Annotated in this window: 42 protein-coding genes and 1 tRNA gene (2 of these 43 cut by a window edge); 34 read left to right on the forward strand and 9 right to left on the reverse strand. The window is 39.9% G+C overall.

Annotated features, from left to right (window positions below; translation table 11 throughout):
• The 6 genes from HFD85_RS06425 to HFD85_RS06450 form a co-directional block, all read right to left on the reverse strand.
• Positions 1-3,096 carry the start of a S8 family serine peptidase gene (locus tag HFD85_RS06425; RefSeq protein ID WP_167606375.1) on the reverse strand. Its footprint begins 4,431 nt before the window's first position, so only the first 3,096 of its 7,527 coding nucleotides appear in the window; its start codon is at positions 3,094-3,096; its stop codon lies off the left edge, out of view.
• A gap of 51 nt (positions 3,097-3,147) precedes the next feature.
• A complete protein-coding gene (locus HFD85_RS06430; protein WP_167606378.1) occupies positions 3,148-4,596 on the reverse strand; it encodes an FISUMP domain-containing protein in 1,449 nt (482 codons plus the stop codon).
• A gap of 22 nt (positions 4,597-4,618) precedes the next feature.
• Complete coding sequence (locus tag HFD85_RS06435) at positions 4,619-6,034, reverse strand: RagB/SusD family nutrient uptake outer membrane protein (RefSeq protein WP_167606382.1); 1,416 nt, start codon at positions 6,032-6,034, stop codon at positions 4,619-4,621.
• Positions 6,035-6,055: 21 nt separating this feature from the next.
• Positions 6,056-9,127: a SusC/RagA family TonB-linked outer membrane protein gene (locus tag HFD85_RS06440; RefSeq protein WP_167606385.1), complete on the reverse strand. Its 3,072-nt coding sequence runs from the start codon at positions 9,125-9,127 to the stop codon at positions 6,056-6,058.
• A gap of 167 nt (positions 9,128-9,294) precedes the next feature.
• Complete coding sequence (locus HFD85_RS06445; protein ID WP_167606388.1) at positions 9,295-10,980, reverse strand: hypothetical protein; 1,686 nt, start codon at positions 10,978-10,980, stop codon at positions 9,295-9,297.
• Positions 10,981-11,337: 357 nt separating this feature from the next.
• Complete coding sequence (locus tag HFD85_RS06450) at positions 11,338-12,087, reverse strand: helix-turn-helix domain-containing protein (protein ID WP_167606391.1); 750 nt, start codon at positions 12,085-12,087, stop codon at positions 11,338-11,340.
• A 711-nt stretch (positions 12,088-12,798) separates the two neighbouring features.
• Here HFD85_RS06450 and HFD85_RS06455 point away from each other — a divergent pair.
• From HFD85_RS06455 to HFD85_RS06600, 30 genes are all read left to right on the forward strand, one after another.
• Positions 12,799-17,154, forward strand: a complete 4,356-nt coding sequence (locus HFD85_RS06455; RefSeq protein WP_167606395.1) for a hybrid sensor histidine kinase/response regulator transcription factor — start codon at positions 12,799-12,801, stop codon at positions 17,152-17,154.
• 791 nt (positions 17,155-17,945) lie between these two features.
• Entirely contained in the window at positions 17,946-20,585 is a 2,640-nt protein-coding gene (locus tag HFD85_RS06460; RefSeq protein WP_167606398.1) for a LuxR C-terminal-related transcriptional regulator, read from the forward strand.
• A gap of 335 nt (positions 20,586-20,920) precedes the next feature.
• Positions 20,921-21,172, forward strand: coding sequence for a hypothetical protein (locus tag HFD85_RS06465; RefSeq protein WP_167606401.1), 252 nt, complete (start codon positions 20,921-20,923; stop codon positions 21,170-21,172).
• A gap of 60 nt (positions 21,173-21,232) precedes the next feature.
• Positions 21,233-22,450 carry a CaiB/BaiF CoA transferase family protein gene (locus tag HFD85_RS06470; protein WP_167606404.1) on the forward strand — a complete coding sequence of 406 codons (1,218 nt, stop codon included), beginning with the start codon at positions 21,233-21,235 and terminating at the stop codon, positions 22,448-22,450.
• Between the two features lie 113 nt (positions 22,451-22,563).
• Entirely contained in the window at positions 22,564-23,025 is a 462-nt protein-coding gene (locus HFD85_RS06475) for a MaoC family dehydratase (protein WP_167606407.1), read from the forward strand.
• A gap of 94 nt (positions 23,026-23,119) precedes the next feature.
• Entirely contained in the window at positions 23,120-24,658 is a 1,539-nt protein-coding gene (locus HFD85_RS06480; protein ID WP_240925017.1) for an AMP-binding protein, read from the forward strand.
• 102 nt (positions 24,659-24,760) lie between these two features.
• The gene (locus tag HFD85_RS06485) at positions 24,761-25,537 is read left to right on the forward strand and encodes an enoyl-CoA hydratase-related protein (RefSeq protein ID WP_167606413.1); all 777 of its coding nucleotides are present in this window, start codon (positions 24,761-24,763) and stop codon (positions 25,535-25,537) included.
• 97 nt (positions 25,538-25,634) lie between these two features.
• On the forward strand, positions 25,635-26,390 hold the full coding sequence (locus HFD85_RS06490) for an enoyl-CoA hydratase/isomerase family protein (protein WP_167606416.1): 756 nt from the start codon (positions 25,635-25,637) through the stop codon (positions 26,388-26,390).
• Between the two features lie 63 nt (positions 26,391-26,453).
• Positions 26,454-26,909 carry a MaoC/PaaZ C-terminal domain-containing protein gene (locus HFD85_RS06495; RefSeq protein ID WP_167606419.1) on the forward strand — a complete coding sequence of 152 codons (456 nt, stop codon included), beginning with the start codon at positions 26,454-26,456 and terminating at the stop codon, positions 26,907-26,909.
• Between the two features lie 209 nt (positions 26,910-27,118).
• Positions 27,119-27,748 carry a MarC family protein gene (locus tag HFD85_RS06500; protein ID WP_167606422.1) on the forward strand — a complete coding sequence of 210 codons (630 nt, stop codon included), beginning with the start codon at positions 27,119-27,121 and terminating at the stop codon, positions 27,746-27,748.
• Positions 27,749-28,034: 286 nt separating this feature from the next.
• Positions 28,035-28,613 carry a helix-turn-helix domain-containing protein gene (locus HFD85_RS06505; protein ID WP_167606425.1) on the forward strand — a complete coding sequence of 193 codons (579 nt, stop codon included), beginning with the start codon at positions 28,035-28,037 and terminating at the stop codon, positions 28,611-28,613.
• A 298-nt stretch (positions 28,614-28,911) separates the two neighbouring features.
• Positions 28,912-30,381, forward strand: coding sequence for a metal-dependent hydrolase family protein (locus HFD85_RS06510; RefSeq protein WP_167606428.1), 1,470 nt, complete (start codon positions 28,912-28,914; stop codon positions 30,379-30,381).
• Positions 30,382-30,404: 23 nt separating this feature from the next.
• Positions 30,405-31,871 (forward strand): metal-dependent hydrolase family protein, encoded by a 1,467-nt coding sequence (locus tag HFD85_RS06515; RefSeq protein ID WP_206081872.1) that lies wholly within the window; start codon positions 30,405-30,407, stop codon positions 31,869-31,871.
• 23 nt (positions 31,872-31,894) lie between these two features.
• On the forward strand, positions 31,895-33,361 hold the full coding sequence (locus HFD85_RS06520) for a metal-dependent hydrolase family protein (RefSeq protein ID WP_206081873.1): 1,467 nt from the start codon (positions 31,895-31,897) through the stop codon (positions 33,359-33,361).
• 156 nt (positions 33,362-33,517) lie between these two features.
• Positions 33,518-34,813, forward strand: a complete 1,296-nt coding sequence (locus HFD85_RS06525; protein ID WP_167606431.1) for a serine hydrolase domain-containing protein — start codon at positions 33,518-33,520, stop codon at positions 34,811-34,813.
• Between the two features lie 20 nt (positions 34,814-34,833).
• Complete coding sequence (locus HFD85_RS06530; RefSeq protein WP_167606434.1) at positions 34,834-35,745, forward strand: hypothetical protein; 912 nt, start codon at positions 34,834-34,836, stop codon at positions 35,743-35,745.
• Between the two features lie 114 nt (positions 35,746-35,859).
• Positions 35,860-37,029 carry a DcaP family trimeric outer membrane transporter gene (locus tag HFD85_RS06535; RefSeq protein WP_167606437.1) on the forward strand — a complete coding sequence of 390 codons (1,170 nt, stop codon included), beginning with the start codon at positions 35,860-35,862 and terminating at the stop codon, positions 37,027-37,029.
• A gap of 83 nt (positions 37,030-37,112) precedes the next feature.
• Complete coding sequence (locus tag HFD85_RS06540) at positions 37,113-37,892, forward strand: hypothetical protein (RefSeq protein ID WP_167606440.1); 780 nt, start codon at positions 37,113-37,115, stop codon at positions 37,890-37,892.
• 61 nt (positions 37,893-37,953) lie between these two features.
• Positions 37,954-38,604 carry a DUF3299 domain-containing protein gene (locus HFD85_RS06545; RefSeq protein ID WP_167606443.1) on the forward strand — a complete coding sequence of 217 codons (651 nt, stop codon included), beginning with the start codon at positions 37,954-37,956 and terminating at the stop codon, positions 38,602-38,604.
• A 42-nt stretch (positions 38,605-38,646) separates the two neighbouring features.
• Positions 38,647-39,900 carry a carbohydrate porin gene (locus tag HFD85_RS06550; RefSeq protein WP_167606445.1) on the forward strand — a complete coding sequence of 418 codons (1,254 nt, stop codon included), beginning with the start codon at positions 38,647-38,649 and terminating at the stop codon, positions 39,898-39,900.
• 25 nt (positions 39,901-39,925) lie between these two features.
• On the forward strand, positions 39,926-41,587 hold the full coding sequence (locus HFD85_RS06555) for an amidohydrolase family protein (RefSeq protein WP_206081874.1): 1,662 nt from the start codon (positions 39,926-39,928) through the stop codon (positions 41,585-41,587).
• A 143-nt stretch (positions 41,588-41,730) separates the two neighbouring features.
• Complete coding sequence (locus HFD85_RS06560; RefSeq protein WP_167606447.1) at positions 41,731-42,885, forward strand: BamA/TamA family outer membrane protein; 1,155 nt, start codon at positions 41,731-41,733, stop codon at positions 42,883-42,885.
• 39 nt (positions 42,886-42,924) lie between these two features.
• The gene (locus HFD85_RS06565; protein ID WP_167606449.1) at positions 42,925-44,883 is read left to right on the forward strand and encodes a hypothetical protein; all 1,959 of its coding nucleotides are present in this window, start codon (positions 42,925-42,927) and stop codon (positions 44,881-44,883) included.
• On the forward strand, positions 44,876-45,937 hold the full coding sequence (locus HFD85_RS06570; RefSeq protein WP_167606452.1) for a hypothetical protein: 1,062 nt from the start codon (positions 44,876-44,878) through the stop codon (positions 45,935-45,937). The genes HFD85_RS06565 and HFD85_RS06570 overlap by 8 nt, the downstream gene beginning before the upstream one ends.
• A 26-nt stretch (positions 45,938-45,963) precedes the next feature.
• Entirely contained in the window at positions 45,964-47,181 is a 1,218-nt protein-coding gene (locus HFD85_RS06575) for a BamA/TamA family outer membrane protein (RefSeq protein ID WP_167606454.1), read from the forward strand.
• Between the two features lie 15 nt (positions 47,182-47,196).
• A complete protein-coding gene (locus HFD85_RS06580; RefSeq protein WP_167606457.1) occupies positions 47,197-47,919 on the forward strand; it encodes an ABC transporter ATP-binding protein in 723 nt (240 codons plus the stop codon).
• Positions 47,916-49,190 (forward strand): ABC transporter permease, encoded by a 1,275-nt coding sequence (locus tag HFD85_RS06585; RefSeq protein ID WP_167606459.1) that lies wholly within the window; start codon positions 47,916-47,918, stop codon positions 49,188-49,190. The genes HFD85_RS06580 and HFD85_RS06585 overlap by 4 nt, the downstream gene beginning before the upstream one ends.
• A gap of 10 nt (positions 49,191-49,200) precedes the next feature.
• The gene (locus tag HFD85_RS06590) at positions 49,201-49,851 is read left to right on the forward strand and encodes a DUF3299 domain-containing protein (protein WP_167606461.1); all 651 of its coding nucleotides are present in this window, start codon (positions 49,201-49,203) and stop codon (positions 49,849-49,851) included.
• Between the two features lie 91 nt (positions 49,852-49,942).
• On the forward strand, positions 49,943-50,458 hold the full coding sequence (locus HFD85_RS06595) for a nuclear transport factor 2 family protein (protein ID WP_167606464.1): 516 nt from the start codon (positions 49,943-49,945) through the stop codon (positions 50,456-50,458).
• Positions 50,459-50,614: 156 nt separating this feature from the next.
• Positions 50,615-51,091: an acyl-CoA thioesterase gene (locus HFD85_RS06600; protein WP_167606467.1), complete on the forward strand. Its 477-nt coding sequence runs from the start codon at positions 50,615-50,617 to the stop codon at positions 51,089-51,091.
• Between the two features lie 195 nt (positions 51,092-51,286).
• Here the strand turns inward: HFD85_RS06600 and HFD85_RS06605 are convergent, their stop codons facing one another.
• Both HFD85_RS06605 and HFD85_RS06610 read right to left on the reverse strand, forming a co-directional pair.
• On the reverse strand, positions 51,287-51,808 hold the full coding sequence (locus HFD85_RS06605) for a hypothetical protein (RefSeq protein WP_167606469.1): 522 nt from the start codon (positions 51,806-51,808) through the stop codon (positions 51,287-51,289).
• A 225-nt stretch (positions 51,809-52,033) separates the two neighbouring features.
• Positions 52,034-54,019, reverse strand: a complete 1,986-nt coding sequence (locus HFD85_RS06610; protein WP_167606471.1) for a hypothetical protein — start codon at positions 54,017-54,019, stop codon at positions 52,034-52,036.
• Between the two features lie 263 nt (positions 54,020-54,282).
• Here HFD85_RS06610 and HFD85_RS06615 point away from each other — a divergent pair, with 263 nt between their 5' ends.
• Positions 54,283-55,269: a helix-turn-helix domain-containing protein gene (locus tag HFD85_RS06615; protein ID WP_167606474.1), complete on the forward strand. Its 987-nt coding sequence runs from the start codon at positions 54,283-54,285 to the stop codon at positions 55,267-55,269.
• A 187-nt stretch (positions 55,270-55,456) separates the two neighbouring features.
• Here the strand turns inward: HFD85_RS06615 and HFD85_RS06620 are convergent.
• Positions 55,457-55,533, reverse strand: a tRNA-Met gene (locus HFD85_RS06620).
• Positions 55,534-55,681: 148 nt separating this feature from the next.
• Here HFD85_RS06620 and HFD85_RS06625 point away from each other — a divergent pair.
• From HFD85_RS06625 to HFD85_RS06635, 3 genes are all read left to right on the forward strand, one after another.
• Positions 55,682-56,059: an START-like domain-containing protein gene (locus HFD85_RS06625; protein ID WP_167606477.1), complete on the forward strand. Its 378-nt coding sequence runs from the start codon at positions 55,682-55,684 to the stop codon at positions 56,057-56,059.
• A 120-nt stretch (positions 56,060-56,179) separates the two neighbouring features.
• Positions 56,180-57,661, forward strand: a complete 1,482-nt coding sequence (locus HFD85_RS06630; RefSeq protein WP_167606480.1) for an LptF/LptG family permease — start codon at positions 56,180-56,182, stop codon at positions 57,659-57,661.
• A 9-nt stretch (positions 57,662-57,670) separates the two neighbouring features.
• Position 57,671 carries a 1-nt sliver of a glycosyltransferase family 4 protein gene (locus HFD85_RS06635; RefSeq protein ID WP_167606483.1) on the forward strand. 1,202 nt of this gene lie beyond the right edge of the window, so only 1 of the gene's 1,203 nt is visible here; the start codon is cut by the window's right edge — 1 of its three bases falls inside, at position 57,671; its stop codon lies off the right edge, out of view.

Raw genomic sequence — 57,671 nt, forward strand, 5'->3', positions numbered from 1 at the left:
ATTATCGGGAGTGTATTTAAATGGTATAAAGCTTTTAAATGAGGGGCCAATAACCACACTGTCTGTAAAATTCTTTTCCACTCCGTCAACAACCGCAGATATATTGTAAATTTCAAGGTCGGCCAATCCTTTATTGGTGATTTCAAATTCCAGTTTATTTTCGCTTTGATTGTAGGCTTTGAAAGCATAAACTTCCTTGTTTTCAACTTCTGGTTGCTGTCCGCTAACATCTACTTTAACCTCGATGTTTACAACCGGTTTATGAATATCATTGGTAAGAATACCCAGTGAAGCAAGGTGCTTCCCATTGGTAAGGTTTGTTGCATCGATAACCACTTCCTGTGTTGTGGTTTGTTTGCTGGCAATTTCGCCGTTGTTCGGATTCATAAATACATACGAACCGTCGTCTCCTGTGCTCAAGGCAGCGAGCATTGGCACTACCATTCTGGAAAATGCGAAATAAGCGTTTTGAAAAGTTAGCCCATTGTTTTTCGACATTAAAAAGTAATTAAAGAAGTCGGGATTTCCACCAAACTGAACAGCCAGAGGATAAGCCATTTCTTTTGGGAAATGCAGTACTACCCAAAGAATTTCATTGTCTTCAAATTTTTGCGGGCGATAAATAGGCATTAGAAAATATTTCAACACATTGGTTGTATCCGGATAATATTCCTGTAAATAAACAGTCTCCGCTTCTTCCACACGTTTCGACCCTTTTTTTAGCTCTATTATAATGGGTTTGTCTTTAATGGTGGGGAATAGAGCAACCGCCAGATGGGTCATATTAAATTTATAATCATAAGGGATATCGAAACGGGTAGCAAATATCAGGCCTGCGTTTGTGTTTCCCGAACCCATAAGGTTATCCGGATAACCTGAAGCAGTCTCATAAGATAGTCCATATTTAAACTGTGTATCATCGTTTCGCCAGTGTTCAAGTTCGGCAGGAACAGAAGTGGCAGATTTTAAGGACTGATAAGGCAGGGCGTAAGATCTTGAACTGGAAAAATCACTTTCGTTAGCGGCAGCTTCTGCTTTTTTCTCGTCAATTTGAGTTTGAAGTTCTTCTGCAGTTTCCTGGTAATAGGTTTCGTTTTCAATAGAAGTGTTCCAGTAAATAATACCATCGCCAATATTTGAAAAATTGATGGGTACCTTTTTTATTGTCTCGCTATTTACATCGATGCTAACATCCACTAAACGTGTGGACTCCATAAAGTGCGGTAAATCGGATGTTTTAACATGAAGGATATTGGAAATATCGGATAAATTATCGAACTGATCAGCCGATTTTACAGCAAACCAATAATTGCTTTGCTTTTGAAAGCCGGTAATATTAATATTGAAAGTATCGCCGGCACTCAACTCATTTTCTAATACAAAATAGCCAAATTCGTCAAAATTCTTTTCCGTAATTTCAGAAGAGCCAATTGCCAGGTAATAATAACGCGGTTCGCCGTTATCCTCATCTGCCGGAACGGTCCATTCCAGTCTTATTTCACTATGAAATATTTCGGAAGCATGTAAATCGGTAATGGCATCGGGTGAAATACGGTTATCATCGGCAAGAGCATTAACAGCATTTAATATACCTGTTCCGTATTTTCCTTCGTGAACAAAAGTGAATCTTTTGGTCGAGTTCAGAATAATACGGGTAAGATCGTCAGCTGTAAAATCTTCGCCACCAAATTTCGACAGTACCAGCGCTGCCACACCCGATACATGCGGACATGCCATTGATGTTCCTTCCATATAGCCGTACTGGTCGTTGGGCAGTGTACTTAAGATGCCTGCTTTTTCTCCATAATTTGTTGCATCGCCACCAGGAGCTGCAATGTCGGCCCATTCGCCACGATTGGAATAGGGTGCCGGGTAACCTTCGGGGCCAAATGCAGTTACCGCAACTACTTCGTCAAATGCTGCAGGGTAGCGTAATGCATCTTCAAGTCCTTCGTTTCCCGCCGCAAAGAATAATACCCCACCTTTCATCGGGCTACCTTCGTATTGCCCGGCTTCGGCTACAAAATACCGGATAGCATCCAGTACTTCCGGCTCGTAATAATTTGTTGTATTATAACCCCATGAATTTTGGGAAATTACAGCTCCGTTGTCGGCTCCATATACAATAGCTGCTGCAAAATTACCTCCGTTAAAAGACCTGTTGTCAAATACCTGGCACGAGATCATTTTTACTCCGTTTCCATTGCCATCTCCACCGGCAACACCCGATACACCAATCCCGTTATTTGATACTGCACCAACGGTTCCGGCCACGTGCGTCCCGTGATCGCCTATGGAGAGTGCGCCATCCATTACGAAGTTATATCCGTGATAATCATCGATATATCCGTTCTGGTCGTCGTCAACACCTTCAACCCCGTTAATTTCAGCTTCGTTGTTCCAAATATTTTTTTTCAGGTCTTCGTGCTCAACATCAACTCCCTGGTCAACAATGGCAACAATAATATCTGAATTCCCGCTTGTTTGTTCCCAGGCCCCAAACAGATCTATGTCAACCGTATTTTCAACAATGCTTCCGTTACTCTCGTAGTGCCACTGGTCAATCAATAGCGGGTCATTAAAAAAAGGTATATATGAATCCTGGCTTTGAGCCGATTTAACCGTGGTATTTTTACTAACTACCTCAACATTGTATGGAACCGCTTTCTTATCCTGATCAATGCTTACTTTTTTGTAAACAGGCTTTGCATATTCCAACTCGCTTAATCCTGTGTATTTATCAGCTACACTGCGCGGATCAATCGTTGGATCAAATTCAAGTTCAACCCAAAGGTGCAGGCCATATTCGCGGTGTTTGGCTTCATGTTTTGGCGAAAAGGGAAACACCCTTCTTAACCGTTGAATACCAACTTCCCTGCTCACCTGGTCAATACCCGGAACGCCAAGTTCAGAACCTTCAACTTCGGTGGAAAGCGTGGTTAAAAGATTCACACTTTTAAGTTGACTTTCTTTCAGTTTAATCCTTATCAGTCCTTCTACACAATCTTCCTGCTGAAGCTCGGTTGTTTGTCCGAAGACTGAACTAACTGCCACCAGCCAGGCGATAACTAAAAGGAATATTATCTTATTGCTCATTTTTATTTGATTCTGAGATTTTATTTTATCGATTGCAATAATTTGCATGTACTAATTCTCTTCCGCTATATCTCGTACATAACGGACAGACAGGGCGTAAAAATCTACCGGTAAAGAACTCAATGTCGGTTGAGATGCACCGGGCGAAACTTCAACCATGCTGGCATATCTGTATGTTTCACTATAATCTTTAAACCAAAATAAACCGTAATTATCCAGTTGATTACTCACATTTCTGTATGCAGGGTCGGCAGAACTCGATTTTTCTATGTAACCCGCCAGGTTTAATTCGAGGCCGGTTTCTCCTCCTTCAAGAATATCGTCGAGGGCATATAATGGCCCACCTAAAGAGTTAACCAGCTCGCTGAATTCTTCTACCGAAGGCAAACGCCATCCATCGGGAGCCTGGTAGTTTGCTGCTTGCCAGGAATATAACCTCCCGTAGTATTTTCTTTCCTCTTCGGTTTCCAATGCATGACCTGAATGGACAACACCGCGCTCGATTTGTCCGTAATACCACGAACCTTCGCCCGGACTTAGTGCATAGTTGTAATTGTCGGCCATCCATTCCATTCCGTTAATCTCTGCAAAACGATAGTTCTGTCCATCGCGGGGATCGGTCCATACTCCCCATTTTCCCCTAAAACGAAGGTCTACCGTATCCGATGAAATGGTTTCACCGATAGTTACCGTCCATTTCAGTGAATAAAGTGTATCGGCAATACCACCGAACAGGGAATTTCCACTGCCCTGATGATAAACTTTTCCACCTTCACCACTAAGAACTTCCCAGTTACCTTCGGCACCTGCGGGAAGAAATCCTTCGAGGGTGAAATATTTTTCAGTGTCTTTTAGTGTTTTTATATCAAGATTATCGTTTCCGGCCTGTGCATTTAGCTCATCGGTATAAAACGACAGCTCTTTTGAAACGGTTTTTGAACCGTATTTTAACGACCACCTAATGGTATATTCAGTAAACGGTGTACCAATAAACTGAGCTTTAGCATTGATGGCATCTACTATCCAGCCATCCTTACCATTTATAATCTCCCATTCTCCGCTTGCTCCAAACTTGGGCTCTTCTGCTTTCAGGGAAAGCGAAATGTTATTAAACAAGGTATCCTGAGGTGTATTTAGAATAACCGGATTAAGAGGTTTAAATGTTACGTCGATGGTTGCGACTTTATATTCGTCTCCCTGGCTCAGTTCCCAGCCGAGTACATATTTCTCGCCGGGTTCTCCGTAAAAGTTGGATTCAGGATCGTTTACATCGTCAAATCGTCCGTTTTCGCCAATGTATATGCGCCAGGTTCCGCTTTGTCCTTCGGGAGCAGGCTCGGCATTTAGCCTTACCACATACCCGTCGTTTTCAATATCGAGAAAATCGGATCCCGGCATGGGATTCAGAACAACAATCACATCCTCATCCTTATTACAGCCGGAAAGGGCAATAATCATTGCTGCAAAAAACAATATATATTTAATCGATTTATATTTCATGCGATTCATTTTTCAAATCCTACTAATAACCCGTGTTTTGATCTGATTCTGAAATATTTGAATTGGCATCCAGCTCAGACTGAGGAATTGGAAATGTAAGGCGGTAATAATCTTCATCTTCCGGACCAATATCAAATTTCACCCAGTGGTCGCCTTCTCTTGTAAACCGGCCTTGTGTACGTTTAATGTCGTTCCATCGGAATCCTTCGCCAAATAATTCTTTTCGGCGTTCCAACAGAATCTCATCTATCAATGCCTGTCCGGTTGAAGTACTTTTTCGCGCAATTGGATTTGCCCTTTTTTGAATGGTATAAAGTGCATCCTGTGCTTCGGCGTAATTGTTCAGATTTGCTTCGCATTCGGCTTCAATCAGGTACATTTCCGATGCTCTAATGCTAATACGTTCCGCGTTTCCTACTAATTGGTTGTGGCTAAATTTTACAATAAGATAGCGATTGGGATCGATTTGCGGCTCAAGCACAAAAGAATATCCTCTGATATCTGAGGTCGAGAAAAGATCAACAAAATTATTGTTAGCCCTCATCGAACTATAGCCTGAAACCGGGTAATAAAAAGAAGGAATACTGAGGTAAGTATTGTTGTCTTCGGGCGTGTAAGCAATCGTAAAAATTGTTTCAGAATTACGATAATTAAATCCTGATAATAATTCGGTGCCCGAAACTAAGTCCAAACCTGTGTATGCGTCAACGGCCATATTGCGGGCTTTTTCCCATTGTTCCGTATTTAAATAGGCCCTGGCTAAAACGGCTTGCGCACCTCTTTTATCAAGAAACCCTTTATCATCGTTATCCTCTAAAAGGTTGATGGCCGAAATCAGGTCTTTTTCAATTTGTTCGTACACAGCAGAAAGTGGAGCGCGTGGTAAACTCTCGTCGTTGGCAGTAAGTGTTTTGTTAACCAACATAATCGACAGAGCTTCCGGATTACGGGAATAAGCAGGGGCATACATTTCGACCAACTTTAGCATTACATAAGCCCGAAGTGCCTTGGCACCACCAAGCAGCTGATTCTTTTGTTCTTCAGTAGCATCAGGAATAGCCGGTGCGTTATCGATAATTTTGTTGGCATCAGCAATAACCTTATAACCTAACCACCAAGGACTTTCGGCAAAGACATAATTAGGCAGAACATTTAACTGATAAACGGCCACAAACCAGTTCCAGTTATCTACTGAGTTTATCATTACATCTTCGCCCATAATATCCGAAAGGATCGGAACAAATAAGCCATCGAAAGTGTATCCGCTTAACTGGTCGTATGCTCCAATAAGTGCCGAGTTTGCACTCTCAAAACTACTGAACACTTGTTCTTCAGGTATCGAAGTGCTTGGGTCCAGATTGAGATAATCATTGCTGCACGAAGTAATGGTAAATAGCACTACTGCTGCCAGGCTGATTTTTATATATTTTAAAGTCATGTTCTTCATTTTTACCAAAAATTATAAATCTAATTTCAGACCCATTGTAACTACCTTGACTCCGGGAATCGAATTACTTGTTGTTCCGTTTAACGCTCCTTCAGGATCGAATCCTTTAAATTTGGAGAAGGTTAACATGTTTTCACCCGAAACGAATACACGCAGGCCCTGCAACTTTAATTTTGAATATAAATTCTCGGGCAGATTGTATCCCAGCGAAATGTTTTTCAGGCGCAGGAAAGAAGCCTCTTCCAGGTAACGCGACGAAAGTTGCCCGCCCTGGTCGGTGCTGTTGGTTACATATCGTGGTACATCGGTATAACGGTTGTCTGGTGTCCAGGCATTTAATGCATCGGTTGACAGGTTTGTTCCGGGTTGGGTACCGTCGTGCATATTGGAGGCATAATCGTTATTGTAAACACGGCCGCCAACACTGAAATAAAAATAGAAGTTCAAATCGAAATTCTTATAGGCAAAATTGTTGGTTAATCCTCCGAAATAATCAGGGAGTGATGTACCTAATCTTACACGCTCTGCATCGGTATAGTCACTGGTTACTTTACGTCCTGTTTCCAGGGGATCATCATAAGCTGAATCAGGAATATCAGACGATTCGTCATCATCCGATTCGGCGTTTACAAACCACATCGGTTTCCCGTTGTCGGGATTAACACCTGCCCACTCAATCATATAAAACTGATAAATACTTTCGCCTTCTTCAATTAACTTGGTACCCGACACAATTTTATCAGTAGTTAAACTTAAAATGGTGTTTTTATTGGTTGAAATATTGAAGCCGACCGTATATTGAAAATTAGTGCGTTTAATTGCCTCGTAACTTACAGTAGCTTCGAAACCGGTATTTTTCATTGCTCCGAGGTTGGTTAAAATAGAACCAAATCCTGTTCCGGCAGATAATGGTTTTGAAAACAGCAGGCCATCAGATTCTTTGATGTAATAGTCTACATTTGCGTCCAGACGGTTAAAGAACCTGGATTCAATTGCGATGTCTAAACTTGATATTTTTTCCCAGCTCAGATCGCGGTTTTCTTGTTGTACGGGACTTAGTCCGGGGAATCCGCCATAATTTGCCCCACTTCCGTACAGCCCAAGAGAAGCATAGTTGCCAAGGTTGTTATTTCCTGATGTTCCATAACTTCCCCTGAGTTTAAGATTATTAAGCCATTTTACCTGTGGCATCCAGCTTTCTTCGGTAAGTCGCCAACTGGCTCCCAGGGAGTAGAACAAACCGTATTTATTGTTTTTACCAAAACGCGAACTTCCGTCGCCCCTTAAACTGCCACTTAAATAGTAACGGCCTCCGTAATTGTATTTTACCTGCGACAGGTACGAAATCATATTCCACTCGGAGGTATAACTTCCAGGGGTTTCAGGTTTTGCCCCCCAGCTAAGGTCGGGGTAACCAGCTATTGAAAAATCGGTTACTCCCGCTGATAAAACTGAGTATGATTCGCCATGAGCTTCCTGTCCGGCAAGTACTTCAATATTCGATTCATTTTTTGTCCTTGTCCAGGTAAGGATGTTTGAGATGTTCCAGGCAAGGTTTTCGGTATTCGACATTGAGCTTCTTCCGTTTACGCCGGCTCCATTACCGTGGTACGGATTGTAGTAGTTTACGCCTTTATCGCTGCCATAGTCAATAGCTCCTGTTGTCCGGAACTTGAGAGAAGGTAAAATATCGAAATTAATATAGGCATTGGTCATTGCCCTTTTACCTTTGTATTCGTACAAGTCGAGTTCTGCCAAGCCAACAGGGTTAAAATCAAATACCGCTGTATTTTCCCAGTTATAACTTCCGTCGTTATTATATACCGGCGATGCTGCGTTAATAATTTCAGCAGAGCGGACCGGGTTCGCACCTTGTGTGCCGCCTGGAGGTGCATTGGTTACAGAATATGCCAGGTGGTTATTCATACCGGCAGTTATAAAACTGTTCACCTTGTGCGAAACATTAACTTTTGTGGTATAACGGGTAAAATCGGAACTCAGGGTGGTACCGTTATCGTTAAAATAACCCAGCGAGAAATATACTTTGGTGGCATCATTACCACCCGAAACGTTTAGATTGTAGTTTTGAATAATTCCGGTTTTATAAACTTCATCCCTCCAGTTGGTATCGGTTACTACCTTTGTTCCCGGTTTTAGAATGCCATCATTATCCAATGGATCGTCGACTCCGAAAGGATTAAAGCCAACAATACTTTCTACATTTTCATGTGCATATATTTTAGCTTCGGCAGTGGTTTTGCCATCGAGCAGTGCTGTATTATAGAGTCCTTGCCAGGAGTGTTGGTAAAACTCGCTTGAATTCATCAAACTGTAACCATCCGATATTCGGGAAGCTACTCCCACCTGGGCATTGAAAGAGATACGTGTTTCTCCTGCACGACCATTTTTAGTTGTTATAATAATAACACCATTGGCCGCCCTTGATCCGTAAAGCGATGCAGCAGCGGCATCCTTTAGTACAGTTATACTTTCAATATCGTTGGGGTTAATATCGGTTAAGGCATTGGCCATTGGTACGCCATCAATCACGTATAGCGGAGAACTGCCGGCACTAAGCGATCCAATTCCCCTGATCCGAACGGTTGCTGATGTTCCGGGTTGTCCTGAGCTGCTGCTTACCAGCAATCCGGCGGTAGTACCTTGCAAAGCTTTTTCAAAAGATGTTACCGGCCTGTTCTCGATTATTTCATTGTCAACCACTTCGGCTGCACCTGTATAGGCTTCTTTTGTAGTTGTTCCGTAGGCAACAACCATTATGTCTTCCAGTTCGTGGCTGTCATCGGAAAGTGTAACGTCAATTACAGTACGCCCGTTTACAGGCTCTTTAACGGTTGTCATCCCGATAAACGAGAATACCAGAGTCGCTTCCGGTCCTGTTTCGAGGGTATAAAAACCTTCCATATTTGTTATGGCTCCGGTACTTGTACCTTCGATAAGGATATTTACTCCGGGAAGTGTTTCCCCATTGCTGTCGGTGACCGTTCCGCTTACTGTAATGTTTTGTGCAGAGGCAAAGCCCGCAAACACTACAAGTACAATCAATACACTTAAAAGTCGTTTCATTTTCTTTTTTTTTGCAATTCTATACTCAGAAAGCGGTATGCATTGTCGCAAAATTTGTAGCTGCTAATTGGCAACAAGAATATAGGATTGTATAATTCCGATTGAAAGAAGAAAATTCCTGCACCCCTTTTACAGGATGCAGGAATGAGTGAGTATTCTATGAAAAATTAATTCGAACAAGGTGCTAACAGTTGATCAATTGCAGTATTTGTGTCGATTGGATTGTTCCAACCGGCATTAAATACTAAGTTGTATTTTGTTGGATTATCTTTAATGATGGTAAAAAATGATTCCATGCTACACATACCAACACTTGTATCTGCAAACATTTCAACTTTTAAGTCTGTATCATACCCACTGATATGGTTAAGTGCTCCAAAAGCATTAAACTGTGTAACCGCCGGGCTGTAAAGAGAAAGCGACTTAGCCTCAGTCATTGCGTCAAATCCGTCAACACGCAAGGTTGTTCCCTGCTCCCATGTATTTGGGTCCTGAGTACGTGATAAATTCAGGTTAAGATCACCTGCTTTGGTAAGCATTTTAAATGCATCAAACCATTCAAGGTTTTGAAGAATACTAATATTTACATGATTCCATGATGAAACACCTGCGGTTTCGAGTTTATTGAACACATTCAAAACAGCCAATTGGAAACCACCGTTAGAAGTAATACTAATGCTGGAACCTGTAAAAGTGGTTACACTGTTAAATGCTTCAATAGAGGTAGATGTATTGCTCTCAATAACTACATCTCCTCCGATGGTTTCAAGTGCATCAAAAGCCGGGAAAACATCGAATGCGGCTGCTGATGAAGCAGATTTTTCAGCACTCCAACCTCCGGTTGATGAAGGGCCGTTTGATTGAATAGTAAGATTTCCTTCGATAGTAGTAATGTCAGTAACATCAAGTGTTTCGAGTGCACTATTGTAAGAAACTACAAAATCGCCACCGATAACTGCCGAGGCTACGTCGATTGATGCTAACGATGTATTTTCGCATGTGAAACTTCCACCAACGTTACCAACAGTTAATTGGCCACCGCTTAGATATTGTACTTCAACATCGCCCAATACATCAGTATACGACAGATCGATGCTCGCAAGTGGTCCTGCACCATATGAACTTTCTACGTATCCGTTAATGTTTGCATTAGCCACCTGATCTAACATAGAAAGTGAAACTGAGTTTAACAATTCGTTGGCGGTGATGTTCAGATCATTGTTGATCAATATCAATGCGTCGGCAGAGAATGCTGACAAACCACTGTTTCCAACTACTTTTACATCTTGTCCAACTGATGCAAGGGCAGGCAACGATACTGAAACATCGGCAGTTGAAATACCGGTAACCGTTAAACTTCCACCTACCGACTGTAGCATATCAAATGCTATGGTCTCTGCACCGGTAACCAGTAAGTCGCCGCCAATTAATTTAATGTTGGCCATAGCGCTGATATGAGCCGAGGTAACAGGCTGTGCTTTACCGGTTACAATTGTTGCACCTTGTTCAAGAACTGCAGCAAAATCTGCATCGGTCAAAAGGTTTCCGTAATAAACGGCCGAAGCATTGTTATTTACTTCTTCTTCCAATAAACTCAAGTTATTCAATAACGAGTTGTATTGTTCGTCCAGTTGATCGCTTAATTCAGTGTCTTTGTTCTGCAGGTTTGCAATTGAAGCTTGCAATGCAGCGATTTGGTTAAGCAGATTCTCGAGCTGTGTTTGTTCCAGATCATCAACTTTACTATTGAGGTCGTCAATTTGGTTTTGCAAATCGTCGATGTCGTCTCCAACACAACCTCCTAAAATGGCCAGTGCAGCCACAAATGCAATCGATAGAAGCTTTTTTTTCATATTATTAATATTAAATGTTAAGTTTTTGAATATTCCGATACTTGTGCACAATGGTATAAGCAATTGTTTTATTTGATGAAACAATGGCGGTTTTGCTGTGTCAATGCCTGCGATGAGACGGAATTTATTGGCACACCTGATTTTTATTACTCAGAAAATGATCTGCTAAGTATCATTTATTCATGTGAATAGGCTCGTGCTGTTGGTTGAAATCCCGGAAATAGGTTAACCTACATCAATTTAAGGGAAATTAAATAAGAAGAATATTTGTAAATGACCTGAATTATACCATTGCTTAATTTTAGGGATTGTAAAATTCAGAAAGGGATTGCCCAAAAGTGTGTTTTTTATCTCGGCTTACAAATTGTTTTGCTGAATGTATTCGGTTGGAGTTTGCCCGGTGTATTTTTTGAATGTCCGGTTAAAAGTTGTTTTCGAATTAAATCCGGCTTGTTCGGCCAAATAGGGAAGTGTATGTTTTTTGTGGTAACCTTCTCGAATAAGCCTGAGTGCAGTCTGAAGCCGGTATTCATTAACCATGTCAAAAAACGACTTTTCCAATTCGGTATTGAATATTTCTGAGATCCTTTTATAAGACAGGCCTGTGGCTTCTACCATGTCCTGCATTTTCAGATCAGGTTTGAGGTATGGTTTTTCTTCTTCCAGGTATTTAATCAGTTGTTCTTTGTCATTTGGTTGGACACTTTTTTCTCCAACCTTGTCTATGCCAACCGAAAAATGTAAAATATCTTCTTTTTCTGAAAAGAATTCAGGCCGCCGAATGGTAAATGCTCCCAGCACAAGTGTCAGCAAGGTTAGGGAGAGGTAAAAAAGAGCAAATAAATCAATAGGAATATTAATCCCTGATATTTCAAGAAAAACACCGGCGGTTCCGATTGTCCACAAGATAACGTTTATGATTACAAATAAACGCAGCCACTTTAAGGATTCCAGTTGAAACTTTGAAATCCGTGCCTGTCTGAAATACTGAAAATGATGCAATTTTCGCAAGGAAAGGATTGTATAAAAAATACCCTGAAAAATGATAATAAGATTGAACACATTCTGCAGAGGACGAAACCAGCCAGGCAGATCGTTCTGAATCATTTTTATTTTAGTTTCTGTATCCTGAATAAAAAAGGGAGTAAAAATTATCAGATATAAAATCCCCGGAAGAAAATGCACCAGATTCTTCCGAATCTTCCTGGCATCAGTATATAAATAAGTTCGAATATATATATACATCAAGGGAAAGAACAGCAATACAAATACATCAAGTGATGCAAAAAAATGAGGAAATCTCAAAAAGAAATCAGATGACTGAACCATGTATGCAAATACGGTAACAGCCCATGAGAATATGAGAAATCCTAAAACCTTGTTTGCATAAAATCGGTTTGGATAAAATAGGAGGAAAATGGAAAATAGCAACGATAACACTGCTCCGAACAATAGAAAAATACTGAAATAATTGTCGATTTCCATTCTTGTTTTTGTTAAAGCGCCTCTGTAAATAAGTTAGAGAACAATTCAGAAGCCTAAAAGCAAAGTTAAAAAGTATTGGCAAACAAGAAATACTATTTCAGAAAGTTCGAACGTATCCAACAATATCAACTTCACTTGCCAATTCTCGTTGTACAATCTCAAATGATTGTCCCGATGTTATTTCTGCCTAACAATACATCTATAACAGAAGAAAACATAAAGAAAAACTGCGGTTCTACTAATTACTTTTCACAAAATTGAACTGTTTTTATAAATCATTAGTTTTATTTTTAGTCTTTTCAACTCGAGTATAACACCAATATGAAATTTAAAATGCGTAAAATCAAGCATTTACTTTTAATAGCTATTTTTTTCTTAGGTACTCCGACCTTTATCCATGGAAACGATACCATTTCGTTTTCAGCATCTCCATCAGATAATTTTTCAGAGTTGTATATCTTGAGCGACGGTTTTGCAACACTCCACATTGACCAGGTTTTTGTTGACGCGAAAGGTAGAATGTGGATAAACCCGCGTGTTGACGATGCAAAAAATTTACGCCTGTCATTTTTCGAATACGACGGTACGCAGAGTTTTTTTTATGAATTAAAACCCAATTGGTTTAATGAAGAAAATGTGGTCCAGTGTTGGTATCTTTTGGGACTCACACCAGATGGATTTCTACTTGGTGCAAATCGCGAAAACAATATTCTGTTTTACTGGCATCCCGATACTCAAGAACAATATTTTTTTAAGCTCGAAAATGGCTTAACGCTTTTAAATATGGTTTCCGATCTAAAGGGAGGTATTCTGGTGCTTATGTTGAATGAGGAAATTAATACCTACACTGTATCTCGCCTTTATCAGGACACCAAAGAAGATATTGCATCCATACAACTTCATTTTGATGATCCCATACGACTTCATTATGATGATCCCAAAAAAATAGCAACGACTCCAGGTTCGTTGACATACCCTTTTGAGATTAAAGGCGACTGGGCCTGGTTCTTTCATGAACGAAAAGGATTGGTTAAACTCAACCTAATTAATAAGACCATTTTTTTTACACCCTGGAGTGAATTTGAGAATATTCCACTTATACAAAAAATTGAAAGCGATGTGCCTCAGTTTCATCAAAAGGAATTTGTTTGGAAAATAATTGACAAAAATAGCGATGAACTGCTGTTGTACCTTGGACAGCAAAATGGCTTTTTCAACCTAAACAATAACTCTCATAAACTTAGTGTTGAAACCCAACTCAATACATTAATGCTTAAGGGTGGTGGAGAAAATCCAGTTCTTGACGTGTATTTTGCCAAAGATTTAGAAAACAACCTTTTAATAGTATCAGGTTATTTTGATCCGTGGATACCTTCCAAAAAAATTACCAACCTGCAGGCTGTATTGATGGATAAGAAAGGGAATTGGCTCAACTACACTTCGCTTCTTCGTAAAATGGTTGATACAAGCACTTATACAGATTTTTGGTATCAAGGAAAATTTTTTAGTGCTGATTATAGCCAGGAAATCGGTTCTACATTGACTGATAAGGGGATGAAATTGTTGAGTTTAACCCCTGATTTAGAAATAAAGACAATTAACTACTCCGAAAATTACAAATTGCGTTCTATGCTGCAATTAGACAGCACAAATTTATTGATCAATTCAGCTCCACAAGTATTCCGGTTAAGACAGTTAAACGAAACTCTGGAAACTAATTCAAGCCATAGAGTTCTGGTAGTCCACGAAAAAGGGACTCACAGACCTAATTCCGGCCGGCTTATTAATAATGGTTATCATATTCAAACAAGGGCTTATTCTTCAGTTGTTAGAAGTAACGGAAAAATCTGGATGTCGGCACGTTTTAATTTAGTAAATCGTACAGGCTTGCAGTGGTATGATCCGGTTAGAGATACCACCGATCATATTCCTACAGAAATATTCTTTGAAAAATTCGCCTTTATCAATGATAAAGAAGTTGCACTGTTTGAGGACAACGGTGACTATACAAATATTGGAGATCTTCACATTTTCAATATCGAAACTAAAACGATGCGTCCTTTTCTCTATGAAGATATTCCGTTTACAGTGGGCGCAAAAGTGAACGACATTTATCAGCCTGAAGATAGTATTTTATGGCTTGGTGCCCAGAACGGACTGTGGCAGATAGATTTCAAAAGCGGCAAGGTACAGCAATATAACCAGGATGAAAACTTTAAAAACGCCAACATTATCTGCATTAATGAAGCTTCTGACAGTTTACTTTGGTTAGGCAGCGGCAATTCAGGAATATTTATTCTTAACAAATCAAATAATTCTGTCAGGCAAATTACCATTGCTGGCGGGCTGTCCAACAACACCGTTGCAGGCATTCTTAGCGACGATCAGTTGAACAGATGGGTTTCCACTTCAGATGGCATAACGGTATTAAATTCCAAGGGAAAGATATTGTTTTATTTAAAGGAATTGGATGGTTTATGCAGCAACCAGTTTAACGAGAACTCCTGTGTGAAATTATACGATGGAAGAATGGTTTTTGGAAGTGACGCTTGTCTTAGTATTTTGCATCCTAACCATATTCTTCAAACGCTCGCCAAAAGGGAAAGTGAGAAGATCTATTTGACAGGATTAAAATATTACGACAATAAGAAGAAAGAGGATGTTGTGAGACAGGGTTCGTATACTACCACTGATTTTCTTCAAATTCCTGCTGCTCATAACTATATAAACCTTGATTTTGCAATTTCAAGTTATATTAACCTGCAGGAGCAAACCTACAGTTACCGGTTACTCCCATTTTCCGAATCGAATAAACAGGATGCGTCAATTGACTGGATAAACCTGGGAGCTGAATCACAGGTAACGATCAACAACCTGCCTCCCGGAGAATTCATCGTTCAGGTTCGTGGTGCCGATGAGCATTCAATTCAAGTTGATGCTCCATTGGAAATACCAATATACGTACACGATTTATTCTATCGTACCTGGTGGTTTTATTTGTTGAGTGCATTTAGTGCATTCATGATTGCTTTTATATGGATTAGAAGAATTATTTCGGAGAAAACACGACTTGAACGTGAGGTGGAGCGGCGAACGTTGCAGATTCAAATAGACAAAGCTATTATTGAGCGACAAGCCGAAAAACTAAAAGAACTCGACCAGGCCAAATCGCGTTTTTTTACCAATATTTCGCATGAATTTCGTACTCCGCTTACTGTAATCCTGGGAATGGCCGGGCAAATAAAGGAGCAGACGAGAATCAGGAAACTGATCCAACGAAATGCACAGGTATTGTTACGCCTGATTAACCAAATTCTGGAATTGAGAAAACTGGAGACCGTTGGTTTAGAGGCCCAAATGATTCAGGGAGATATCGTTGCATTTATACGAAACATCACAGAATCCTTTCACTCCTTAGCCGATGACAGAGGTGTGTCATTGCAGTTCGAACCGCAACATGTGGAACTTGTATTGGATTTCGATTCAGAGAAATTACTCCACATTATATCCAATTTGCTCACCAATGCCGTTAAATTTACACCTGATGGAGGAGAGGTTAAAATAATTGTTGAATCACCAAAAGATAAAGATGCTTCTGTTTTCCTAATTTCAGTTTCCGATACTGGAGCAGGGATTCCGGAAGAAAAATTACCACATATTTTCGACCGCTTTTACCAGGTGGATGATGAATTAAGCCGAACCGGAAGTGGCACCGGTATTGGTTTGGCTTTGGTAAAGGAACTGGTTAAACTCTTAGGCGGAGAAATTAGTGTTGAAAGCAAACTGAACAAAGGTACTACTTTTAAAGTGCAACTTCCTTATACCCAAAATGCCGAGTTAGCAGAAGATACCAGGGAAGTAAACCCGAATTTCATTGAAGTGGATGAGGAACTTGCAGATCATGTGGCTGTAGAAACCGTGGATGGTAAAGAGCTACCCACTCTGCTGATTGTGGAAGATAATCGGGATGTGGCAGAATATTTGTCCACATGTCTGGAAGAGAAATATAATCTGTTTTATGCCGTCAACGGTCAGGAAGGGATTGACATGGCCATTGAACATGTTCCGGATATAATCCTGAGCGATGTAATGATGCCCAAAGTGGATGGATTTACACTTTGCAACACCTTAAAGACAGATATTAAAACCAGCCACATTCCAATAGTTCTGTTAACGGCCAAAGCTGATATCGACTCACGGATTCTTGGTTTACAACGCGGTGCAGATGCCTACTTAGCCAAGCCGTTTAATGAAAAAGAGTTGGAGGTTCAGCTGCAAAACCTGCTGCAGATCCGCATTCAATTACAACAGCGCTACGCGAACACTGATAATTTGGAGCCTAGCGAAGACATTGCTATTCAACAGGAAGACCAATTTGTAATTCGTGTTCGTGAGGCCATACTTGAGAATATGGATCAGGAAAACTTCGGAGTTCCCGAGCTCTGTAAAATACTTTTTATGAGCCGCACACAATTGCACAATAAACTCAAATCGCTCACCGATAAATCTACTTCTCATTTTATTCGTTTCATTCGTCTGGAAAAAGCCTGTCAACTTTTGCGGGAATCTGATTTGAACATCAGCCAGGTTTCACTGGAAGTGGGCATTGAAAGCTTTCCTTATTTTTCTAGAATTTTTACGGAACATACCGGACTTTCTCCGAATAAATACCGCGAGAAATACCACTAGATTACCATGCTAATCTTTTTTCTCTTTGAATAAACGACTCATAACAAAAACAATTTAGAAATAAGACAGACCATACTGGAGACGGGAATCTATAATTTGATATATTTCTCATAGACCTTTGGAACAGAATGATGTCTGAGCCCACATGGTTATCGAAAATAATCTATTTTAGAAACAATAGGTAAAAGATTCAGAACGATAAGTTAAAATCCCTAATGATTATTGTTTGACATTTGCAACAATGAGAGTTCTTTAAAATGTTTTAAATATGGTTGTTAAATGAACATATGATGGCTAATGCAGGCATTGAGACTAAGATTTTTCATTGTTTTGTATTGTGGTATTTTGTAACTTCTTCCTCTGAAATGAAAAATGATGTGTGAGAATCTGTGGCTCAAGGCCGATAAACAAGAACAGGTTAACGTATTAGAATATAACACGAAAATTTAAATCTTAATTACCCAACAATGAATACAAAAACAAATATTACTGCAACATTCAATATGGTTTATCAGGTATTTTGGAACTTACACAAGATAAGGAACCGGGAACTCATATCTCCAATATTAAGGTTATCGAAGAGATCACTGAAAACTTAGAAACTAGCTCAATTATTTATGCAATTTATAAGTCATAATAGTAGGGATTAATTGATGCCTGTTGGCAAATGAATTAGACAACATTAAACGATTTGATTTTAAAAAATTATAATGGCTTTTCATTGTCTCTCATTAATGCTTGCTTTTAACAATCCACACCTTAATTGAAAACATTATTTAATCATCCTGTAAATGTCCATTTTAAAAACCCGCTTCCATAAACCAACGATCACTTCCAATATTATTCCGAGAAATCGGATTGTAGATTTGTTGAATCAAAATTCAGAGAAATCTCTGATTTTGGTTTCTGCACCGGCTGGGTATGGTAAATCAACGGCTGTTAGTCAATGGCTTGAATTGCAGGAAAAACCCTATGCATGGCTTTCTGTAGATCATATCTTTAATAATTTTACTGTTTTTCTTGAATATTTTGCACTAGCAATCAGTAGCTTTCGTTCTTTGGATGAAAAGAAAATTCAAGACTTTGTAGAATCATCTTCGGTTTTAAGCCCGCATGCGATTGCCGAAAAAGTTTGCAATTACCTCAGTGAAAATATGGGACCAGGAATAATGGTGCTGGATGATTACCATAAAATTCAAAATCCCGACATTCACGAACTTATCAATTATCTGTTGAACTTTTGCCCTATTACGAAGCAGCTTATAGTTATTACGCGTTTCGACCCTCCTTTAAAATTAAATCAACATCGGTTATACGGAAGGCTTGCAGAGTTGAGAATTGCGGATCTTATCATCGATTCGCAAGAGTTTGAGAACCTGATAAAATACAACGAAAGCGAATTATCAGAGAATAGTTCTCTCGTATTGGAAAAGTCAGAAGGCTGGATTTTGGGAATTTCTATGTTGCTTCAAATTAATAGTACAGGTAAGCAAAATCTTGAGAATGTTCTGGCAGCTAATATGCTAACAGATATGGACTTTTTGCTTGGAGAGTATTTACCGCAGTTACCTGAAAGTTTTACCGAACCGCTTCTATTGGCAAGTATTTGTGAGCGCTTTAACGAAGAACTCCTGGAAGGATTGTTCCAAACACACCTTACACAAAAGGTAGATGTACAGGAATTTATTGCAAAACTAAAGGAATACAATCTTTTTCTTATTGCAGAAGATAATGTGAATGAATGGTTTCGTTTTCACCATTTGTTCAGTAGAGTACTTCGTCGGCAGCAAAAAAAACTAACTTCCTTTAATACCGACAATGCCTTGTTATACGTAAGTGAATGGTTTGCCAGCAATGGTTATATCGATGAAGCCATTTCATACGTACTTCGAAAAGGAGATTTAGAAACGGCCAGTGCTCTTGTTACCCAACATCGAAGAGAAGTCTTTAACCGGGGACAATGGTGGAGAGTAAAAGCTTGGCTGGATCAATTACCGGATAATTTGATTAAAACTAAACCTTCTTTATTAATCGCCTATGTTTGGGTACTTGAAAATTATTGGAATCTACCGGAGACTCATCAAGCACTATTTTTGTTGGGGCATGTAATTAAAAAAGGCGCGAACGATTTAGATATATCGGAATATTACTTCCATTTAAGTTTTCATACATTATTCTTTCATTCTTCACCTGACAAAGCGCTTAAATATGCGGAGAAATCGAAAGCGTTGTTCGACGACGGTGAAATGTTGGGAGCCAGGCGAGAAATGGTTATGGCGTTTTGCATGCAGATGCTGGGAAAGGGAAAAGAAGCGATAGAAATGCTGGAAGCAACAGAAAAAGCTTATGATCCGAGGGAAGTAATGCATTTGCGTTCCTATTCTTCAAGGCTCTTTGTTTTGCTTTTATCTGGTGAGTTTGTTGAGGCGAAGAATGTAAGTCAACGTTTTAACTATATCGTCCAAAATTCTTTCCGTTACCTGGAAGCATGGAATATATATTTGACGGCAAATATTGATTTTCAAAATTTTGATTCTCCCGAAGTTGTTGATTCCTTGCTAAACGCACGTGACTATGAGGGAGCGATGGATTGGCGAGCTTATGTGGATTGTTATGCCGGTTTATGTCTTTATTATATTATTTCCAATAATGTTGATGCAGCCTTAGAAACCTTAAAGAACATGGAAACGAAGCAGCAACAAATTAAGGGAGGGCTTTTTTCCAAAAACTTTATATCTACTCAAATGAGAATAAATTGGCTACTGGGCGAAGAGCAAAAGGCTCTGGACTGGGCGAATGAAAAGCTGGAATTAGAAATGAATGCAGTGGATCCTTTTGTTACGATCGAGGTTCCGCCATTAACCCGTATTCGGATACTGATTACTTTTGGTAACAGCGAACAGTTACAACATGGTCTGAACTTATTAGATTCGTTCGAGAAGTTGGTTCACAGCGTTTACAATTCTTATAATGATATTGATATACTGTTGTTAAAGGCTTTAGCCTGGAAACGTCTAAAAGATGAGGATAGGGTAAATACATTTTTGAAGAAAGCATTTGACGTTTACGACATACAGCGAATAACCAGACCGTTCAGGGAATTTACGATCCTGGCTCCCAATTTATTCGATGGGGTTGAAAATATCCCTCTAAATCTACAACACATTATTTCTGCAAAACCCAAAAAAATCCAAAAACTTCAGGTGTTTTCCAAAAACAGAGTCAATGACCATGAGGAACTGACTCGACGTGAGCAGGAAATTGTAAAATTAATATGTAGTGGGCTGCGAAATAAAGAAATTGCCGATCAGTTACACATTTCCACTACTACTGTAAAAAGCCACCTCACAAATATCTACGCAAAACTTAATGTTAGTAACCGTACATCAATGATACGAATGGTACAGAACATCGGTCAGGATTTTTTTTAATATCGTTATCGCAATTGAAAAGTCAATCCCCTTTTCCTTACAAAGGCAAGCGCTTATTCAGATTGGCATATTCAGTTGGTAATTGAGCAAGTTTGGTTATGCAAATAAAATAGCCTGAGGTATTGGTAAAATATTATCGGCAAGGTTATAAGTATCTCCTTTTTTATAGTCGGAGTGTTTTAAGTTGTACATAATCAGTGATTTATGTATTGTTGATGTGCCTTTATAAAAAAATCGCAAATTTTCAACTTTTTATTCCCCAAAGGCTTAAATCATACCTTTTTACGACTTTGGTATGATGTGCTGTAATACCTTTTTACCGGTACTTTGCCTCCATGAAACAAACGATAAAAAATAGTATCAAAAAAGTGTATTCACAGGCATGTGTATATCATATAATACTCCAAGGCAAAATTACTCCAGCCTTGTTGGATTCCATCGATGAAATGCAAATCCGTGAAAATGGGAAAGGGGAAATCAACCTGATTGGTTGGTTACCTGATCAATCTGCACTCATTGGACTACTGAATCACCTGAATGAAATTCGCTACGGAATTCTTTCAGTTAAAGCACTAATGAATGAATAACAAAATAGCACAGTAATAATTTTTAAAGTTTAATCAAAATTATAAAAGGAGAACAGAAAAATGACAAAAGTATTAGAAGGAATCAAAGTAGTTGAAGTTGCCTCAATGGCAGCCGCCCCATCCGCAACAGTAATTCTTGCCGATCTTGGCGCAGAAGTAATCAAAGTTGAACCGCTTAGTGGTGACATGTGGAGATATGGAAACATGGTAGCCGGTATGCCACCGAGCAAGATTCAGTACACGACCTACATTCAAAACCGTACGAAGAAGTCGGTTGCACTTAACCTGAAGAAACCTGAAGCACAAGAAGCGCTGCACAAGCTGGTAGCTGATGCGGATGTTTTTCTTACCAATTCGCCACGCAAAGTACAACAGGAGCTGAAACACACCTATGATGATATTAAGGCAATTAAGCCAGATGTGGTTTACGCATGGATCAATGGTTTCGGTTTAGAAGGACCCGACAAAGACGCTCCGGGATTTGATATGACCGCCTGGTATGCACGCTCGGGTATGATGGAAGAATTGCGTCCGAAGGATGGTAGTCCTGTACCACTGCCTGTTGGAGGTGGAGACTTAAACACTGCAGTGTCGTTGTTTGGTGCAGTTATGACAGGGCTCTTTCATCGCGAACGCACCGGAAAAGGATCATTTGTATCAACATCATTAATGAATATGGGAATATGGGCGAACTCAAGTATGATGCAGGCCGCACTGGTAGGTGCACCACCAATGCAGAAGTTTCATCGCACAGAATGGCCAAACCCGGTTAGTGGTGGAGTTTATAAAACCAAGGACGACCGCTACATCATTATCGTTGAGTTAAATCCAAATAATGTGGACAATTTACGAGATGCATTTGGTGCCGACCACTTAAAAGGCGACGAGCGCTTTGCAACACCTGAATTACGCGCTAAGAACCACCAGGCATTGTTCGACGAAATGGAAAAAATTGTTGGACAACATAACCTTTCTGAGGTTTCAGAACGCCTTAAAAAGTACCGCGTAAACTTCAGCGTGGTACAAACCACCGAAGAATGCACCCGCGACGAGCACATGATGGCCAACGGCTGCTTCCCTGAAGTTGAAGGCGCAAATGGCATTCGCACTATCGACAGTCCGATCCAAATTTTGGGTGATGGCCTCGAAAAAGTGAAGCCACAAAATCCGCCGGCTGTCGGTGAACACACTGTATCTCAACTAACAGCTCTGGGATACACCGAGGAAGAACTTAAAGCATTGGCTGAGGCTCATGTAATCGGTTTGCCCCGCAACTAATAAAAGTGAGAAATATTTTCGGAGGCGTTTATAGCGCCTCCGAACCAACTGATTATTTAGTAATTAAAACATTTACAAAAAAGAATTTTAAATTTTTAAAAAAACATAATGTTATGAAAGAAGAAGATAAATTTTACGAAGACTTTGAAATAGGCGAATCTTATATGACTGCCGGCAGAACCATTACTGAAACTGATATTGTGATCCATGCCATGCATTCGGGCGACTGGCAGCCTCATCATACTAACGAGGAATTCGCCAAGTCGCAACCAATTAAGCACCGTATTGCACACGGAAACCTGACCTTCTGCGTGAGTACAGGGTTAATTTTTCAGGCAGAAAAACCAAACCCAAACATCATGGCTTATGGTTACAACAAAATCCGTTATCCCGCTTCTGTTTATGCAGGCGACACCATCAAAACAGAGGTGAAAATCACCGACAAGAAGCCTCATCCAAAGCATAAAACACATGGTTTGTTAACCCAAACAGAGACAACCACAAACCAGCGGGGAGAAACAGTCGCTTTTGTTGAGCACATACTATATGCAAAAAGGAGAAATCCTGGAGAGTAAAAAGAAGAGTAACAATCTAATAGAGTAAAAAAAAGGAAAGAATCTGATGAAAAAGAACGAAAACAAATTTTCTAAACTTGATGCGTTTCGCGACATGGATGTAATTTGGCTTCTTGAGCAGTGGGTTGAAAGGCAGCCAGATAAAACCTTTGTTGTTTGGGCTCCGTTCGAGGGGTCTGAGCGTCAATGGAGTTATGCCGAAATGGCGGGTTATGCTAAACAATTTGCTTCAGGATTACATGCCCGGGGCGTCAGGGCAGGGGATTTCGTTCTTATTCATTCAGATAATTCTCCTTATTTTCTAACGGCCTGGTTTGGCTGTGCCTATGTTGGCGCTGTTCCGGTTACAATCAACACCCGTTCTGTAGCCGATAACGTTAAGTATTTTGCTGAAGTTATGGAGCCTGTTTGCGCCATTGCTCAGCCCGGTTATGCAAAAATGGTACGGGAAGCCTGTGGCGAAGACACTAAGCTAATCATAACCGGTGAACCAATCACCGGTGACGAAGTTAAGGGACTGGAATTCGAATCTTTCGCTGATATTTTTTCTAATGATTCCCTTCCAGCATTACCAACAGATCCGGAACGGAACTTTGCCGTACAATTCACATCAGGAACTACATCGCGTCCAAAACCTACAGTGTGGACAAATGCCAATGCCCTTTGGGGTGGCAAATCCATGTCAATGAACATGCGGCTAAGGCGAGAAGATGTCACACTGATTTCTATGCCACTATTTCATGCCAATGCCCAGATCACTTTGCTCACCGCCCTTTGGTCGGGAGGAAGTGTTGTAGTGCATCCCAAGTTCTCGGCCTCACGGTTCTGGAGTACCTGTGCGAAACATGGTGTAACCTGGGTGTCGATGATTCCTTTTGCTTTTAAAGCCTTGAAAGGAAGACCCGTGCCGGAACACAAAGTTCGGATAATGATGGGATTGGAACGCTTGCCGGAAGCCGAAAAAGAATTCGGAGTTCAAACCATGGCACTCTGGGGAATGACCGAAACAGTCGCTTCCAGTATTGTAACTGATCCTGATCATCCGGGGCCAGCCGGAACAATGGGACGACCATCACCACTATATGGCGTAGAAGTCCGTAAGAAAGATGGCTCTCAGGCCGGACCTGGAGAGGAAGGCCTGCTGTTTATCCACGGAGAAAGAGGAGTATCGGTCTTCAAAGAGTACTATAAACACCCTGAAGAAACGCAAAAGGCATTTGACGAAAATGGTGCCTTGGACACTGGAGATGTAGTTCGTATTGATGAGAATGGCTGGATGTACTTCGTTAATCGCGACAAAGATATGCTTCGTGTGGGCGGAGAAAATGTGGCCGCACGGGAAATTGAAATTGCTATTAACGATAGTGGTTTGGTGATGGAAAGTGCTGTTGTTGCTCAGAAACACTATATGTTGGGAGACGTACCCGCCGCCTTTATTTCATTAAACGAGGCTGGAAAGGTGCTTACGGAAGAGGAAGTAAAGAACAAGATTATGGCTGTTTGCAAAGAGGAACTCGCCGATTTCAAAGTACCAAGATCGGTGCACATCGTTAACGATTTTCCTCGTTCAACGCTCGATCGAATAGCAAAGAACAAACTGCGGGATCAATTACCATGTATTGAATCAGACTAATGGTCATATCAAAATCTTGATTGAACAAAATACACTTGCCAAATAAATAAAAGAGAAGCAAACATAAAAGTTTATAAATATTAATAGAAGACAGAATATAAAATGAAAGAGTATAAGTATATGAAAACCGAGCGAAAAGGAAACGTTGGAATCGTTACCTTCAATCGCCCTGAGGCACTAAATGCGCTTAATGAACAAGTTGAAATAGAAGTTACCGATGCTTTAATGGAATTTGATGCCGATGACAGTATTGGCTGTATGATCCTTGCCGGTGGTGAAAAGGCGTTTTGTGCCGGAGCCGACCTGAAATGGATCGCATCACAGGATTTTGAGAGTGCTTATCGTACCGACCTGGCAGCATATATGGATAAAGTTGCTGAACTACGCAAACCGGTAATTGCAGCCGTTAAAGGATATGCATTCGGAGGCGGCACTGAAATATCGTTAATGTGTGATATGATTATTGCAGATACAACTGCAAAATTTGGCTTGACTGAAGTCACATTAGGTGTTATCCCCGGTGGTGGTGGGCCTGCTCGTTTGGCTGCTGCTGTTGGAAAAGCAAAAGCAATGTATTATGTATTGACAGGTAAACCTTTTAGTGCCGAAGAAGCCGAGCGAATTGGTATGATTACAAAGGTTGTGGAAGATGGTAAGCTGATGGATGAAGCACTTAAGGTTGCAACTACCATTGCCAACAATCCACGATTAGCAGTTTTGGCCGGTAAGGAATCTGTAAACCAACAGGCGGAAACTCCTCTTATTCCTGCACTGAAAGTGGCACGTCGACTTTTCCACGGGCTGTTCAGTACATCTGATCAAAAAGAGGGAATGACAGCCTTTGCAGAAAAGCGTAACCCCAATTATCAAAAATATTAGAATGCTTAACTACCACAGGAGTAGTTTTCAGAAAATCCATATTTGAAAAGTGGAATAATCGATTGAATAATAAAGTTTAATAAAAAAAGAATAAGAAATGAAAAAAGTAATTGTTGAAAAAAAAGGTGGTATAATCTACGTAAAAATTAACCGCCCTGATGTATTGAATGCCTGTGATGGCGATACCTATAATGCCATTGCTGATGCATGGGAAGAGCTTGAAAATGATCCCAATTTACGAGTAGGAATTGTAAGTGGTGAAGGTCGTGCATTTTGTGTTGGTACTGATGTTAAATGGGTGAAGTCGCCCGAGGCCGATGGATACGTAGATCGTTTGTACCCACGCATGTTAAACCTGACCAAGCCCGTGATTGCCGCTGTTCATGGTCATTGCAACGGTGGCGGACTGGAACAGGCATTAGCCTGTGATATTAGAGTATCTACCGAAGATGCCCACTTTGGCTCTGGTGAAATTCGATTGGGTTGGATTCCTGGAGGTTATGGAACTCAACGTTTACCGCGTGTAATTCCTTTGGGTAGTGCACTTGAATTGTTGTACACCGGTGGCCGTGTCGATGCACAGGAAGCTTATCGTATAGGTCTTGTAAATCATTTGGTGCCAGCCGATAAATTGATGGAAACCTGCGAAAAAATTGCCGGAGAGATTATTAAAAGCGCTCCGCTTGCTGTGCAGAAAATGAAGGCTGTGGTTATGCAGGGACTTGATATGCCACTTACACAGGCTGTGAGACTGGAAAAGGAGTATTTTGACTGGCTGATGCGAACCGAAGACTCGAAAGAAGGTGCCCTGGCTTTTGCTGAAAAACGCGCTCCAAACTGGAAAGCTAAATAGTACTTTTCTTTTCTACGTTAACCCCCAAGTAAAACAAATAGTAATCTAAAAAATTAAAAAATTATGAAAGAAGAAGCGAAATTTTACGAGGACTTTGAGATAGGTGAAACCAAAATGACACCAGCTAGGACGATCACGGAAACCGATATTGTGATGCATGCTATGCACTCAGGCGACTGGATGCCCCATCATACAGATGCAGAATGGTGTAAAGATCAGCCTTTTAAAAAGCCCATAATGCATGGTAATGGAACCTTTAGTATTAGTACTGGTCTTACTTTTCTGGGTGAGAAATTGAATCCACATGCCATGTCGTACGGATATAACAAAATTCGTTATCCGAACAATGTGTTCGCAGGTGATACTATAAAGGTTGAAACAAAGGTTATCAGCAAACAAGAGCATCCCAAGCGTCCAACACATGGCTTGGTTACGGAAGCGAAGACAACACTTAACCAGAAAGGCGAATGTGTGTGCTATGCCGAGCACATTCTTTTTGTGGAAAAGAGGAATCCTTAAGACTGTAGCGCATATGGATGCATTCAAATTGAACCAGCTTTAGAAAATTTTGCAGATCAGTCATTTTCGGAGAATTCAATAAAATTTTATGAAAGGCCCCGTGAAATTTTCTAAGCTTTTTTATTAAAACCTGGTGCAAGAACTGCTTCCAGCGATCAATAACAACATTCGAATTCAAACAATAAAAATGACGAGAAAGGAGAAATACAATGACCCTAAAGTTTATTGATGTATTTATGATTCTTTTTATCACCATGGGGCCGCTTAAACCTGCCATTGTGTATGTTACATTAACAGCCAAGTCAGATGCTGCTTTCAGGCGAAAAGTGGCTCTGCGGACTGCAATAACAGCAAGCATTGTGGCAATACTTTTTGTTGTAGCCGGCGAATTTTTGCTGAGTGCCTTCCATGTATCAATTCCTGCATTAAAAATGGCCGGAGGTTTAATATTACTATTGTATGCCTTAGAAATGATAATTGGCGGTGATAAGAAAGAAGATAGCAGTATCGATTCCGGACCGTCAACAAACATTTCGATATACCCGCTGGCTTTGCCTTTAATGGCAACGCCACAGGGTCTTGTAGCGGTTACAACTTTTGCGGCTGCCGACCCAAATATGAGTGACACGCTAATGGTTGTTGGAACAATATTGGGCTTAATGGCCTTCAACTTCGTTTTTTTGCTCGGTGCCCATAAAATCCTGAAATTAATAGGCCCTGCTGCATTAAAAGTGGTGTCTGTTGTTGTGGGATTGCTGCTTGCCGCTTTGGCAATTCAGTTAATGATCTGGGGGATGACTGATCTTGGTGTATTGGAGGAATTTGTTGCCACGGGGTAACATTTTATCAAAGCATGAGAAAAAAATTTGTAAAACGCTTTAGATAGGAATAATGGAAAACATGGTTTGAAGACTTTCATGTGTGTATGGATGGAACTATGAAAGTCTTCCCTGTTTTCCAATTATTTGTACCAAACGATCCGCGTATTCTGAAAACCAAAACCGCGAGAAGCATAATTTAACAATAGGTTAAATAAACGGAACAATAGATTAAGTGCCTCCTGTACCGGGCATGTACATTTGTATAACACTAAACAAAAATAAGCACCTAACAATTAACAGCGAAATGATAATTCTTAAAAATATGCTGTTAAAGCCGGCTAACTTTTACGTGGTTGTATACAAGGTAAAAACCGATTTTGCTACCTATTTGAAAGTATTACAGCTAAAATTAAATGAATTCTTCAACAATTTATTTATGCCTATTAAATGGCGAATGTTAATTCATAAACAAGTTCGGCTTAACAGCCAGGATGAGAATGGATTAAAGTATAGTAGTAGCAAAAGCTGGAATGAAATTCGTGAAAAGCATACTGAGGAATTTGTTGTGCTAGTCCGCAAAACCATTATTGAAAATATGAAAGCAGACGGATTCGGTGTTTGTATGTTGTGTAAAAAAATAGGCATGAGCCGAACTCAATTGCACATTAAACTAAAATTAGTCACCAATAGATCAACTTCTCATTATATCAGGTTTGTTCGCATACAAAAAGCCACTCAACTTCTTCGTGAAACCAATTTAAATATCACCCAGGTTTCATTGGAAGTTGGAATTGACAGTCTTCCCTATTTCTCTCGGATTTTTAGAGCCGAAGTTGGCTTAAGTCCGCAGAAATATCGCAAGATATATCGCTTGGAACAATAGGTTAAATAATCGGAACGATAAGTAAAACTCCGCTTTCATCTAATTCGGAGATTTGTAGTACGAAAAGCAACAAGTTCTGTGAAAATAAGGTATTGATATAATGGTTTAAATAGATTGTTATAAAACATTTGTTTATTCATTGATTTGCGGTGTGAAATTTTGTAACTTTTATTAACTGCATGAATATGAGTATTCTAAATTATTTTCATTCGACATTTATTCGAAGTTTTATAACATTTTAAGATGACCAAATACCACAGAAATAATTATCGATATTATAAATTTTAATTACCCAACAATGAAAAAAACAGCAATCTTTATTTTAACAGCAATTGTGCTGGTAGCAATGAGTTTTACAGCTTATTCGCAAGATGAAGAAACGGTTACACTAATTACCAACGTTAATATTTTCGACGGAGAAAACGAGAAATTACTGGAAGACTACGATGTTCTTGTAGTTAAAAACCTGATTAAAAAAATCGATAAGGATATCAAAATTGCTAGTTCTTATGAAATTGATGTAAAAACCGGTGGTTTAAAAGTGATGCCGGGTGCACATGCCAATGATCTTTCAGTATCCGGAGATCAGACCGTAATGGTGTACGAACCTGAAAAAGATGTTAAAAAAGAAGTAACGGTAAAAGTTATTGATGGAGGAGGCCGGACTTTAATTCCAGGCTTAATCGATGCCCACTGGCATACAACCTATGCATCAACGCCGGCCCAAATTCTTTTACTGAACCAGGGTGATATGCCCGAAGTGGCCATTCTGAGTATGACGGCCGCCGAAGAAACACTGTTACGCGGATTTACTACCGTTAGAGATATGGGAGGTAATCCCTTCGCCATTAAAAAACTTATTGATTCCGGAAAATATCCGGGGCATCGTATTGTACCTGCCGGCCCGTTTATGAGCCCTACTGCCGGCCATGCCGATCATTACGATGTTCCAACAGAAACACCCAGAGACAAACGTTTCCTCAACTATTGGGAACGAAATATGATGTCAATGACTTCTGACGGAGTTGCTGAAGTTCAGCTACGCACCCGCGATATTTTAAAATACGGTGCTTCTCAAATTAAGATCTGTACCGGTGGGGGTGTATCTTCATTATATGACCCCCTGGATGTTAGTGAATACTCGATTGCCGAAGTAAAAGCTGCTGTGGAAGAAGCCACAAACTACAATACTTATGTGGCCTCACACGTAATGACCGATAAAGGAGTTCGCACCTCGGTAGAAGCCGGAGTGATGTCTATTGAGCATGGTTTTTTTGCTACAAAAGAAACCTTGGAATTGATGAAAGAAAAAGATGCCTGGTTAAGTCCTCAGCCCATGAAAGAAGAAGATATGGTATGGGCTAACCCAATAAGTGCTGCCAAATACAAACAAGTAACTGATGCTGTAGCGGCGTTGTACCCAATGGCAAAAGAAGTGGGTGTTAACCTCGCTTTTGGAACCGACCAACTCATGGATGCCTCAAAAGCACATCAGCAGAGCGATTATTTGGTACGATTAGGAGAATGGTTTACACCCTATGAGACATTGAAAATGGCAACCTCTGAAAATGCTCGCTTACTGCAGTTATCAGGTCCCAGACTTCCATATCAGGAAGGCCCACTAGGCGTGATTAAAGAAGGAGCTTATGCCGATCTAATTATTGTTGATGGCAATCCACTTGAAGACCTTGAATTGGTAGGAGATCCGGGTAAAAACTTCGTGCTGATCATGAAGGATGGAAAGGTATATAAGAATACATTGAAATAATCGAATTAATAAATCAAAATGTTATGAAAAAGCTAAAAAGTATGTTAACTGTTGTTATCCTGTTTTTTGCAACAGGTTTTTTAGCAAATGCACAGAATGAAGAAGTAACCTTAATTACCAACGTCAATATTTTTGATGGTGTAAACGAACAACTACTGGAAGGTTATGATGTTTTGGTGGTGAAAAACCTGATTAAAAAAATCGACAAAGACATCAAAATTGCCAAAAATTATGAGATTGATGTAAAAACCGGTGGATACAAAGCCATGACCGGAGGATACCTTACTGATCTCTCGCCCTATGGAGAGAAAAATGCTGTAATGGTTTACGAACCCGAAAAGAATGTGACAATACAGGTATCGGTGAATGTTATCGATGGAGAAGGCCGCACTTTAATCCCAGGCTTAATCGATGCCCACTGGCACATGGCTTTGGCGGAACTGCCAATGAGTTCAATAATGACAGGTGACGCATTTGAGGTGGGAATTCGAATGTCCAAGGCTGCTCCTCATACATTACTGCGAGGATTTACTACTGTTAGAGACATGGGTGGCAATACATTTAGTCTCAAAAAACTAATCGATGCCGGAGTGGTTGAAGGACCGCGTATACTTCCTGCCGGACCAATGATAAGCCAAACAGGAGGGCACTTCGACTATCGTTTGCCTAATCAAGTACCTAATAGGTCGGGTCTAATAGATTACTGGGAACGAGTGGCGATTAACGCAGTAGCTGATGGTACCACCGAAGTTCGGAAGCGGGCTCGCGAAGCATTTATGTTGGGTGCAACCCAGGTTAAAATTGCCGGCGGTGGTGGAGTTGCTTCCAGCTATGACCCAATAGATGTGCGCCAGTATTCGCTTGAAGAAATGAAAGCTGTTGTTGATGTTGCTAACAGTTACAATAGCTATGTAGGTGCGCACATCTTTACAGATGATGCAGTTCAAACCGCAGTAAAAGCAGGAATTAAAAGTATTGAACATGGTATGCTCATTGGTCGGGAAACCATGCAGATGATGAAGGATAACGATGTTTGGTTGAGTATCCAACCTATATTAAACGATGAAGACGCAGAAACGTTTCCAAATCCTGAGTCGAACAAAAAGTTCGTAGAAGTAACAAAAGGAACCGAAACAGTATATCGTTTAGCCAAAGAAATGGGCGTAAAAATGGCCTTTGGAACGGATCTTTTTATGAGTGCAGAGGCTACTGCCAAGCAGGGTAAGTTACTATCCAAGCTCGATCGTTGGTTTACTCCTTATGAGGCGCTGAAAATGGCAACATCAGAGAATGCCGAACTGATGGAGTTATCTGGTCCGAGACATCCGTACAAGGAAGGTCCTTTGGGTGAAATAACAGAAGGCGCTTATGCCGACTTAATTATCGTAGATGGAAATCCACTGGAAGATTTGAGTTTAGTGGCCGATCCGGAAAAGAACTTTGTGGTAATTATGAAGGATGGCAAGGTATATAAGAACACTCTGAAATAATCAAACTTAAAAATCAAAATGTTATGAAAAAATTAAGAAGTATGTTAACTGTTGTTATCCTGTTTTTTGCAACAGGATTTATAGTAAATGCTCAGAATGAGGAAGTTACCTTAATCAAAAACGTCAACATCTTTGATGGTGTAAATGAACAACTACTGGAAGGTTATGATGTTTTGGTGGTAAAAAACCTGATCAAGAAAATCGAAAAGGATATTAAAATCGCAAAATCTTACGAAATTGATGTAAAAACAGGAGGCTTAAAGGAAAGACCCGGAGGATACCTCAATGATTTTTCTACCTCAGGAGATCAGGTTGTTATGGTATACGAGCCCGAAAAAAATGAAAAGAAAGAAGTTAATGTTAATGTTATCGATGGTGCAGGTCGTACATTAATGCCAGGGCTTATCGATGCACATTGGCACACAACTTATGCTTACACTCCTGCACCGGTTCTATTTCTAAATCAAGGCGATATGCCAGAAGTGGCAATTCGTAGCATCACAGGGGCTGAAGAAACCTTATTGCGTGGATTCACGACAGTTAGAGATCCGGGAGGAAATCCGTTTGCTATCAAAAAACTAATTGATTCAGGTGAATATCCGGGACACCGCATTCTTCCTTCGGGACCATTTATGAGTCCAAATTCCGGTCATGCTGACTACAATGATAGACTGGATACGCCAAAAGATAAACGATTCCTCAACTATTGGGAAAGGAATATGATGGCAATGACTTCGGATGGAGTTGCAGAAGTTCAGCTTCGAACACGCGACATTCTGAAGTATGGTGCTACGCAAATTAAAATTTGTACAGGTGGTGGTGTTGCTTCTTTATACGACCCTTTAGATGTGAGTGAATACTCGGCAAGTGAAGTGAAAGCGGCCGTTGAGGAAGCCACTAACTACAACACTTACGTGCATTCGCATGTATATACCGACGAAGGAGTTCGGTCGTCTGTTGAAAACGGGGTAATGTGTATTGAGCATGGATTTTTCGCTTCGGAAGCCACCTTAAAGTTAATGAAAGAAAAGGGAGCTTGGATTAGTTTACAGCCTGTTGCCTTAGAAGACATGAAATGGGATGATCCAATCAGTCAGGCCAAGTTTGAGCAAATTATTGAAGGCATCGATTACGTATTTCGTACAGCAAAAAAAGTAGGTGTCAATATTGCTGTTGGTAAAGACCATCTTTTTAGTGCTGAGACGGCAGACCAACAAAGCGAATACGTAGTTCGTCTGGGAAAATGGTTTACGCCTTATGAAGCTTTGAAAATATATACTTCTGAAAATGCTCGCCTTTTGGAAATGAGTGGCCCCCGCCACCCTTACCAGGAAGGACCACTTGGGGTGGTAAAAGAAGGCGCGTATGCCGATTTGATTATGGTAGATGGAAATCCGCTTGAGAACCTTGAATTGGTGGGAAACCCGGCTAAGAATTTTGTAATGATAATGAAGGACGGCAAGGTGTATAAGAATACAATATCAGAATAAGATTTTGATTGATAGTTAATTACATCTGTTAATTATTAGGATATGATTATAAATAATAAACTAAGATTTTTATTAGTCTTAACAATCGCGATAATTTTGAATGCCTGCTCACAGGTCGAAAATAATAAGACCGAAGATATTTCAACCAATGATGAAATGGCTGCTAAATATGCAGGTGAAAAGTCAACACTCACGGTTGCAGATCATAAAAAGTTGTTGGAAGAGGGGTATCCTATTCATCTTGTTCGAAGAGCAAAAGATCTGTTCTCCTTCCGACACTTCTCGGTAGATGCATTGGACCATAAGGAAACAGCTGAAGATGATGCCTTGTACTATTTTAACTTTATGTGGGAATTTCTTCCGAGTGCGGTTGTGCCGGCATCTAAGAACACATTCGAATTGCCAAGAGTATTAAATCCGGAATTGGATAACCTTACATACTCGGATGTTGAAGGTAATTCATTCCCAACCCTAAAAGAATTTATTGATTCTCCTGAATCCAAACTTCAGGCCATCATGATGATTCATAAAGGCAATGTTGTGTACGAAGAGTATCCCGGCATGCGCCCCGAGGACAAACATCTGTGGATGTCGGTAACAAAGGCTCTTTCGGGTACATTGATGCTCGACTTGATTCAAAGTGGCAAAGTAGATTCTGAGGCACCCATAACCCAATATGTTCCAAGACTCAAGGGAAGTGCATGGGATGGTGTTCCTGTTCGGTCTGTACTTACCATGACTACAGGGCTTAATTTAGATGATATAGCTGGCAACATGTATAAATCAGGCACAATGGAACAGCGGTATTATAAGGCATCGTTCGGAGACTACTACAATGGAAAAAAAGAGGACTGGATTGAAGTTATCCGGGAAGCAGAAAAGATTGCGGAGCCTTATACCAAGTATCAGTATGCCAGCCTGAATACACAGGTATTAAGTGTTGCCATCGAGAACGTTACGGGTAAGAAATTTGTTGATTACCTCTACGAACGATTCCTTCAGTATGCGGGTACCGGAGAAATGGTGGCAAACCTGTTTCCCGATGGAAGTATTCATGCTGCTACCGCTATGAACTCCACATTAGAAGACATGGGCAGGTTTGGTCTTCTTTTCACTCCAACCTTCAAGAAAATTACAGGTAAGGAAGTAGCCTCTCCAAAGCTTGCGGAATATATGTTCGACTTTATGGTACCCTATGATATACTCTATGAAAGTGCCGTAGGTAAAACGGCCTATACATACCTCGGAACCCAGGATTTTTACGGTGGTGGCGCACAGTTCGATTTCTTGTGGGAAGATGGTGCCTTTTGCAAATTAGGACATAATAACCAGGGCATCTACATCGATCCGAAGCGTGAGTTTGTTGGAGTTTACTTTAGCGCATCGCTTGCGCCTAACCTTCCAATTGGGTTTATAAGAGCTGCAGCTTTAGCGTTGGATAAAAATGAATAATACTCTAAAAACACGAATCTATGAAAAAACTTTACACGATATCACTGCTGCTGTGCATGCAACTTTGCATATTTAGCTTATCTACAAATGCACAAGAAGATGAATCGGTACCTAAAAGTGAAGCCGAAATCGCGAAAGAGTTATCTAATCCGAATACAACGCTTGGAACCATGGCTTTTCCCATCGATTATATTCATTACAATGGTGATTTGCCTGGTGCTTCAAGCCAAAACGGATTTTTGCTCAATTTTCAACCCAGTTTACCTATTCCTTTATCCGAAGGGGTGAATTTATTTGTGCGACCTTTAATTCCAATCTATTTAAGCCAACCGGTATTTGGTGATAATGGTTTCGAGAATAAAGGAGTTAACTTAGGAAATATTAGCGCCGATGTTGCGGTTGGAAAAACGTGGCCTTCAAAAACTATTACCATTGTTGGCGTATTTGGTGGGTTTCCTACCGCCACGAACAAACAATTGCGTTCGAAATTTACAACAGTTGGCCCTGAGTTTATGGTGGCACAGATGTTTAACTGGGGGGTTTTGGGTGTCATGTTCAACCATGCCTGGAGCGTAAATAGTTACACTCCTGAAGATGACGTAGTCCTTGCAGCAACTCCAGATCAATTCTGGATTTCAACTGCCAATAAGCAAACGGCAAGTGTTACAGCTGGACAATATTTTTATGTTGTTAATTTAAAAAATGCCTGGCAAATTACCGGGCAACCGACTTTTGCCTATAATCATAAAGCAGAAAAAGGAAGCCGCTTTACATTTCCAGTTGGAACGGGTGTTAATAAAGTGACCCGATTTGGAAAATTACCTGTAAAACTTAGTGTTCAGTACTGGTACTACCTGGCGAGACCAGATGCTTTTGGCCCGCAACACCAGGTTCGTGTGCAAATTGCACCGGTTATTCCTTTGCCTTGGTAAGAGTGATAAATCAACGCATTAAAATGATTCTAATAACGTAAGATCTATAAAATGAAATCTAATAAAAAACATTTATGTAAGTACTTTTTTCAAATCTTATTAGGAGTGCTTTTTATGTTGCAATCAGCTGTTGCACAGGATAATTATTCAAAATTACGTGGTAGTCCGGAAGACAGTTTGTTAACCAGGAACTTTCCGGGAGCATGGAATTTGCCCGGAACAGATTTATATATGAAAATTGGTGGTTATTTTCGATTAGATGCCCTTTATGATTTTAACGGTGCAGGAAGCAGAAACCAGTTGTTAATTGGTCAAATACCTGTTGATGGAACTGAAGCTGCTAATGCCGGGCCATTCTTTAACATGCATGTGCGCGAAACCCGTTTTAACCTGGACATAAGACGTACCACGGAATTGGGCAGACCTTTAAAGTTTTTTATTGAATTTGATTTCTTTGATGAATCGCTTAGTGCTGCCCAGCCTCGTATGCGTCATGCCTTTGTAAAATACGGGAATGTACTTGTAGGGCAAACATGGACAAATTTATCCGATTTGCGTGTGTTTCCTTTTATAATGGACTTTTCAGCCGGTGATGCGTTGTTTGGTGGTAGATCTGTTCAGGTGCGTTACGAAAAATATTTTAAAAAGCACTGGCAGTATAGTTTTGCTTTGGAAATGCCCGGACTCAATGGTATATATGCCCCTGATAACGATGCTGGTGCAAAGATGCCGACATTGCCACTCTTTTCAGCAAGGTTAAGCAATGAACGCGATAAAGGCATGCTCATGTTGGGTGGTCAGGCTGAACAATTACGATGGGATGGAAGAAAACAAGGTCCGGATGCCACAGCTTTAGGCTGGGGAGTGGTTTTCAATGGGCGACAATTTTTCACGAATCGGTTGTTTGCTACCTGGCACAGTTCTTATAATGTAGGTATGATTAGCCAAATTCTTGTTTTTGGTGGAACAGATCAGGGAGCAGTTTTATTACCGGATGGTGAACTATACCTTGAAGATGCAATTACACTTGCTATCGGTGGAGGATACCAATTGTCTAAATCCGTTTCCACCAATATTGCGTATGCCTACTTAAAACGAGGAAATTTAACTTATCGCCCCGAAGATGCCTTAGAAAAAGGAGGCATGGGGCATTTTAACCTTATCTGGCAAATCGATCCCAAAGCAACTGCTGGTATTGAGTATGCCTGGGGGAAGGTACATACGCTTGAGAACTCCAAAGGAAATGCATCCAGACTTCAGGTAATGGTAAAATATGCGTTTTAGCCATTTGAAAATGCATCGCTGGCTGGCAGGTTTGAAAGTTATGGTACTGAGTATTATTTAATAATGAATAAGATAAATAAAATATGAACTTAAAACTGTTGAAACAACTGGTAGTTTTTATTTTTGCTTCAATCCCTGTACTGACAGGGAATAGCGTATCTGCACAACAATTTAATTGCGATAATTACCTCACCATGCCTCACGGTACTGGTACTTTTGTTTTGTCAGCCGGCGAACGTAATTCAGCCCTGTATGCCACTTTTAGCTTACTCCCCAGGTTTGAGCTGAATTTTTCAACTGCAATGTTTTGGGAAGACGAAAAAATAAATTCACCACAACATTTTAGCACAAATGTATTTGGAAAGTATATGTTTTGGGTAAATGGCAGCAATACTGGGGGAGGTGGAGTTTTTCTGGGAATTGGTAAATCTCCAGGATATTATAATAAAACCGGCTATTCGGCATTTCACAAAAATTACTGGACCTCAGTTCCGGTGACCTTCCCTTTGTTTCAAAATGCCATTTCGTGGGACATAATGCCTGGAGCCATGGTTGATTTTGACCACGGAAATAACAATGAAACAGCTTGGGGTTTTACATGGTCAACACGATTGGCCATCTATAAAATTGTTCCCGAAACAGCGATTGTTGTCGAGGCTTATGGAACCGAAGGCAAGGCCTACTCAAAACCGGAGTATAAAATTGGACTAAGATGGGAACCCAACGATTATATCATCCCGGCGATATCTTACGGAGCCTGCTTCGACGGTAGCCAAGCCGCTGGCTTTGAAATTGGAATAATAATATTTACACCTCAATTTCTTAAAAAGGATTTCATTAAAAATAACCACATAATTTATTGAGGTTCCTTATTGAATTAAATCATGTGCGAGAAAGAAACAAATTTATGCAATTAAATAAACTATGAGAATTGTTTTTACCATAATCGCATTGAGCTTGTATAGCCTGGTAAACGCTCAGGACTGTAAGGAGATTTTGTGGGAAGATCTGGTGCGAAAAATTGAATTTGATGATCCTTTTACAAAATTGAGCAGAAGTCAATTGGTAAAACTTGCACGCGTTGCCAGATTTCGTGATATGAAAGCGCTACCAAACATAGAAATTACTGATATGGAACAGGCTAAAAACGATAGTATTGAAAAACTATTAGAGGATGAAAATGTGGATATCGATGGGCTTTTAGCACGGCGACATGAGATTGAATTACTAAGGCAAAAAAAAGTAGAAATGGTTAATAACAGATTTAACCAACAAAATGTAGCTATAAACGGCTACATATTGCCACTTAATTTGGTAGACGAGAAGGTGTCCGAGTTTTTGTTGGTTCCCTGGGTTGGAGCCTGCATACATACACCACCACCACCCAAAAATCAAATTATTTATCTTGAATTGGCTGAGCCGGTAAAACCCACTAAACCCTTTCAGGCAGTTACGGTAAAGGGCACTATAGCTACCAATACAAAGGTAAGTGATTTGTATTTGGTTGATGGACGAAGTCCAATAACATCAGGTTATAGCATGAAGAATGCCGACATAAAACTTTATATAAATTAATACTACAAAAGAGGGACAGTAGGAATACTTTAAACTAAGCGTATGAGAAAACAAAAGATTCTGGTTCTTTCCTTTGCTTTTCTTTTGTCCACAGTACTGGTGTACGGACAGGAACAGAAGCAACGGGAAACCAACGATATTGCCGGTCCTTCTTCAGTAGGTAATCAAATGAAATCGGATATAATTTCCAGAAAAGCCAAAGTAGGATGGTATTTTCTCGATAGCCTCGATGCAGCAAAGGACCGTTTTTACGACAAAACCGGATTCAAGGCAAATCTGGATTATAACTCACAAATTATGGGGGTTACAAAAGCCATCGGTAACAACATTGGAGCCAGTGGCGTATTGCGACTCTATGGGAAATGGGACTTTGTACGACGAGGTACTCCGTTTCAAGGGGGCTTAGTATTTAATCTGGAACACCGCCATAAATATACCGAGAATCCACTCAGAGAATATGGAATTCTTGATGTTGGTTACGCCGGATTGATACAATCTGTATATAACGACGATAAATTCAGAGTTACAAACCTTTATTGGCGTCAAACCTTTGGCACTAATAAAGTAGTTGTTTATGCCGGGTTTGTGGATATGACTGACTGGACCGATATACATGCCGCTGCGAGTCCCTGGTCGAGTTTTAATAACATGGTATTTGCCACAGGTTCCGTAACAATTGGAGGTGGTTATCCGGGTGGCTCTTTGGGGCTGATGGTAAGTGCATGGCTGACAAAACAGTTATATGTAGTGGGCAGCTTTACCGACATAAATGGAAAAGCTACCGAGTTTTGGAAAGGTTTTGATACTTTTTTTAACAAGTTCGAAACTGTAAAAACTTTAGAGCTGGGCTATACCCCGGGTTTAGAATATGTATTCTTTAAGAATGCTCACCTTACATTTTGGCAGGTGGACAAACAAACAGGAACAGGAATACCGAGTGGGTGGGGTATAGCAGGATCTGTTAGTTGGGGAATCGGAGAGAAACATCTGCCATTTATCAGAGGAGGATATGCAAACGAGGGAGGAGCATTTTATAAAGGCTCTGTAAGCGTAGGATATTCATACAATATTGCCGGCCCAAATACATTCGGTATTGGATTTAACTGGAACCGGCCAAATCCGGGCATATTTGGTGATGGTTTGAAAGATCAACATAGCTCAGAAATATTTTTCAAATGGCAGGTAACGCACCATTCTGAGCTTACGCCGAATATTCAGTTAATTGGAAACCCCGCTTTTAACTCAAAGGATAATTTCACTACCCTCTTTGGCTTACGGGCAAGAGTGTTTATTTAGTTTTCAAAATTTTAAAACAATACTTATGAAATCAATTGATGTTTTTTTGCAAAAGGTGTTCAGATTAACTTTGTTTGTACTATTGGCTTTTTTGTTCGGTGGGACTTTATTTGCACAAGATTATGATCTTGTAATTCTTAATGGACGGGTTATGGATCCGGAAACGATGCTGGATCAAGTTCTCAATGTAGGTGTGAAAGATGGCAATATTGTAATCATTACTTCAAAGAAAATTGAAGGAAAGGAAACCATTGATGCAAGCGGACTGGTTGTTGCTCCCGGCTTTATTGATACACATTTTCATGCCTTAGATGGTTTGTCGATGAAGATGGCAGCACGCGATGGAATAACTTCTGGTATGGATTTGGAAATTGGTGCTACCGGAGTGGCAGCCTGGTACAAAGCAAAAGAAGGTGCCTGGCCAATAAATTATGGAACAGGAGTAAGTCATGAAGGAGTACGTATTCTGGTTCATGATCCGGAAGTGGATATGCCGGAATGGGCGGATTGCCCCGGATTCCTTGGGAAATACAGAGCTGAGGCTTGTGAGGATGGAGTATGCGGTTGGCAGGATACCGAAAGTGATGCGGAACATCTTAATGAAATCTTAAAAATTATGGATGAGGGTTATCAGGAAGGAGCTCTCGGTTTTTGCTCTACTGTGGGTTATATGGTAAAAGGAGTGACAACATTTGAGATGTATAAGTGCCAGGAATTGGCTGCTAAATATGGTCGTTTATCAGAGGCTCATGTTCGATTTCATGCCAATCCGAGTCATCCACAGGGATCATTAGGTACAGATGAAATCCTGGCCAATGCACTTAGTTTGAATGCACCGCTTATTGTTGCGCACAACAACGAATTTGGTTGGTGGGAAAACGAAGAAAAACTCCAAAAGGCGCGTAAGCAGGGGTACAATGTATGGTCAGAGTATTATCCATACGAGGCTGCTTCCACTTCCATTTCGTCAAGTTTTTTTGAGCCCGAATTGTACAAAAATGTTTTTGGTTTGGTTTACGAAGAGACCATGTATGATCCGGTAGATGATAAGTTCCTGACTCAGGAGGAATTCCTTAAAACCAGAAAAGAAGATCCAAGCAGATTAATGGTAATATTTAGTCCCGACCGTAAAAAGTGGATGCCTAATTTCTTGCGTATGCCACATATGACAGCTGCTTCAGATGCTATTTTTTCAGGAAGAGGAATTGATTCGTGGGATGTACCCTACGAAGAATACCAGGGACACCCCAGAACTGCCGGAACAAGAGGTACTGTATTAAGGTTAGCACGAGAACAAGGTGTGCCTTTAATGTTTACTTTATCACAATTATCCTACTGGTCAGCCAAACATCTCGGAGATGCGGGTATAGAAGCCATGCAGAAAAGAGGTCGTATGCAAGAAGGTATGGTAGCAGATATTGTAATTTTTGACGCTAAAAACGTTACCGATAATTCTACTTACAAAAGTGGTTCGCAAGGATTGCCAACTACGGGTATACCCTATGTGATTGTGAATGGCCAAATGGTGGTGAAGGAAAATAAGTTTCAAAAAATATGGGCTGGTCAGCCAATTCGTTATGAGCCAACCGACAAAAGTAGATATGTGCCCATTACCGCCGAGGATTGGAAGAAACAACATACTATCACAACCATCACAATTGATGATGGAGGTGCAGCTGGTAAATAGAATAAAATTGTTTAGATCGGTTTTAAATAATGGTCGTATAGTTATGGGAAATCCTGTAAATAATGAGTATTTTTAAACAAACGCATAAAATCGTAACTGCAGATGTCGTCTGTTTTATACGGCAATGCTTAAACAGAACATACATGAATAAATATTTACTCTTATTCCTGTTTTTATTTTCTGGTGTATGTTCGCATGCGCAAAGCGATTCTACCGCTACAGAAAAAAATAAAAAGAAGTTTTCGTTGCGCGACCCGGAAGACAATGCCATTGATTTAAGTTCGTATCTCATCGATTTTAAAGGCGTTATGCCCGTGCCGATTATCATTACCGAACCGGCAGTGGGATACGGGGGAGGTGTCGCACTTATCTATTTTCACAATCGTAAGAAGAAATACAATAGCTATGTAGCCCCTAATCTGACCGGTGTTGCCGGTTTGGGTACGCAAAACAAAACCTGGGGAGCAGCTGCATTTCATACCCACATTTTTGGCGAAAACCGTGTTCGTACTACCACGGCATTTATTCTGCCCAAGATCCGTTACGATTATTATGGAAATAACAGCGAATTGTTAAGCAAGAATCCGGTAACTGTTAGGTTAAATTCGTGGGGTATATTTCAAGAGGCAGAGCTCCGAATTGCTGAGTCGAAATTTTATGCCGGCTTGGCTTATATGTACTTTAAAAGCAATGTATCGTTTGACACAATACCCGGAAAACCTTTAGTAAATTTAATATTGAGTCGGCTTAATAGTAATTCGGTAATAAGCACCATTAAACCCATGCTTGTTTACGATAGCCGCGACAATAATTTCACACCAACAAAAGGGATTAATTCGGAATTATCCATTAGTCATTCTGCTAAATGGTTAGGGTCAGATGATAAGTACAGTACGCTTAAAACCGATTTTTACGGATATTGGCCTATCGGCTCAAAGGTTTTCTCAGGCTGGCGTTTTAATGGGAGTTACATGCTTGGTGAAGGTCCTTTTTACGCTTATCCTTTTGTGTCGTTGCGGGGAATTCCGGCAATGCGCTATCAAAGCGACAATGTGCTTGTGGCAGAAACAGAATGGCGGTATAATTTTTACAGGCGCTGGTCGGTTGTTGGTTTCACGGGTGTAGGCAAAGCATTTAAAGATTTGGACACATTTAATGATATTGATTTCACCTATACTGTAGGTAGCGGAATCCGTTATAAACTGGCACGTATGCTGGGCCTTCATTCAGGAGTGGATTTTGCCATGGGGAATGGAAAAGATTTTGCCTTTTATATCGTATTCGGAAGTTCGTGGTAGGCGAATAATGTAAAAAATGAATATTAATTAGATAGAGTTATGATTGGAAAAATAAGTTTAATGCTGTTAACAGTGGTGCTGGTTTTTGTTTCTTGTGAGCAACCCATGGACCCGGTAATAAAATCGGTTGAACAAACCAAAGCACTGTTGCATGCCCATCACTGGCATGTTGATGATTTTAGCGTTGAAGTAAAGGATAAAGACATCCCTCCTCCCATATTGTGGAATCTGGCCGATTCTTTGAGTATGGCCGGGATATTCGATCTGGATGATATGGTTTTTGATGCTTCCGAAATGCGAAAAATGATTGTAGAATTTACGCCTGACGGTAAAATTGTCCCTTTAAATGAGGAAACACAATGGCTGAAAACAGACGACGAACACATTGCCAGCTATTTTGTGATTAACGACCAATCATTGCGGATTAAAAACGACAAAGTCACGCTGCATTACAAGTATTTTTACTATTCCGATGAAAACCAGTTGTTGCTTACCGTTACCGAAAATGAGGCTGCATCATTAATCTCGGATATCAACAAAAAACTTATCGATCGTATTTCAAATCAATCGCCAGATAAATTGGCAGATATTATTACATCGATACTTTATAATAATGAAGCGCTTCACGAAATTATTAATAACGCACTTGTAGATATGATTTCGGGGAAACTTGATTTTATTAATGACATCAATCCCGATGAAGCTTCGAAATATTTGGCTGAAGAAATCTTAATGGCACTTCAGTCCATCGATTGGGAGACAAAACTTACGGAAATCCTAAAAGAAGAACTGGAGAAAATTACCGGCATTGATGCCGAAGCCGTGGCGCAGCAAATGTCGACCGCCATTGCCTTAAAAATCAACGAATCACTTAGTGTTGAAAATATTTATGATTTCGTACTTCCGTATCTCGATAATCTGGTTTCGAATCCCGAACAAAGTTCGGAGCAAATTGCCCAGCTTATTGTGCAACTGTTTTTTACGGTTTTTAACCAGGATAACCTGCAAGCAATAATTTCACATGCCTGGGCCGATTTTACCATGTTAGAAGATGAGCGTGTAGCAGAAATATCGTCGAAACTCACCAATATTGTTCAGGATTTATGGATAAACGAAGATGCTTTGGTTTCACTATTATTGCCGTTTACCCTGAAAATTGATGAGACTTCGATACTTAAAATGGGTGAGCTAGCAGACCAGGCTACCGAATCAATTAGAGTGGTGGTAGGCAAAATAAATGAAACCTTCCCCGACCTGAATTTGACGCCTGACTACGAAAATTTAAACAGTTCGATTAAAACGATTTTTATTGCCGCTAAGCCGGCCATTGGTTTGGCAGGTGGCCCAGAAAAAGCTGCCCAGGGTGTAGCCAATATCGTGTTGGATAACTTCATCACAACAGAATTGTTGAACAACACATTTAGCTCTACTATAAAATACCTGCAAACCATTGATGCCGATATGGTTGGCGAAAAGATAGCAAGCTGGTTGGTGAACCTCGAAGAGAAACTTGCACCGGAAATTATTGAAAATCTAAAGCAATTGTTTGGGCCAATTCTTGAAAATATAAATCCTGAGTTTACCGCCTTTAAAATTGCCAAAGCTTTAAATGGTTTTATTGGCGAATCAGTAACGCCGGAGGCATTGAACAGTCTGATTTACCCAATTCTTAAAGCATTTACCGAAATTAATGCCGAGGCAGTAGCCAACTTTATAGCCGTAAAACTTTTGGAATCCGACCTTATTAATGGCATCATAAATCAAGAAAATTTGGTACAAATACTATTGCCTGTTTTAACAGCCATTTCGGATTCAGACACTAAAGAAATTGCTCAAAGCCTGATAAATGCAATTCTAAACACAGGAATCTTTGAAGATATTCTTACTGAGGAAAGAGCATCAACCCTTATTGCTGTGTTAATTTATAATGCATCCTGGGAAGAAGTAAAAATCGTAAACAATTTTAAAGAAGCAACCATAATCCTGCGTCATGAATAAATACCTAACCATTTTTACAATAGCATTAATTTTTGGGCTTTTTGCTACGCGTGCAAACGGACAAGGTTCTGTTCCCAATAGAGCGCTCAGCGATGTATATAAAGAATACACCGATAGTTTAAAACGTACTCCTTACCGTTGGCATTGGCCTCTCATGGGGGCAAAATTGAGGAAGCTTGGCTTCGATCTGCCCTATCCCAACGGTTTGATGATAAATTATGCCTATTCACAGCAATACCTAACCCTGAGTGATGTTCATGTTGGCTTTGATCCTAATAATTTAACACCAATTGATGGATTTGCCCGGTTTGGCCAAATAAAGGCAAATGTTAATGCGATTTCTGTTCGATATGATTTTTGGTTACTTCCCTTTGTAAATTTTTCAATACTTGGAGGACGTATAAATGCAGATACGAATGTTGATCTTGGTTTACCTTTCGAAGCCAGTTTTGTGGCTCATTCACAAGGTACATCCTTAGGTTGGAATGTAGTTGGAGCCGGTGGTCTTGGGCCAATTGTTGTTAACGGAGATTTTACGCAGGTTTTTACCTGGACTGCCAACACCGAAAAACCCTCGAAAACCAATGTAATTGGTGCAAGGTTAGGACATATGTTTCGCTTCAAAAAAACGCCTTATCGTAACTTTGTGGTACTTGCCGGGGGGCAATACCTAAAACTGAATAAAGCAAGTACGGGGATGGCAGATTTAGAAAAAGTGGCAGGTATTACACCCGAAGACAAAGTTCGTATAAGCGAACAATTGGACGATTGGTATTTTGGTCTTCCGGGCAGGGAGCAGGAGATTTTAGGTGGACTATATCAAGGCTTGGACTCCTGGTTAAATAACACAGGGGGAACGAACTTACATTACTCCTTTAATAAAAAATTACAATATCCGTGGAGTATGACGGTTGGATTTAACTATCAGCATAACAAACGTTACCAGTTTACAGGAATATACAGTTTTTTAGGTAGCCGTAATCAGTTTGCTTTCGGAATTACTTATCGTTTTGGCTTCAGAGGTAAAAATTATTTGCAAGGACTTACATTGTAATACTAAAGTGGTCTAAAACAAAATAAATGATTTTTCACACTCATATCTTTATAAAGAACATCGTTTATCGATGGTGGGGAAGCATTTGTTCAACAGTTATCCTAAAAGTTCTGTTACTGTTGTTTTTCATGCTGAACCTTTCATCCTTAACGCATGCTCAGCGTCCCGGACAAAACATTCGGAAAATGAACAAGATGATGGATGAGTTGTACTACGACGAATCTGATACAAGCAGGCTTAGCAATCAACAAAAAGGCATACTCCCAATTCCAATTATAGTTACCGAACCCGCGTTGGGCGGATTTGGAGGCGGTGTGGCACTTGGATATCTGCACTCAAACAAACGTAGTTTGAGAAAAGATACACCTGCAAACGTTACGGGCATTTTTGGAGGAATGACTATGAACAAGTCGTGGTTATATGGGGTAGCACATTCGGGAACCATTCTCAACGACCACATCCGATATACAGGGGGACTGATGGATTCGAGAGTAAACATTGCCTTTTACAGAGAGTTTTTATCCGTAACCATTCCGCTGAAAGTTAGAATGGATATTTGGGGTACAGCGCATAAATTGTTATTCCGGCTTGGCGAGACAGACCTGTTTTTGGGGCCGCGGTATATTTTTTCGAAAACCGTGAGCCACCCTGATATATCTACAGATAATCCTGGTCTTGATTCTTTAATCAATAGTATAACCGGTAAATCTAAGTTGGGCCTCTTGGGTTTAGTATTCAGCTTTAAGAATGTAAAAAATACCTTTTCGCCGGATAAGGGATTTGATGTAGGTATATATATCGATTATAATGCCACTTTTTTTGGGGGTGATGAAAATTTTCTAAAAACTGAAACTTATGCCAAGTACTATTTTGAACCTGTATCAAAAATCTATGGCGCCATACGTTTGGAAGGACAATTTATCGAAAGTAACGCGCCGTTTTATGCCATCCCTTATGTAGATTTACGTGGAGTTCCTGCTATGCGATACCAGGGAGAAAATGTGATTTTGGCAGAAACGCAGTGGAGATGGGCTTTTTATAAAGATTTGTCGGTACTTGGTTTTGTAGGAGGTGCAAAGGCGATGAATAATTTTTCGAATTTCAAAGATGCTGAATGGATTTACAACTATGGGGGTGGGGTAAGATTTGCACTAAAAAAACTATTTCGGATAAGGCTTGGCATTGACACGGCTTGGAGTAATGAGGATTTTGCCTGGTATATTTCCGTTGGCAGCTCATTTTAAATCATGTGAAATTTTATGGAACAGTTAAAAATAAAAGACCTTGAATTTAAATGGAACGGACAAGAAAATCCACTCCTAAGAATTGACCATTTGAGGATTGAAAAAGGTGAACGCTTTTTTTTGCAGGGAGAAAGTGGAAGTGGAAAAACTTCGCTGTTAAGTTTGCTGGCAGGAATAACTACTCCGCAAAAAGGAGCCATTGAATTGCTGGGACAGCTGATAAACAAAATGAAAGCGGGCGAACGCGATGAGTTCCGTGCCAGCTATATGGGCTATATTTTTCAACAGTTTAATCTGGTTCCGTACCTCTCGGTTATCGAAAATGTTACACTTCCATGCCAGTTCTCAAACCACCGGAATAAGGCAGTTTTGGCATCTGGGAGCAATGCCAGGGATGAAGCCATTCGTTTGCTTGATCATGTTGGTTTGGCCGGTAAAGAAGTTCTGCATAAACCGGTAACTGAATTAAGTATGGGGCAACAACAACGTGTTGCAGCTTGCCGTGCCCTTATCGGAAGCCCGGAGATTATTATTGCCGACGAACCCACTTCTTCGTTGGATGAGAAAGCTCAACAAGCTTTTATTCGTTTGCTTTTGGCAGAATGCTCAGCCAACCAAGCTACACTGGTGTTTGTGAGTCACGATGCCAAATTTTCGCATCTTTTTGATAAAAGTGCGCGCCTTGAAAACGGTGGAATTATTTATACCGAACAAAAAAGCAAAGGAGGTGCAAAATGAAATTCATTTTAAAGCTTGCACTAAAAAGTATCCGCTATCGGAAAGCCACACTTTTGCTTAGCATTCTCTCCATCTCTTTAAGCGTTATTCTATTACTCGGCGTTGAGCGTATCCGTTCGGGAATTCACGATAGTTTTACCAGTACCATTTCAGGAACCGATCTTGTGGTGGGAGCCAGAACCGGAAATATTTCGTTGTTGTTATCTACCGTTTTTCATATTGGTTACACCAATCAGAATGTCAGTTGGGAAAGTTATGAAGCTATTTCTTCCTCACCTGAAGTGTCGTGGGGTATTCCGCTTTCGCTGGGTGATTCGCATAGAGGATTTCCAGTGTTGGGAACGACTGCTGATTTTTTCACCCATTATAAATACGGTCATAACCTTGCTGTTCAACCAAAAACTGGAAACACTAACATCGGGGAAATGAATTGTGTTCTTGGATCAAAAGTGGCAAAGGAACTGGGTTATGAAGTTGGCGACAATGTGGTGGTAACGCATGGCATGGGGAAAGAAGAATTTATGAAACACGATGATGAACAATTTGTGGTAACCGGAATATTGAGTTCTACCGGTACACCGGTTGACCAAACCGTTTTTGTTTCGCTGTTTGCCATGGATGCTATACATTCGCATTTTTACGGACAAGAAACAGAAGAACACGATGTTTTTGAAGATGTCTTAAATAGCCACGAGGGACATCAGCATGAAAAGGAACCCAATTCTATTACCGGCTTTTTTATGGGACTTAAAAATCCTGCAGATATACTGGCTGTTCAACGTAAAATAAATAACTATAAAAGTGAACCTTTAACTGCAATTATGCCCGTGGTTACTTTAACTGAACTTTGGAACATTGTTCGGCCCGTTGAAAAAATGCTGATAGTTATTTCTGTTTTGGTTTTAATTGTCGCGCTTGGAGGAATTCTGGCCACTTTAATTACCAGCTTAAATGATCGAAGACGCGAGATGGCCATTTTACGTTCGACAGGTGCAAAACCCAAACATATTTTCGGATTGATACTAATCGAAACCATTGCGGTAATTTTAAGTGGGATACTTACCGGAATAATAATCTTACAAGCGGTGGCTATACTAAGTAAAAACCTTGTGGCTGAAAAATTAGGACTAATGATACCTATGGAATGGTTCACCATAAACGAACTGCTTTTGTTGTTTAGCATAATACTGCTTGGCACTTTGGTGGGTATACTACCTGCTTATCAATCGTATAAAAAATCAATGTCGGATGGACTTACCGTCAAAAAATAAAAACGTAAATATGAAATTAATTGGAATAATTTTTATTGTAATAACAGGCCTTGTAGGCAAGGCGCAGGATGTTAAAGAACTATCGTGGTACGACCTTGCGCCAAAAGTAGAATTTGATGATCCCTTTACAAGATTATCAACTGAACAGTTGCACAGTTTAAGCCAGATAGCGAAATACCGGGAAAAAGTTGCGCCAATCGATACTGATTCGAGGATAAAAAAACAAACTAAAATTGATAGTCTGGAACAGGTATTAATTGCTGAAAATGTAAATATTGACAGTCTGTTAAGTTTACGGGCCAAAATTACCCAGTTGCGCAAAGAAAAGGCAGAAGTAGTAAACGATGAACTTGACAGCACCGAAATAAGCATCTCTGGTTATTTACTACCTTTAAATTATGTAGATAATAAAACAACCGAATTTTTGTTGGTGCCTTGGGTTGGAGCTTGTATACATACTCCGCCACCACCCAAAAACCAAATTGTTTACCTAACATCGGAGAAAGGTTATGAGGTGAATTCTCGTTTCGAAGCAGTGACAATAAAAGGCCATATGCAGTTAAAAGACAAAACCGCTTTGCTTTTTTTAGTCGATGGATCTGATAATATTTCAACCGGTTATTCGGTGTTGGATGCTGAAATTTTGAAATATGGACAATAATAGGTTCTCAAAAAGGAATTTTGATATTTATTCAATAGTAGGATACAATTTTTGCAAATAGGGAAAGCGTATAATCTTAAATTTTAAAATTATGAAAAAAGTAAATTACATCTTATTCATTCTGTTCTCTTTCATGATTATTTCCTGTACCAATCAGAAACAATCAATTCGGGAAAATTTAGAAATTGTGGAGAAATTTCAAAAAGCGTTTGTGGATCACGACATTGAAACTATAAAGTCATTATTGGCTGACGATTATGTTGGATATGGTCCTTCTATTGGCGATTCGATTCGCAAAGATGATGCATTACTAATTTGGGATCAGAATCTGGAATACATGTATGATAAAGTAGAGATGAATGTGGCCGAGAATATAGCTATATCAAATGTTAATGTGAAAGATGGCGGGCAATGGATTTCCAGTTGGGGTACTTTAACTTTGAAATTTCAAAATTATGGTAACGAAGCAGTCATTCTGGCTAATCAAATCTTTTTGATAAAAGATGGAAAGATAAAGAAGACCATTATTTTTTACAACGAAGCAGATGCGTTGCGTCAGGCAGGTTATCATTATGTTTTCAAAGAACCAATCCATTCTAATGAATAGTGTTTCTCTAATTTTTTATTGAAGAGAGCTTTCAAAGTAGTTATACGTTGAGGTGGCTACAGTAGAAGACTTAAGTCAGTTCTATTTTTTTTATCTATAGCACAGATAATCTTCATTAGGCTAATAAGTAACATATCAAAATTTTAAAAAAAAGTAATGAAAAAAAAGAGTGCTGAAATTATTGTTAGTCACAGACAGGTATTTCCCAACGATGCCAATCCTTCCGGAAATATGTTTGGTGGTCGTATCATGGAAATCATGGACGTTACCGCGAGTATTACGGCTAGTCGATATGCTTCGAATGCTCATCACTGTGTAACAGCTTCAGTAGAAACGGTTCAGTTTAACCTTCCTGTTCATATTGGTGATATTTTGAAGTTCGTTAGTCAAGTGGTTCATACAGGGCATAGTTCTATGGTCATTCGTGTTATTGTTCAACGTTATAACCGCAATACTCAGTTAGATGAAATATGCACCAGTGCGCATCTGATATTTGTTGCTATGAATGCAGATGATAAGCCTATCGCAGTACCTGAATTAGACGTTAGTTCTCCTGCGGCTAAAAGAGCCTGGGAAATTGGTTCAAAGGTACGCGAGAAATCATTAAAGATTAAATCGATGAATGAGTCTTGATAAGACATAATCGAGTTAGAGCTAGAGTTGGAACCCGAATAATTTAGAATTCAGTGACCTTTGTAGACTTGCTAACAGGGTGTTTTTCGATGTAAGTTTTTCGTAAGTAAGATGTTTATGCTTGGGGATGAAAGAAAGGGAAAAGCTAAACGTTTGAGTTGTAACCTTTCCCCTTGTCAAGCAACTGAATAATGATCAGTTAAACGATAATAAGGATTTATAATCTTTATCGTAATCAACCGTTGTTTTATAAGTAATGGCAGATTGTGCTTTCTTTTCATGTTTCTGTTGGTTTATTAAATCAAAGTCTGCCAATTCGGCCCAATGTGTTGAGATAATTCGATTTTCTTTAATAATTTCAGGCTTAAGTGCTGTGTGATCGATACGATTTATTGCTATGGCATCAAAAATGAAATCTGAATTATTGCCCTTTTCATTTGCAAAAGCGGCATTCTCGGCATCAAGGTCGAATAAAGTGTAGAATTCGTTATCTTCTTTCTGAATATAACCCGTTTGGTTTAAATGCATGTCTTCTAAAGGCCGGTTTGGATTTGAAAAGGTTGCCACAAGTGACATTTTTCTTTTGTTTGAAATACGTTTTAATTCAGAGGTACCATTTAGGGTAAATAGCATAAAAATGTTTTGAATACTTCTTTTCATATTTATTTGTTTTTTATTGTTATTACTGATACAAAAATAGGCCTGTAATCTCTTCATTTCAGTCCATTTTGGCTCGTTCATTGTCCCTTTTAGCTCAACATTTACTACATTCTTAGGATGATGATTCTAACGATGATACAATTACGGAAGAGAGACAGCCCGCAAAGGACTGCCTCTCTTTTTTTAATAATAGTAATAACAATAAATAGTAACTATTATGTTCTTATTTCATTGTGTTTCACCTGATCCTGGACAACAGATTGTTTGCATTTCTGATTCAAATCATCTCATTCGTGCCGAACTAGGCATTGGTCGTGTCAAAGGCTGTGATGGCCTTGACGGACGCATTGCCGGTTGACTAGGCCTGGCGACGGGGTTTGAAGGTCGTACGCTCGGTTGAACCGGTCTTGTAGCCGGCCGGGTCGGTCGCACATTTGGCCTTTCAGGCGTAACCGAAGGGCGAGATGGTCTTGTTACCGGACGGCTTGGTCGGGTACCTTCTTCTATCGGTATGATAGATGGCTGTCCTGGCCGACCTGGTCTGTCAATAGGGCGATCTGGCCGTTGTCCATATGGCGGACGATGATGTGGAGGTTTATGATGTGGTGGCTGATGGTATGGCGGACGATACATGGGAGGTCTGTAGCTATACCAGTTCCAGCGCCAGTTCCAATGCCAATAAAACGAAGAACTATACCAGGGCGAATAAATAGGCACCCATCCATAAAACGAATCGTAGAAATATCCAGCTCCATAGGTCATCGGGTGATGATAGTAATGTCCATACCAACCGCGGTAATGGAATCCGGTTCCAAATACTATTGTTGGTCCATTAATGTATGATCCTGTATATCCCGATGTATATCCCGAGTAAACTGTTCTGTCAGTATTTTTATAAACATATACATGTTTAATGTTATAGAGTGGATTGTCAGCCGGAATATTTTCAACACCTTCCGGACGTTGAGTGGCTATTTGCCATGGACCATTAGGTGTTGATGAAGAGTACCATACTGCATCATCTACTAAATAATATTTACTGTTCCATAATAGTATCGAGCTCGACGTATTTACAGCATATTTTAATGGGGTTCCCACAATTTCTGAAAATTCAGGGTTTCCATTGTATTCTATCTTTTTATCCAGCGTTGTAGAGATATCTTTCTTTGTAACTTGAGGAATCTGAGCATCTCTCACTGCATCTATAGCAGCTTTAGTCCCGGGTACGCTTACCAGTACACTGCTTTTTTTGTGATCTTCCGGAATTTTGGCAAAATCTTTAGGTAAATCATCTGGCGCGACATATTGCCATTTTCCTTCCAATTTATCCGATACAAACCATCTACCCGAAAACAGAGAGTAAAAGTTATTGGTATTTAAATCCTTAAAAACTTCTGCATCGGAATTTTCAACAAAAGCGAGATTTGTATTAGGAATAAATACGTATTTAGGAGAGCCTTCTGTTGAGATAAGAACGGACGGTTCGGTAGTTACAATTATATCAGGAACGATTTTGGCCTGAACTTGCTCATTTTGCATGCTGTCATATAAGTCAGGTGCATGTTTTTTTACTACTCGTTTAGTGCCACTAGGCACTTTATTTGTGTATTCCCATCCGCTTTGTATATTTTCTGACGAAAACCATAGGCCTCCACCATACATGTAGTGCAGGCCATTTTTGTTGTCTTTGATAATAAACGCGGCTGCATTCGAAACCTTCGAATATCTTTTGTCAAGTTCTTCGTAATAGGGTTCTCCATCTACAACAACTAATGCCGAAGGATTATTGCTGTATATAACGGGAGGAGCTTCATTGTTAAGCTCTGAATCAATGAAATTGTCTGAAGATTTCAATACTTCATCAATTTTACTTTTCGGAAGTTCACTGAAAAGCGTCTCTAAATTATTATATAGAGTTTTTTCGATTTTCTCTTTTTCCTCCGTCGATAGTTCTTCTGCCATTCGAATGTCAATTACATTCCAGTTTTCAACTTCGTAAACTTCAGCTGAGTTTTCTCCTTTCAGTTCAAATTCTGCCCAAAATGAGCCGAATAACTCTTCTGATGAATCATTTTGCTTTGTAATAAAAGCACTGCTCATCTCAATCTTTCCATTTTCGCCTTCCTTAAATTCAGGTGATGGGCCAAGTATTTCTACTGAAATTTCTTGTTTTATGCTTTTTGTCTCATTGTCCCCAGCACTTCGTGGTGATGCAAGGAGACCAACTGAAAGCATTGTTGCCAGGATCATTCCTACTAATGTTTTCATGACTTAATATTTTAATTGTTATTGCTGATGCAAATATGAGGGTTTGCATCCTCCTATACTGCTCGAAATAGCCCAGCCTAAACCCCTAATGGCCCAAATAGAATCCCAAAGAGTTCAATACTTATCTAATGGATTTCTTGATAATAAATGAGTCCCGCCAATAGTTGCAAAGACTTGTAAAAAACGACAAGACAAAGAATTGAGAGGCTACTCTAAAAATGTTATATTAGCTTATATAACTTTCAATAACAGGATACTTACTAATGGAAACAACATCAGAGCATGTAATTAACATTCAGGAAGGGAGCATTCAAAAAATTTTGAATGCTTTGGAACAATACTTTACCGGAACAAATTCAGGGAATATCTATGATTTCAGGAAAGGTTCCAGCCATATTCATTTGGCATATTATAACATTCTCGAAGAATTTGAATTGTTTTTGCTTCGAGTAGTATTTGAAAATTCAACATTGGTTAAACGGCTGCCTGATAACCGTGCTGATATTTTTTATCTCACACTTATAAAAGAAGGTAAAATTTACATGCAATACCAAAATCAACAACAATATGCTGAAGCCGGTTCTTCATTGGGTATTTTTTTGCATAACGGACTTTTTACTCTAGATTCTTCATATAGCCCGCAAATGAATTTACGATCAGTAAATATAAAATTCTCAAAAGCCGCAATGGAAAAAATTATTCCAGAAGCCATACCATTACTATCATACCTTTTCGCCGACAATGAACCTAAAGCTTATCATACTCATATTAGTCCTGAAGTGGAGAATATGATTGACGACTTATTTTTTTACGAAAATGTTGATTTCGGCAGTAAGGCTCTCGTTATAGGTCGTGGTCTTGAACTGTATACTTTATTAATGAGTTTGATAAAAAAGCGATTAGAAGCTAAGGATTTGCATGGTCTGCATGTTGACGATTATAACCGCCTTTTGGAAATTAAAAATTACGTTCTAAACAACCTTGACCAGAAAGTAAATATGGATGCTATTTGCCTACAATTTGGCATTAGTATATCAAAGCTTAAACGTGATTTTAAAACATTATTTGATTGCTCTCTTGGGCAATTTTACACACATGCAAGAATGGACGAAGCATACCGCCGACTTAAAACCGGTAAGTATTCCGTAATGGAAGTTGGCTACGATATGGGGTACCAAAACCTGTCGAAGTTTTCACAGATGTTTAAAAAGGTAAAGGGGATTAATCCGAACGAAGTTATACCTGTATAAGGTATTGATATTCATTTTTAGGAAGGCTTATTTACGGTAATATTCTAGGGACTTTTATACCAATATCCCTTTAAATACATCTATTTTGCTAGTTTTTTAGGTCTTTTTTTGATGTGTTTTTTGTGCAAATTTTGTGCAAATAAAAAGGGCTCACAACTTAATTCGGTTGTGAACCCCTTTATTTATTTGGTAGCGAGAGGCGGGCTTGAACCGCCGACCTCATGATTATGAATCATGCGCTCTAACCAGCTGAGCTACCTCGCCGTTTTGCCTCTAAAAAGGCGGTGCAAATATAGTATTTATTTTTATTTCGATCCTATTTTCAAAGAAAATTTCAAAAGAAGTTTTGTTGCCCCAAATTTAGCGTTTGTTAGTTCCGTTCTTATTAATTATATTGCCGAAAATCAGACTTATGACAAAAGTAAAATTGCAACTGGAATACCTTATAAACTGCTCACCTAAAGTTTTATACAATCGGCTAAGTACTGCCTCCGGACTGACCGAGTGGTTTGCCGACGATGTGCGCGTTAGAGGTAAGAAATATACTTTTATTTGGGATAACTCTGAGCAAACCGCTGAAATGACACTTCACAAGGAAAACCGCTTGGTACGTTACAACTGGCTTGACGATGATGATGAAACCTATTTTGAGTTTAAAATTACCCGCGACGAATTAACCAACGATGTGTCGTTGTTGATTACTGATTTTACGGAAGAAGGAGAAGAAGATGAGACACGTGGATTGTGGGACACACAGATCGCCGATCTGAAACACGTGGTCGGTTCGTAAAACACCTCTTCAATAAGCCCCGGCAAATGCATTTTCGGTAACCATTATTAACTTTTTTTACTTTTCTAATTCCCAAAATAACTTAGCTTTGTACACGTTTCAGAAAAGGAAGCACATTACATGAAACGCTTACATTTATACGTTATACGATCGTTTATCGGGCCATTTATAATGACCTTTTTTATCGTGCTGTTCATTCTGCTTATGCAGTTTTTGTGGAAGTACGTTGACGACCTTGTAGGAAAAGGGCTCGATTTTGCAGTGCTTGCAGAAATGATGTTTTATGCCTCGTTTGCACTCTTGCCACTTGCATTCCCGCTCGCCATGCTGCTGGCGTCGATCATGACATTTGGCTCTCTGGGAGAAAATTACGAACTGGTGGCAATGAAGGCTTCCGGAATTTCATTGTTCAGGATTATGAAGCCACTGGTTGTAATTGCAGTGATCATAACGGGAATGGCCTTTTATTTTTCGAATAATGTGATCCCAAAAACCAATCTGAAATTTTCAACCCTACTTTATAGTGTAAAGCAGCAAAAACCTGAACTGATTGTACAGCCCGGGGTGTTTACCAACGAAATGGACGGTTACAGTATTAAAGTCAGCCGCAGGGACAGCAAAACTAAAATGCTGTACGACGTAATGATCTACGATCACACCAAAGCACAGGCCAACGAAAGTGTTACGGTAGCCGATTCAGGTTTTATGAGGATTACCGAAGACAAAAAGTTCATGGTGTTGACCCTCTTCGACGGGATTAATTACCAGGAGGATGAAACGAAAGGAGCTCGAAACAAGGACAACCATGGATTTCACCGCAGAAAATTTGAAGAGCAGACCATTCGGATTGCACTACGGGGTTTTGACTTTAACCGCCGCGATGAAAGCATTTTCCGGAACCAGTACCGAATGCTGAACACTACCGAATTGAAGTTAATGCAAGATACACTTGCTCTCGACTACAGGGACAGGCTCGAAAAATACATGATACAGCTTTCAGCCAATCAAACGATTTCCAGGAAAATGATCAACCTGATAGCTTTGGACGACTCATTGAAACGAGATATAGATGTGCCGGCAGCTGATTCGGTTTTCGATTTCGATGCCTATTTCTCGGGGCTGGATAAATGGGTGCAGGCCGAAATTGCACGAACGGCTTTGCAGAATGCCCGGTCGAACATGCAAACCATAAACATGTATCAGGGTCAGCTCTATGTAAAAAAGAAAACCCTAAACAAATACCTCATGGAATTGCACCGGAAATATACCCTTTCAATAGCGGTGCTCATTTTCTTTTTCATCGGGGCACCTTTAGGAGCCATCATCCGAAAAGGAGGACTTGGAATGCCGGTTATTGTTTCGATACTGCTTTTTATATTTTATTATATACTATCAATGAGTGGCGAAAAATCGGCTCGTGAAGACGCGTGGTCGATGGTGAGCGGAATGTGGTTTTCTTCCTTTGTGTTCCTTCCTTTGGGCGTTTGGCTGACCTATAAAGCTGTAACCGATTCAGCAATAATGTCGGCGGAAACCTATACCCGCTTTTTTAGTCGCCTCGGATTAACAAAACTATTTGGCAAGAAAAAAGAAACGGAATAACCTGTTTTTA

It is taken from the genome of Maribellus sediminis, assembly GCF_011799805.1.
GTDB lineage: Bacteria > Bacteroidota > Bacteroidia > Bacteroidales > Prolixibacteraceae > Draconibacterium > Draconibacterium sediminis_A.

Bases quoted from the DNA above. Each gene is read 5' to 3' on its own strand.
- HFD85_RS06530 (WP_167606434.1), top strand. From the start codon at position 34,834: ATGAAAAAACTTTACACGATATCACTGCTGCTGTGCATGCAACTTTGC.
- HFD85_RS06545 (WP_167606443.1), top strand. From the start codon at position 37,954: ATGAGAATTGTTTTTACCATAATCGCATTGAGCTTGTATAGCCTGGTA.
- HFD85_RS06475 (WP_167606407.1), top strand. From the start codon at position 22,564: ATGAAAGAAGAAGATAAATTTTACGAAGACTTTGAAATAGGCGAATCT.
- HFD85_RS06430 (WP_167606378.1), bottom strand. From the start codon at position 4,596: ATGAAATATAAATCGATTAAATATATATTGTTTTTTGCAGCAATGATT.
- HFD85_RS06605 (WP_167606469.1), bottom strand. From the start codon at position 51,808: ATGAAGAGATTACAGGCCTATTTTTGTATCAGTAATAACAATAAAAAA.
- HFD85_RS06460 (WP_167606398.1), top strand. From the start codon at position 17,946: ATGTCCATTTTAAAAACCCGCTTCCATAAACCAACGATCACTTCCAAT.
- HFD85_RS06440 (WP_167606385.1), bottom strand. From the start codon at position 9,127: ATGAAACGACTTTTAAGTGTATTGATTGTACTTGTAGTGTTTGCGGGC.
- HFD85_RS06585 (WP_167606459.1), top strand. From the start codon at position 47,916: ATGAAATTCATTTTAAAGCTTGCACTAAAAAGTATCCGCTATCGGAAA.
- HFD85_RS06445 (WP_167606388.1), bottom strand. From the start codon at position 10,980: ATGAAAAAAAAGCTTCTATCGATTGCATTTGTGGCTGCACTGGCCATT.
- HFD85_RS06550 (WP_167606445.1), top strand. From the start codon at position 38,647: ATGAGAAAACAAAAGATTCTGGTTCTTTCCTTTGCTTTTCTTTTGTCC.
- HFD85_RS06435 (WP_167606382.1), bottom strand. From the start codon at position 6,034: ATGACTTTAAAATATATAAAAATCAGCCTGGCAGCAGTAGTGCTATTT.
- HFD85_RS06575 (WP_167606454.1), top strand. From the start codon at position 45,964: ATGATTTTTCACACTCATATCTTTATAAAGAACATCGTTTATCGATGG.
- HFD85_RS06560 (WP_167606447.1), top strand. From the start codon at position 41,731: ATGAATAAATATTTACTCTTATTCCTGTTTTTATTTTCTGGTGTATGT.
- HFD85_RS06535 (WP_167606437.1), top strand. From the start codon at position 35,860: ATGTTGCAATCAGCTGTTGCACAGGATAATTATTCAAAATTACGTGGT.
- HFD85_RS06485 (WP_167606413.1), top strand. From the start codon at position 24,761: ATGAAAGAGTATAAGTATATGAAAACCGAGCGAAAAGGAAACGTTGGA.
- HFD85_RS06590 (WP_167606461.1), top strand. From the start codon at position 49,201: ATGAAATTAATTGGAATAATTTTTATTGTAATAACAGGCCTTGTAGGC.
- HFD85_RS06510 (WP_167606428.1), top strand. From the start codon at position 28,912: ATGAAAAAAACAGCAATCTTTATTTTAACAGCAATTGTGCTGGTAGCA.
- HFD85_RS06480 (WP_240925017.1), top strand. From the start codon at position 23,120: ATGGATGTAATTTGGCTTCTTGAGCAGTGGGTTGAAAGGCAGCCAGAT.
- HFD85_RS06525 (WP_167606431.1), top strand. From the start codon at position 33,518: ATGGCTGCTAAATATGCAGGTGAAAAGTCAACACTCACGGTTGCAGAT.
- HFD85_RS06595 (WP_167606464.1), top strand. From the start codon at position 49,943: ATGAAAAAAGTAAATTACATCTTATTCATTCTGTTCTCTTTCATGATT.
- HFD85_RS06490 (WP_167606416.1), top strand. From the start codon at position 25,635: ATGAAAAAAGTAATTGTTGAAAAAAAAGGTGGTATAATCTACGTAAAA.
- HFD85_RS06520 (WP_206081873.1), top strand. From the start codon at position 31,895: ATGAAAAAATTAAGAAGTATGTTAACTGTTGTTATCCTGTTTTTTGCA.
- HFD85_RS06465 (WP_167606401.1), top strand. From the start codon at position 20,921: ATGAAACAAACGATAAAAAATAGTATCAAAAAAGTGTATTCACAGGCA.
- HFD85_RS06455 (WP_167606395.1), top strand. From the start codon at position 12,799: ATGCGTAAAATCAAGCATTTACTTTTAATAGCTATTTTTTTCTTAGGT.
- HFD85_RS06500 (WP_167606422.1), top strand. From the start codon at position 27,119: ATGACCCTAAAGTTTATTGATGTATTTATGATTCTTTTTATCACCATG.
- HFD85_RS06505 (WP_167606425.1), top strand. From the start codon at position 28,035: ATGATAATTCTTAAAAATATGCTGTTAAAGCCGGCTAACTTTTACGTG.
- HFD85_RS06630 (WP_167606480.1), top strand. From the start codon at position 56,180: ATGAAACGCTTACATTTATACGTTATACGATCGTTTATCGGGCCATTT.
- HFD85_RS06470 (WP_167606404.1), top strand. From the start codon at position 21,233: ATGACAAAAGTATTAGAAGGAATCAAAGTAGTTGAAGTTGCCTCAATG.
- HFD85_RS06580 (WP_167606457.1), top strand. From the start codon at position 47,197: ATGGAACAGTTAAAAATAAAAGACCTTGAATTTAAATGGAACGGACAA.
- HFD85_RS06625 (WP_167606477.1), top strand. From the start codon at position 55,682: ATGACAAAAGTAAAATTGCAACTGGAATACCTTATAAACTGCTCACCT.
- HFD85_RS06615 (WP_167606474.1), top strand. From the start codon at position 54,283: ATGGAAACAACATCAGAGCATGTAATTAACATTCAGGAAGGGAGCATT.
- HFD85_RS06570 (WP_167606452.1), top strand. From the start codon at position 44,876: ATGAATAAATACCTAACCATTTTTACAATAGCATTAATTTTTGGGCTT.
- HFD85_RS06565 (WP_167606449.1), top strand. From the start codon at position 42,925: ATGATTGGAAAAATAAGTTTAATGCTGTTAACAGTGGTGCTGGTTTTT.
- HFD85_RS06555 (WP_206081874.1), top strand. From the start codon at position 39,926: ATGAAATCAATTGATGTTTTTTTGCAAAAGGTGTTCAGATTAACTTTG.
- HFD85_RS06495 (WP_167606419.1), top strand. From the start codon at position 26,454: ATGAAAGAAGAAGCGAAATTTTACGAGGACTTTGAGATAGGTGAAACC.
- HFD85_RS06515 (WP_206081872.1), top strand. From the start codon at position 30,405: ATGAAAAAGCTAAAAAGTATGTTAACTGTTGTTATCCTGTTTTTTGCA.
- HFD85_RS06450 (WP_167606391.1), bottom strand. From the start codon at position 12,087: ATGATTCAGAACGATCTGCCTGGCTGGTTTCGTCCTCTGCAGAATGTG.
- HFD85_RS06610 (WP_167606471.1), bottom strand. From the start codon at position 54,019: ATGAAAACATTAGTAGGAATGATCCTGGCAACAATGCTTTCAGTTGGT.
- HFD85_RS06600 (WP_167606467.1), top strand. From the start codon at position 50,615: ATGAAAAAAAAGAGTGCTGAAATTATTGTTAGTCACAGACAGGTATTT.
- HFD85_RS06540 (WP_167606440.1), top strand. From the start codon at position 37,113: ATGAACTTAAAACTGTTGAAACAACTGGTAGTTTTTATTTTTGCTTCA.